Source organism: Kribbella deserti (genome assembly GCF_042434725.1).
GTDB lineage: Bacteria > Actinomycetota > Actinomycetes > Propionibacteriales > Kribbellaceae > Kribbella > Kribbella deserti.
In genome coordinates this window covers 227,590-284,299 of sequence record NZ_JBHLTC010000014.1, presented here as the reverse complement: position 1 = coordinate 284,299, position 56,710 = coordinate 227,590, and the positions used below count along the sequence as shown (strand labels likewise).

Here is a 56,710-nt window from a genome sequence, read left to right as displayed (position 1 = left end):
TGCTGAGCAGGATGCCGGTGACACCGAGATCGAGCAGTTTGCCGATCCGCTCGGACTCGACCGTCTGGTCGTAGCCGCTGACGCCGAGCACCAGCCGCGCGCCGTACCGGTCGGCGACGCGTTCGGCGCCGCGGATCGCGTCGGTGTAGTAGAACGTCGCGTTCGGTACGACGATGCCGATCGTGCGCTGACCGCCGGCCGGGGCGACGTCCGCGTCCGGGCCGAGGCCGACCGCGCCGCCGTGCACCCGGCGCAGCAGGCCGAGCGCGTCGAGCTCACCGAGATCGCGGCGAATGGTGATGACCGAGACCCCCAGCTCGGTCGCCAGCTCCCCGACCCGGAGCCGGCCGTGCTGTCTCAGGTTCTCCAGGATCAGGTCGTGCCGTTCCTGCGCAAGCATGGGTTCCCCCCGTGATGGTTCCCACCGGGCTGATTGTTTGTGATCATACGATCATCGATGGTTCGGCCCGTTCCGTCGAGAGCCAATTCCGTGGAGGCCGAGCGACGTGGCAGAACGAGGAGCCGCGGGAACCCCCGCCAGACGAGGCGAAACCGCCTTCTCGGTGCTGTCCACCATCGGCGACGTGTTGTTGCTGCAGGTGCTGTTCCTGCTCACCTGCGTCGGCGTGGTCACGATCATCCCGGGCGCGATCGCGGTACAGCGCGCGCTGCCGGAGGCGCTCGCCCAGGAACATCCCGCCATCGCGCGGCTCTACTGGCGGAACCTGCGCTGGGCGGTGCGGAACTTCTGGCACTTCGGATTGGGCGTTTGTGTTGTCACGGTGGTTCTGGTGTTCAGCCTGCTCTTCTGGGCGTCGGCAGGGGATCCGATCCGGCTGATCGGGCTCGGCGTGCTCGTGCCGGTCGCGGGTCTGCTCGTCGCGCTCTACCTGGCGTTCCTGGCGGTGGTGATGACGAGTGCTTGGGAGACAGGGCCGCGTCAGATCGGCCGGGAGGCCTGGCTGCTCGTACAGCGCAAACCGCTCCACGCCGCCGGCAGCATCCTTCTCCTGTCGACCTGGCTGCTCTTGCTGGCGCGACTCCCCACGCTCGTCCTCGTCGGCACAGCCCTGGTCCCCGCTTTCCTCGCCTGGTGGCTCGCCCGCGACTCCCGCTGATCCGGTCTCACGTCCCGCGCGGGCTTATCGAACGCAAAGTGGGGCCGATTGTGGACAGATCTCTCGACGGGGTTGGCGGGCCGCCTTAGCGTGCGGAGTGGAAAGCGTTTCCCGTAGTACTGCCATCGAAGGATCCGCCCATGACCTTCCGCCGCGCCGCAACTCTCGCCGTCGCCGCCGCCCTCACCACCGGTTCAGCACTCGCCGGTACGGCGTACGCCGACGGCCCAACCCACGGCCCATCCCATGCCCGCCCGCAACTCGAGAAACTCGATCGCGGTCTCGTCGCGACCACCACCAGCGAGGGCGTCTTCCTCAGCTGGCGACTCCTCGGCAAGGAGGCGACGGGCCACAGCGACGCTGGTCTGACCGGGACCAACTTCAACGTCTACCGGGACGGCAAGCGCGTCGCCACGGTCACCGACAGCACCAACCACCTCGACAAGTCGGGCACCGCGACCTCGCGCTACCGCGTCGTCGCCGTGGTGAACGGTCGCGAGCGCGATCGCAGCGACTCCGTGCAGCCGTGGACTGGCGGCTATCGCGACCTACCGCTGCAAAAGCCGGCCGACGGTGTCACGCCGGTAGGCGAGGCGTACACCTACTCCGCCAACGACATGAGCGTTGGTGACGTGGACGGCGACGGCCAGTACGAGTACGTCGTGCTGTGGAATCCGTCGAACGCCAAGGACGTCTCCCAGATCGGTTACACCGGCAAGGTCTTCGTAGACACCTACAAGGCCGACGGAACCCTGCTGCATCGTCTGGACCTCGGGGTGAACATCCGGGCTGGAGCGCACTACACCCAGTTCCTGGTCTACGACTTCGACGGCGACGGCCGGTCCGAGATGATGCTGAAGACCGCTCCCGGAACCAAGACGACTCGCTATGACAAGAGCGGGCAGATCAAGTCCGAGCGCTACATCACCTTGCCCGCGGCCGATCGCCGCGCGGGCTACACGAACCAGGACGACTACCGGGTCAGCAAGGCCGGCTACTACGAACATCTCGTCACGATGTTCCAGCAGTGGCAGGACCAGGCCGAGGTGAAGAGCGGGCAGTGGCCGGCCACGCTCGAAGCTGCCTTCGGCATCGCACCGCGCTACCAGTACCCGCTCAGCCGGGCCGACGCGACCGCGCTGGTCGACTACTTCATGGACGTCTACGCGCCGGGCCGCAGTACGCGCAACGTGCTGCGCAACTTCGAGGGCTTCATCCTTCGTGGTCCCGAGTACCTGACCGTTTTCGACGGCTTGAGCGGCCGCGAGCTGCAGACGATTCCCTACGAGCCGGGACGAACGGACGACGGTCTTCGCTGGGGTGACTACGCGATGGCCCGGATCGAGCCCGGTAACCGGGTGGACCGTTTCCTGGCCGGGGTGGCCTACCTGGACGGCTCACGCCCGTCGGCGGTGTTCGCCCGCGGCTACTACACCCGGACCACGATCGCGACGTACGGCTGGAACGGCCGGAAGATCACCAAGGGCTGGGCGATCGACAGCGGCTGGACCCCGATGACGAACCCGTTCAACGACGGCCCGCACGGTCGCGACGGTACCGATCCGGTGTACGGATCGATCACCACCCAAGGGTTCCACTCGCTGAGTGCCGCGGATGTGGATGGCGACGGCAAGCACGAGATCGTTTACGGCGCCGCCACGATCGATCACGACGGTAGCGTGCTCTACAGCTCGAAGGACGTCATGCCGCCGGGTAGTGCGACTCCAGGGCAGATCGCCCGGCTGGGTCATGGCGACGCGATGCACGTGACGGATATCGACCCGCAACGGCCGGGGCAGGAGATCTTCACCGTGCACGAGGGCGGCACTTATGCGCCGTACGGCTACGCGCTGCGGGAAGCCGCCACCGGCAAGGTGATCTACGGCGAGTACTCCGGACGCGACACCGGCCGCGGCATGGTCGGCGACATCGTTCCGGAGGAACCGGGCCTGGAGACGTGGGCGACGCGGTTGCGTACGGCGGACGGCGACGCGCTTGGTACCGCCTATCCCGGTACCAACCAGAGCATTCGCTGGGCCGCGGACATGACCACGCAGATCGTCGACGGCGCCGGCACGGTCACCCCGACGATCAAGGACTGGCGTCGCGGCACCCTGCTCACGGCAACGGGAACCCTTACGAACAACGGAACCAAGGGCAACCCGTCCCTGGTGGCGGACATCTTCGGCGACTGGCGTGAGGAGATGCTGGTTCGCTCGGCCGACAGCAGCGCGATCCGGATCTACCTGAGCACCGAGGTGACGGATCGCAAGCTGTACACCTTGATGCACGACGTCCAGTACCGGGCCGAGGTCGCGCGGCAGAACACGAGCTACAACCAGCCGTCGTACACGAGCTTCTACCTGGGCTCGGACCTCAACTGGTCGAAGGTTCCGTTGCTCACCAAGTAGTACGAACCGGTCGGTGGTCCTTTATCGCAAGGACCACCGACCGGGTCACGAACCCGTGGCCAGCTCGCGGCGGAACATCTCCACCTCGGCCAGGCCCGCCGCGATCGCCGCACGACCGGCGCCGGCGGAGGCATTCTGGATGGCGGCCTCGATCGAGTCGGACGTGTCGAGCGTCGCCATCACCGCCAAGGGCGCGTGCATCGCCCGGCGGACCCGGGGCGCAGCGGCGGCGCGATGCTGCGGCGGTACGACGGCGCCGAGCAACAACCACGTGACGCCCTCCCACTTCTGCGCGGGAGTGGCCGCGTTCAGCCGGCGCAACACCTCGTCCGCGGGCTGACGGATCAGCTCGCCCAATCCCGCGGTCAAGGCCTCGACGGCAGGCACGTACGCCGGGTAGCCCACGGGGAGTTCCACCTGCTCGATGCCGGGCGCCAGTTGGGCAATGCCCAGGCCGGTCAGGTATTCGTCCAGGTGCTTCGCGGTCCACGCCGCCGTGACGCCGAACTCGAGCAGCCGGACCACCGGGTCGAGAAAGGCCGCGGCCGAGTCGGCGTACGACGTGCCCTCGGCGGCGAGAAAATGCGATTCCTGGTGGAACATCTCGGACAGGGCGAACCGGAACCGCCGGAGCGTCGCGACGTCGTGTCGCGTGCCGGGGGCGTCGTACAGCTGCTGGATCGGCTGGGTGACGAACCGCTCGTCCAGGTACATCGTGCCGTCCCAGGCGGCGAGTCCGAGCAGCACGCCACGATCGACGCCGGGCGCGGCCGGTCCGGCCAGCAGGTGCAGGGATTCCTGCATGCGCAGCACGGAGAGCCGGTCGATCTCGTCCTCGACCTGGGCGGCGATCGTGCTGACCGCGCGGATGGCGCGCTCGATCCGGTCGAGCCGCTCCGCGGGCGTGCCGTTCTCCACGTCGATGGCGGCCAGCACGGCACTCGCCTGTGCCCTGGCCTCGGGTCCGGTCAACTCCAGCTCCTTCCGTTCGCCTCGACCCTAGTAGTCGCGGAGGCCCTCACACGCCCTCCGGTCACAGCACGCCCGGCTTCGGTCCCGGGTTGTCGTGCACCGGCGACGGCTTGTCGGGCTTCGGCGAGGGCTTGGCGGCCGATGGCGCGGGACTCGTTCACGCCGGTCACTGCGGTCAGCCGGGCGAACTCCTGCCGCATTGTGTCCTCCGCGGCCGTGCCCGGGACGAGCCCGCTCAAGTGGGCGACCAGCGGCCACTGGCCTTCCGCGGTCTGGTTGCTCAGCTCGGTCAGCACGTCCGGTGGACTGCGGCCGGTGTCGGTCGCGAGGCCCGCGACGAGTTCGCGCACAGCCGGTGTGTACTGCGGGTAGGACTGAGTGCTCGGAACCGCCGTGATGCCTGGAGCCACCTGGTCGATGCCGAGCAGGTGGAGATAGGCGTTCAGGTTGTCCTGCGCCCAGGCCTCGGCGACACCTTCTTCGAGTTCGAGCGCGCCCGGCCGGTTGAAGGCGGCTCGCGCGTCTGCCTGGGTTGCGCCGGCTGGACCGAGGAAATGCGACTGCTCGTGCAGGAGAGTCGCGAGGGCGTCGCGGTACCGCACTAGCGTGGCGGGATCGTGCCGCGCGCCGGCAGCGCCGTACATCTCCTCGATCGGTGCGAGCACTTCTGGCCCGTCGAGCGCGAGTGAACCGTCCCAGAGGGCCACTGCCAGTTGGCCGCTGGTGAGCTGGAGGATGCGCGAGTTCCAGGCGGTTTGGCCGGCGCCGCTCAGTTCGAGAGCTGCCTCGGCATGCCGCCGGAAAAGTTCGTCTGCTGTTGCCGGATAGGTCATGGACACCCCGTGATCGCTGTGAGCGACGACCTTAAACACAGCTGTGACAATGTTGCACAGCGTCATCCCCAACCCTGTGGATAACCGGTGGATAACCCGATCTCGCACGTGGAAAACAGTGGGGATTCGGCTGTGGATAACTCGCCTTCAATTGTGGATATCGAGTTATGCCCGCTGCTCAGGCGGTGGATAACGAGCCTGTCGGCGCAGGTTAACGGCAGATGGCGCGGGCTTCCTGGATCTGGGATAACATCCCGAATATGAGAGAAGTGCATGAGATCGAGCGCCGTCTTGCTGCTCGTCTCGCCGAACTGCGCGCCGCCCGCGGCTGGTCGCTGGACGACCTCGCCGCGAAAACCGCGATCAGCCGGTCGACGCTGTCCCGAATCGAGCGGAATGAGATCAGCCCGACGGCCGGTCTGCTCGGCCGCTTGGGTGTCGCCTACGAGCGGACCACCTCGCAACTACTGGCCGAGGTCGAGGCCGAGTCGCCCGAGTTGCTGCGCGCGGGTGACCAGCCCGTCTGGCGCGACGAGTCGACCGGGTTCACCCGGCGGATGGTGTCCCCGCCGCAAGCGGGCCTGCGTGCCGAACTCGTCGAGGCGAGGCTCGCCCCCGGCGCCGACATCCGGTACGACGAACCGGCCGTGCCCGGGCTCGAGCAACACCTGTGGATGCTCGACGGCACCCTCGAACTCACCATCGGCAGCACCAAGCACGTGCTCCGAACTGGGGACTGCCTGCGCTTCCGGCTTTGGGACCGCACGCATTTCCACAACCCGGGCGTACTGTCCGCCCGCTACGCCCTCACCCTCGTCCGGCCCTGAGCTTCCGCCCTCAGAACCAGGAGTTGCCGTGCTCACCATCACTCGTCTCACCGGCGACGACTTCCACGAACGCCTGCCGGAGTTGGCCCGCCTGCTGGTGGACGCGGTCGAGGGCGGTCACTCGCTCGGGTTCGTTGCGCCCTTCGACGCGGCGGAGGCACGCGAATGGTGGCAAGGCCGGTACGACGCGGTGGCCGCGGGCACGCTTGCGGTTTGGCTGGCGCGCGACGCGGGTGGTGCCGTCGGAACTCGTGGTGCGGGCGGTGCTGTCGGAGCTCGGGACGCGGGTGGGGTCGGAGCGGGGAGCGCTGTCGGAACGGTGAGTCTTGCGTTCGATGGCAAGGCCAATGGGCGGCATCGCGGCGACATCGTCAAGCTGATGGTTCATCGCGAAGCGCGCGGACAGGGCTACGGCCGCCGACTGCTGTCGATCGCCGAAGAGGCCGCGGCCGAGGCGGGACTCACGCTGCTGATGCTCGACACCGAAGCCGGCAGTGCGGCGGAAACCCTTTACGACAAGGCGGGCTGGACCCGCTACGGCGTTGTACCCGAGTACGCCGCCGATCCGGCCGGAGTGCTCCAGCCGTGCAGCTTCTTCTACAAACAGGTCGCGGTCTGACGCTTGTATGCAGGTCGCCGTCGGTCAGCGGTCTGGGCCATCGTGTCCGCGCTGAGGTGATTGGCTGCCGCGGTCGAGGTGATCGGGACGGGCGCCCTGACCGGATTCCTTTGCGGCGGCGTCCTTGATCGCCGAGGCAGGGGCGGTTCCGCTGCTCGCCGCGGCCATGGCCTTTTGTAGATCCGGCGGCAGCGCCTGGTTGCCGCCGGTCGTCGCGCCAGCGGGTCCGTTTGCGTTCTGGCCCTCGGTGGGTGCGCCGGCCGGGTTGTTGCCGATGGCGTAGGCCTGGCGCGGGTCCGTCGGGGTGGTAGTCGGCGTTGCCGTGTGCTGGCCGTTCAGGGCCTGGGTGATCCGGCTCTCCTGCGGGTTGAGCGCCTGGCTGATGCGGCTCGGTTGCGGTGTCTGCCCGTCGGTCGGGTTGAGCCGCTCGGCGATGGTCGGCGGATTGAGCCGCTCCTGAATCGACGGCTGACTCTGCGTCACCTGCGGACCCTGCTGAACCGGACCCTGCTGAACGGGCCCTTGCTGCGGCCCTGGCATCTGCTGACCGGGCGTCTGCCGCGGTCCCTGCTGCGGTCCCTGCTGCTGCGGCGTCTGCTGAGTGGGCGTCTGCTGCTGCGGGGTCTGCTGGGTCGCGGTCTGTTGGGTCGGCGTCTGCTGGGTAGGGGTTTGCTGCGTGGGCGTTTGTTGTTGTGGCCCCTGCTGCTGCTGTTGCTGCTGGTTCGAGACCTGCTGCTGTTGCTGCGGGAGTTGGCTGATGTAGTGCTGGCGCATCGCCTGCACCTCGGCGCGATAGCCGGAGACGGCCTGATGACCGGCTGCCATCGAGGCCAGGTGCTGCTGCGCCGGCGTACCCGAAGCCTGGGCCAGCCGCTCGAACGGCTGCTGCATGCTTGCCTGGATCCGCCCGAGCACGATGTCCCGATGTTGCGGCGGTACGAGCGAGTCCAGCCCACCACTGCGATAGGCGAGTTCTGCCGCGGCCGGCCACTTCCGGCCCGCGTCCTGAACCGCGAGCTGCCGCATCACCTCCTGCCGCCCCAACCCGGTGTCCCGGCCCAGCCCGTCAGCCAAGGCCTGAGTGGCTCCGACGTACTGCGGATAGGGCTGCCGGACGACCGCGCCACTGATCCCCGGCGCCAGGTGCTCGGCCCCGAGCGCTCGGATGTAGTCGTTCACCTGCGAGGCGGACCAGGCCTCGGTGACACCTTCCTCGAAGGCGCGGACGGAGCCGATGTGGCCCTGCGCGATGCCGTCGGCGATGGACCGGCCGTTGGCGTTCAGGAAGTGCGTGTTCTCGTGGTACATCGTCTGCAGCGCGTTCCGCCAGCGCGCCAGCATGGCGGGATGTGCTGGTTGTCCGGCGTTCTGGGCCATCTCCCAGACCGGCGCGAGCACCTGCTGCCGGTCGTAGGTGACCGATCCGTCGGCCGCGGCCAGCCCGAGCGCGCCGCCATCGGATTCGTGCATGACGCCGCTCCAGGAGGAGGCCTCGGCACCAGACGCTTGCACGGCTGCCTGCGCCTGGTTGGCCATGATCCACTGGTACGCCGCTACGGCGTTCGGAGTGGGCCCGGGCACTTGGGCGGGCTGCTGCTGTTGCTGGGTCTGCCGGCGGAACAAGCCGGAGACGCGCTCACGGAAGGTGGGCATGGCTCAGCGGGCACCAGGCGGTGCAGTCTGCAATGCGTCGATCAGCATGGCGAGCGGCTCGGTAAGCCGCAAGATCGCGTACTGCTCCTGCTGGTCGGCCGATCGATCCGCGATGGCCCGTAGCTGCTGGATGCCCTCCTGCGCGCGGGTGATCCGCTCAGCCGGGGTGCCGTCGTCGGCGTTGGCCAGCGCGAATATCCGGTTGGCCTCGTTGTACGCCGGACTGTCGGTGTACGGCGTCTCGCGAGCCATCGTGAGGATCTCGTCCAGGCTCTGCAGGTCCGTCGCAGCCTGGGCCTGATCGGTCGGGCTCAGCGTGGCAGCCAGCCCACGAAGGCGGTCGAGCTCGACGGCCAGGCCGTTCATGTCGAGCTGGGCGGACAGACAGGCCTCCATCACCGCGTCGTACTCGGTGCGGAACTCGTCGTATGCCATCTAGCCAGCTCTCCCTGTCGTGGACCCGGACCTCGGACGATTCTGTCAGCGTCCGGGTTCCAGGGCGTCAATGAGTAGTTCGAGCGGCTCGGTGAGCTGCAGTACCGCGTCCCGCTCGGCCGGGTCCGAAAGCTGGCCGGCGATCGTACGGATGTCCTGCACGCCTTGCCTGGCCCGGTGGGTCCGCTCGATCGCGGTTCCCCAGTCGGCGTTCGCCATGCCGAAGACGCGGGACGCCTCGATGAAGGCCGGGCTCTCGACGTACGGCACCTGGCGGGCGTTGGTGAGAATCTCCTGCAGGTTGTCGACGTCCACGGCGGCACGATTCCGGTCGGCCGGGTGCAGCTCAGTCAACAGGCCGGTAAGGCGGGATACCTGCTCCGCAAGGCCTTCCACGCTCAGCTTGGCTGTAAGGCAGGCCAGCATCACCTGGTCGTACTCGGCGCGGAACTCGTCGTACCCCATCAGTGCTGTCTCCAGTCTTGTAGCGCGGCTGCCAACACTAGTCCCGGCCGAGGCCTTGGTCGCGACCCACAGCTGGTCCAGCGGGCTTTGCCGCGACGGCCGCACCAGCGCCGACGGGAGTGGCTGCACCGGCCTGTACGCCCTGCAGCGGCTTGGTGCCGCCTTGAGCCATTGCCATGGCGTGAGCCAGCTCCGCCTGCTTGGGGTTTGTCTCGGCCGAAACCTCGGCCACCTTCGGCTGCAGGCCTCCGGTCGTCGCGACCTCCTGCTTGATCGCGGTGATCTCCTTCTGCCCTGCGTCGAACGCTTCGCTGCCGATCTCGGCGGAGCGGGCCCGCTGCTGATCCGGTTGCAACCCCTTCAGGTCGGCGAGCGTTCCGAAGGGAGCCTGCATCGCCTGCTCGACCCGTTGGGTGGCCTGAGCCAGTTGAGCCGGCGGCACGATCTTGTCCAGGCCGGCGGCCTCCGTGACGATCTTGGTTGCTACCGGCCACTTCTCCGCGGCGTTCACCACGTTCATCTGGCGCAGCACTTCGTTGCTGTCGACACCGGATACCTCGCTGATCCGAGTCGCCAGCGCGTTGGCGGCCGGAGCGAACTGCGGGTACGACTGACGGCCTTGGACCTCTTTGAGGCCTGGGGCGATCTTCTCGAGGTCGAGCTTGTCGATGTACAGGTCGAGGTTCGCATAGCTCCAGGCCTCGGTGACGCCTTCCTCTATTGCACGCACCGGTGGATTCTGGAACGCCTGCATCGCGTCAGCGTGGCTAGTGCCCTCCGCGGACAGCATGTGCGAGTTCTCGTGCAGCACGGTCTTCAGCGCGTTCCGGTAGGCCAGAACGGTTGCCGGATCCTGCTGCACGCCCTTGTGCTCGTACATCTGCTTCAGCGGTTCGGTCACGTACTTGTCGTCGTAGAGCACACCACCGTCCCACGACGCCGTACCGAGGATGACGCCGTTTTCGACCTGGCGGGTCGGGCCGATCTTGCCGTTCCAGTTCGAGTGGTGCGCGCCGGTGATCGCGACGGCCGCGTGATGCTGCTGCGCCATCAACTCGTCGTAGCTGCGCGGTGGCGTGTTCACTGCTCCGCCTCCCGCGCCTCGATCTCCAGGGACTCCGCCAGCATCGCGAGCGACTCGTTCAGGCTGAGAATGGCGTGCTGCTCGTTCGGGTCGGACGATTCCTCCGCGATCGCGGTGATCTCGCGGATACCGGTGAGGGCCCGCTCGATCCGCTGCGCGGCCGTGCCGTCGGGATCCCCGGCGCGCGCCATCGCCTCGGTGGCCCGCTGCATCCGGTCACCCGCCTCGGGGGACAGCTCCGACTCCCACTGCCCCAGCTGGAACTCGGCCTTCACGCGATCCGCCTCGACGAGTTGGGGGACCAGCGCGCGCAACCGGGCCAGGTCGGCCGTGCCGCCGTTGCTCCAGTCGCCGTAGGCCTGCTTGTAGGCCGCCAGGAACTCCGCGTACTCCATCAGTCTCTCCCCATTTCGGGTCCGGGCCGGCCCGCCGGTTTCGCCGCCTTCGCGGAGTCACCAGCCGGTACGACGTTCGCGCTTACCGATTGCAGCGGGGTTGTGCCCCCGTTGGCAAGGGCCATCATGCGTTGCAGTTCGGGATCGACCTTCGGCGCCTGGACGTCCTTCGCCTGTTCGGTGGCCACCTCGGCGGCCGGTCCCGCCGTACCAGCCTCGCGCATCGCGCTGATCTCCGCGCGGCCACTACGAACCGCGGCCAGTCCGTGCAGTTCACTCTGCAGCGCCAGCATCTTCCGATCGCCGGTGAGACCCCGGAGCGGTTCGAGCTCGGCCCGCATGGCCTGTTCGATCCGGTTGCGGGTGGTCTCGTGCTCCACTGCCGGGAGTCGCTGCGGCAGGTCACTAGCCTCGAACGCCATCCGGGCGGCCATGGGCCACTTCTCGGCGGCATTGACCCCGTTGAGCCGCCGAAGCACCTCATCCTGGCCGAGGCCCGTGTCGGCGCCAAGCCCGGTCGCGAACGCCTGAGCCGCCGGGGTGTACTGCGGATAAGCGTTGCCGATCGAGACTTCTTTGATGCCTGGGGCGATCTTGTCCACGCCCAAGCGCTCGATGTACTCGTTCAGGTGGGCCTTGGTCCAGGCCTCGGTGACGCCTTCTTCGAGCGCGGTGCCCGAGCCGGTCTGGTAGGCCTGCGCGCCCGCGACGTGCTCCGTGCCCGGGCCACTCAGCATGTGCGAGTTCTCGTGCAGCAGCGTGTCGATAGTGTCCTTGTAGAACCAGAGCGTTCTCTCGTCGTGCTGCTGGCCGGCCGTGGCGTACATCTGGTTGAGCTGATCGATGACCCGAGGCACGTTCAGCTCCATGTCGCCGTTCCAGTGCGCGGCACCGAGTGGGCCGTTCACACTCTCCAGCACCTTGCCGCTGAACGACGAGTGGTCCGCGCCGCTCAAAGCGACCGCGACCTCCGCCTGTCGCCGCAGGATCTCCTCGACCTCCGGGCGCTTCGGCGTCGGGTCGACGAACTGCTTCTCCTTCTTCTCGCTCACTGCTCGCCATCCAGCGCGAGAGACCCCGCGAGCAGTACGAGCGGCTCAGCCAGTCGCAACACCGCCCGGGCGTCGCGCTCATCGGCTTGCACCTCGGCCAGCTCATTGAGCTCGGCAACGGCTTGCTCGGCTGCGGCGATCCGGTCGGCGGGTGAGCCTTGTACGGCCTGGGCCCGCGTCACGATCGCAAGGGCCTCCTCGGTTGCCGGAGGCATCGGCCCGGTGTCCTGCCGGTCCACGATGGCGCGAAGTTCGTCCAGCTCTGCCACGGCCCGATCGCGATCGGCCGGTTCGAGCTGGCCGGAGAACGCCGTCAGCCTGGCGAGCTCGTCCCGCAGATCCAGCCCGTCGAGCCCACCGCTCATTCCCGCGCGCAGCACTGCGTCGTACTCGCGGCGGAAGTCGTCGTACGTCATAGCGCCAGTCTGCAACCCAGAAGGGCCAGCCCGTCCGTCTTGTTCGACCACTCGCGGAAGGACAAGACAGCGAAGAAGGGGTGTCTCCGGTTGGAGACACCCCTTCTCGAGGGAGCTGGATCAGCGCTCGATCTCGCCCTTGATGAACTTCTCCACCAGGTCGCGGCAGACGTCATCGGCGTACTGCTCGGGCGGGGACTTCATGAAGTACGACGACGCGGACAGGATCGGGCCGCCGATGCCACGGTCCTTGGCGATCTTGGCGGCGCGGATCGCGTCGATGATGATGCCGGCCGAGTTGGGGGAGTCCCAAACCTCGAGCTTGTACTCCAGCGACAGCGGCACGTCGCCGAAGTTGCGGCCCTCGAGCCGGATGAAGGCCCACTTGCGGTCGTCCAGCCAGGCCACGTAGTCCGACGGGCCGATGTGCACGTTGCGCGGGTCGATCTCGTCGGTCAGCTGCGAGGTGACGGACTGGGTCTTGCTGATCTTCTTGGACTCGAGCCGGTCGCGCTCCAGCATGTTCTTGAAGTCCATGTTGCCGCCGACGTTCAGCTGGTAGGTCCGGTCGACGGTGACGCCGCGGTCCTCGAACAGCTTGGCCAGCACCCGGTGGGTGATGGTGGCGCCGATCTGCGACTTGATGTCGTCGCCGATGATCGGCACACCGGCCGCGGTGAACTTGTCGGCCCACTCCTTGGTGCCGGCGATGAAGACCGGCAGCGCGTTGACGAAGGCGACGCCCGCGTCGATCGCGCACTGCGCGTAGAACTTCGCCGCCTGCTCCGAACCAACCGGCAGGTAGCAGACCAGCACGTCGACCTGAGCGTCCTTCAGCGCGGCGACGATGTCGACCGGCTCGGCGTCGGACTCGGTGATGGTCTCGCGGTAGTACTTGCCCAGACCGTCGAGGGTGTGACCGCGCTGGACCGAGACACCGGTCGGCGGCACGTCGCAGATCTTGATCGTGTTGTTCTCGCTGGCGCCGATGGCGTCCGCGAGGTCCAGGCCGACCTTCTTGCCGTCGACGTCGAACGCCGCCACGAACTCCACGTCGCGCACGTGGTAGTCGCCGAACTGCACGTGCATCAGGCCGGGCACTCGCTCGTCGGCCTTCGCGTCACGGTAGTAGTGCACGCCCTGAACGAGCGAGCTGGCGCAGTTGCCGACACCGACGATCGCTACACGGATCGAGGTCATCTGGGAACTCCTTCGGTTGGAATGTAGAGCGGGGCGGTAGTGCTGTGTCACACAGACCCCGGGGTACGTCGCTGGCCCGGGTCTTGCTCGCCGGTCGCCTCAGGTGCGGCGCCGGTTGTCCCCCCGGGTGGTGCGAGCTGGCGGCGTTCACCGTCGATCAGCTCGTTCAGCCAGCGAACCTCGCGCTCGGCCGACTCCAGGCCGTGCCGTTGCAGCTCGAGGGTGTAGGCGTCGACCCGTTCGGCCGTTCGGCTCATCGCCGCCCGGACCCCGGCCAGCCGCTCTTCCATCCGGGCCCGGCGGCCCTCCAGAATGCGCAGCCTGGTGGCGGGATCGGTCCGGCCGAAAAACGAGAACCGGACTCCGAACGTTTCGTCGTCCCACGCGGACGGACCGGCCTCATGCATCGCCTCGGCGAAGTGGTCCTTGCCCTCGGCAGTGATCGTGTACACGATGCGCTGCCGACGGGACGCGTCCGTGGTACTGGCCTCGGCGTCGATCAGGCCTTTGCGCAGCATTGCCTTCAGGCAGGGGTACAACGACCCGAAGGACAGCACGCGACCCCAGCCGAACTGGGCGTTCACGCGCTTGCGGAGCTCATAGCCGTGCATCGGCGCCTCGTGCAGCAGACCGAGTACGGCGAGCTCCAAGACGGCGTTTCGCGATCCCATCAGCGCACCTCCTCTGGAACTTCCCGCTGCACAGTTTGTCATGACCTGATGTATCGAGTCGATACATCAAGTCGCACTGTACGCACGGCTTTCAGTCGCACTCAACTCCTGACATGACAGCTAGAGCTGTTACGTCAGCGTCTTTCGGCCGTTAGATGTCTGAACCGAGTGGCCAGTGACGAACCGGGAGCGCAGAGTGGCGGACCACGGCAAGCACGCGAAGCACGACGAACTGGAGGCGGAAGGGCCGTTGGCCCGGGTGGCGCTGCGCTTCACGGCGTTCACCGAGAAGTGGTTGCCGGATGCCTTCGGCTTCGTCCTGGTGGGCACCTTCGTGGTGCTGGTGTTCGGCCTGTTCACGGGTGAACCACTGCTGAAGCGGCCGGACGATCCCGCGGTGAGCAAGGGCATGGGCCTGATCGACGCCTGGGGCCAGGGCTTCTGGAGCCTGATCACCTTCACCCTGCAGATGGCCATGATCATCATCGGTGGCTACGCCGTCGCCACCTCCGGACCGGTGGCCCGGCTGATCGCCCGGCTGGCCCGCATTCCGAAGACCCCGCGCGCGGCCGTCGCCTTCGTGGCGGCGATCGCCATGGTCGCGTCGTACCTGAACTGGGCCTTCAGTCTGATCTTCGCCGCCATCCTGGCCCGCGAGGTGGCCCGCAACGTGCCGAAGGCGGACTACCGGGCGCTCGGTGCGATGGCCTTTCTCGGTCTCGGTACGGTCTGGGCGCAGGGCTTGTCCGGCTCGGCCGCGCTGCAGGTGGCGAGCGCGAGCAGCAGCCCGGAGCCGGTCCAGGAGGTCATCCGCGAGGGCGGCCGGGCCAGCGGGCTGATCCCGTTGAGCGACACGATCTTCACCTGGCAGGCGCTGCTCGCGACGTTCTGCGTTTTTGTGGTCGGCGTGGGGATGGCCTGGCTGATGGCGCCGGGCGAGACGAACTCGCGCACCGCGACGGACCTCGGTATCGAACTGCGCCCGCTGTTCGGTCGTGGTTCCGCCTACAACGGCTCGAACAAGGAAGGTCCGCGGCGGCCGGGTGACTGGCTGGAGCACTCGCCGGTGTTCAGCGTGCTGATCGTGCTACTGGGCGTGACGTACCTCGTGCGGTACTTCGCCGGCAAGAACTTCTTCAACGCGCTCGACCTCAACACGGTGAATCTGATCCTGTTCCTGCTCGCCATGCTGCTGCACTGGCGCCCGTGGCGGATGGCCCGGGCGGTTCGCGACGGCGCGCCCGCGGTGTCCGGCGTGCTGCTCCAGTTCCCGCTGTACGGCGGCATCTTCGGCATGATCGCGTACACCGGTATCTCCGCCCGGCTGGCCGGCTGGCTCGTACAAGCGTCCAACCAGTTCTTCTTCCCGCCACTGGTCGCGCTGTACTCCTGCATCCTCGGCGTGTTCGTGCCGAGTGGCGGCAGCAAATGGGTGATCGAGGCGCCGTACGTGCTGGACGCGGCCAACCAGCTCAAGGTCGACGCCGGCTGGATGGTTGTCGTGTACGACCTCGGCGAGGCCAGCGCGAACCTGCTGCAGCCGTTCTGGATGCTGCCGACACTGGCGGTTCTGGGGCTCAAGGCCCGCGACATCATGGGTTACACCTTCACCATGTTCCTGGCCTGCTTCCCGGCGGCACTGATCGTTGTGACGCTCCTCGCACCGCATGTGACCGGGTAGCCCGATGACCGCCGGACGGGTTTTCCGGGGCGCCAGGGCTGGGCGGTACCATCCCCGGTTAGTGATCAGTCCAGGACTGGGCATTACCACAGTCCCCGTACTCTGGGTCGCAATGACTTCAGCGAGATCGTCGAGGATTGCACCGTGAGTGAAGGTCGTAGGAAAGCGAAACCCGTCAAGTCGCGCGCCAAGAAACACTGGGCGGTGCGGGTTGCGGGCTGGCTGACCGCGTTGTTCCTGCTCGGCATAATCGGTGCCGCCGCCCTGTTCTTCATCGGCTACGCCACCACTCCGATCCCGGACCCGAACAAGCAGTTCAAGACGAACACCTCGACGGTCACCTATGTCGGCGGCCAGCAGATGGGCTCGTTCTTCGGCGAACAGAACCGGGAGTCGCTCCCGCTCAACGCGATTCCAGCGCACGTACAAGAGGCCGTGATCGCGGCCGAGGACCGGACCTTCTGGACCAATCCGGGTGTCTCACCGTCGGCGATGGCGCGGGCGGCGATCAACATTGCCCGTGGCAAGCAGCTGCAGGGTGGTTCGACGATCACCCAGCAGTACGTGAAGATCATGTACCTGACCCAGGAGCGGACTCTCTCCCGGAAGTACAAAGAACTCTTCATTGCCACCAAGCTGAGCCGTCAGCACGACAAGAAGGAAATTCTTGAGGGCTACCTGAACACCATCTATTTCGGTGACGGTGCCTACGGCATTCAGGCGGCTTCGCAGACGTACTTCAGCAAGGATGTCCATAAGCTCTACCCGAACGAGGCGGCCTTCCTGGCCACCATTCTCAACAACCCGAGTCGCTTCGACCCGTCGGACGGCGAGCCTTCGAAGACGCGGGCGCTGGGTCGCTATCGCTACGTGCTCGACGGCATGCTGCAGGCGGGCGTGATCAAGCAGGAGCACTACAACTATTGGGTCAAGCAGTTGCCGACCCTGCACAAGCCGCCGAAGAACAGCCGCTACAAGGGCACCCAGGGCTTCCTGCTGCATATGGCCAAGCAGGAGCTCGAGGACCGTGGATTCGATCCGGAGCAGATCAGTGGCGGTGGCCTCCGGGTGCAGACCACCATCGATCTCGGCCTGCAACAGGCGGCGGTGAAAGCAGCGCTGACGGAGCATCCGAAGAAGACGGACAACCTCTACATCGGTCTCGCCTCGGTACGACCTGGTACCGGCGAACTGGTGGCCATGTACGGCGGAGCGGACTATCTGCAGAGCGCGCTGAACTGGGCCCGGCTCCGCGCTCGGCCGGGTTCGGCCTTCAAGCCGTTCGCGGTCGCCGCAGCGCTCCAGGACGGCAAGAACTTCGAGGAGAGGTTCCAGGGCGACAGCCCGATCGAGGTCCAGGGCGCGGAGTACGGCAACGAGTTCGGCCATGACTTCGGCCCGGTCAACCTGCTGCAGGCCACGAAGAAGTCGGTCAACACCGCCTTCTACGACCTGATCGACAACAAGATGGAGGACGGTCCGGAGAAGCTGGTCAACGCGGCCGAGGCGGCCGGCATCCCGAAGACCGATGTGCTGGAGGTGGCCAGGAAGAACCCGGCGACCGTGCTCGGGCCCGACCCGTATGCCTCTCCGGTGGAGATGGCCAACGCCTACGCGACCTATGCCGCTGACGGCATGTACGCGCCGGTGCACATCATCAAGCAGGTGAAGGATGCCAACGGCAAGGTGCTGTTCAGCGCCGACAAGGAGTACGCCCCGAAGGAGGCCGTGCCCAGGGAGATTGCGGTGGGCACCAGCTACGCCATGCAGCAGGTGGTGAAGAAGGGCGGCACCGGTACGGAGGCGCGCAAGCTCGAGCGGCCGGTCGCGGGGAAAACCGGCACCGCGGGCGGCGTCGCATTGGAACACCGTGCGGAGAACGAAAGGTGTGGCGGTTGTAAGGACAACTCGGACACGCTGACCTCGTGGTGGGTGGGCTACACGAAGCAGTTGTCGACCGCGGTCGTCTACCGGGCCGGTAAGACGAAGCTGCCCAACGGCAACGTCGTCATGGGCGAGGGCGACCTCGACCCGTACGACAAGACCACCGAAGCCTTCTTCGGTGGCAAGTGGCCGCTGCGTACCTGGCTGGCCTTCATGGAGCCGGCCCACGCCGACCAGCCCAAGCTCGAGTTCACCGAGCCGTCCGACGAGATGCCGGAGGCCGACCCGACGCCGACCCGCACTCCGTCGAGAACGCCTACGAGCACTCCCACCAACTCGACGACCCCCACGCCGACGCCGACTCCCACGCCGACGCCGACCCCCACGCCGACGCCGACGCCTACGGATGAGACTGAGCCGCCGACGATTCCGCCGACGACGAAGACACCTAAGCCGACGAAGTCGCCACGGCCTACGATCACGATCCCCACGGGTCCGCCGACGAGTGAGGAACCGACCGAACCGGCTGATCCGCCCGAGTAGCACCGGCCGGTTCGACGGGCGGGGCGGCATGTTGCCCCGATATGCGGCACGATGGGTGCCGTGCCACCACTGACCACGCCTGACAAGCCGGTGCTCTCGACCGTTCACGAGCGCGATGCCGAACAAGAGGCCCCGACCCAGGCAGACCGGTCGGTGGCCGGTCTGAGCGTGGGACTGGGTGGTCCGGCCGGGCGGTTCGGCCGCTTCGGGCGGTCCTGGTGGACGCCGTTGCGGATCGCGCTCGCCGTCTGCACGATCACCTTCGGTCTCGGCGTACTGCAGAAGGCGCCCTGTATGGACGCGGGCTGGGACCGGCAGAACTGGCGCCCGTTCAAGGCGATGTGTTACTCCGACATCGGCTACCTGTACCAGGAGCGCGGGTTCGCCGTCGGCAACAAGCCCTTCCTCGACACCGGACCGTACCCGGTGCTGGAGTACCCGGTACTCACCGGTGTCTTCATGCAGGCGGCCGCCGAGCTCACCTGGCTGGTCACCGGCGATCCCAAGCAGGACCTGACCGACAAGCAGAAGCGTGATACCGCGGGCGTCTTCTTCGTGGTGAACATCGCGCTGCTGTTCGCGTGCGCGCTGATCCTGGTCTGGCTCACACTGGCGACCGCGCGCGGCGTGGCCAAACGCCGTGGCGCGCCGCGGGGGCAGCCACTCGACGCTTTGTACGTCGCGGCCGCTCCAGCGCTGGCGGTGACCTCGACGATCAACTGGGACCTGTTCGCGGTGGCGCTGACCGCCGGGGCGATGTGGGCCTGGGCGAAGGGCAAGCCGGTCTGGTTCGGCATCCTGCTCGGCCTCGGTACGGCGGCGAAGTTCTACCCGTTCCTGCTGCTCGGGCCGCTGCTCATCCTGTGTCTGCGCAGTCGCCGGATGGACGCGTGGTTCCAGGCGACGCTGGCCGGGGTGATCTCCTGGGCGGTGGTCAACGCGCCGATCTATCTGCTGGCCAAGGACGAGTGGATGTCCTTCTGGACGTTCAACGACGAGCGCAAGAGCGACTACGGCTCGATCTGGTACGTGCTGAAGCTGGCCGAGCGTGAGGTCGCGGACGTCAACACCCTCAGCATGGTGATCTTCGCCGGGCTGTGTGTCTCGATCTGCATTCTGGGTCTGATGGCGCCGCAGCGGCCGCGGTTCGCCCAATTGGCCTTCCTGACGATCGCGGCGTTCATGCTCGTCAACAAGGTCTACTCGCCGCAGTACGTGCTGTGGCTGCTGCCGTTCGTCGCACTGGCCCGGCCGCGTTTGCGCGACTGGTTGATCTGGCAGGCCTGCGAGGTCTTCTACTGGGCCATGGTTTGGCTACACCTTGCCGGGTTCCTAGCGCCGGGGCAGAGCGAGAACCCGGACAAGATCTACTGGTTCTCCGTAGTTGTCCGGCTGGCCGGCACGATGTGGCTGATGATGGTAGTGACGCGGGACATCCTGCAGCCGGAGAAGGACCCGGTACGGCGCGGAGGCCTAGTCGACGATCCAGGCGGCGGTGTACTCGTCCGTGCATGACGAGCGGGCCGAACCACGGGGGGACACGGGGAGCGGCAGACCACGGGGGACACGGGTCGCTGCCCGCAGAGCGGCGAAGCGTTCGCGTAGAGGCCTAGCGTCGTGGTGGGCGGATATCCGGCCCGAACTGGTTGTACGGGAAACACTCGCCTGGTGGATCATCACCCGCCTCGGCGTCTTCCTGATCTCAGTCTCGGCTCCACTGCTCTACAACCGTGACGAGAACTACCCGAACGTCTGGCGCGCCTGGCTCCAGTGGGACGTCTGGCACTTCAAGGCGATCGCCGAGTACGGCTACGCCAACGGTGAACCCAGCGGTGCGCCGCTGGCCGCGTTCTTCCCGGGCCTACCGGTCCTGATGCGCGCCGTCGGCTGGACCGGTATCGGCCCGGTCGCGGGCGGCATGGTGGTCTCCCTGGTCGCCAGCGCCGTCGCAGGTATCGCGATCGCCCGGCTGGCCCAGCACGAGTTCGGTCGGTACGGCGAAAGCGTCGGGCCTACCGCCGCCTTGATGTGGTTCACCGCGCCGGTGGCCGTATTCCTGGCCGCGCCGTACACGGAGGCCCTCTTCTGCGCCCTGGCCTTTCCCGGCTGGCTGGCTGCCCGGCAGGGGCGGTGGGCCCGGGCAGCGGTTCTAGTCGCTCTGGCCTGCACTGTGCGGGTCTCCGGCGTCTTCCTCGCTGCCGCGCTTGTAGCCGAGTTCCTCACCTCGCGGAAGCGGGAGTGGCGGTCGCTCCCGTGGCTGCTGCTGCCCGCTGTGCCGGTGGTGGCGTTCATGGCGTATCTCCGCGGCATCCATGGCACGTGGTTCGCGTGGCAGGACGCACAGGAGAAGGGCTGGGCCCGCGAGTTCACCCCGCCCTGGACCGCGCTCGTGCATACGGTCGAAGCGGCGACCAAGGGCCACTTCCCGGGCGCCCGGACCGACTGGACCTGGATGTTCCGGGCTGAGCTGGTCACGCTGCTGGTCGGTCTAGCGCTGCTCGCGTGGTTGTTCTGGCGCCGGTCCTGGGGAGAGGCCGTGTGGATCGCGGCGACCCTGGGCGCGTTCGCCACCTCGTACTGGTTCTACTCGCTGACCCGGGCCACGCTGCTGTGGTGGCCACTGTGGATCGCCCTCGCGGTCGTGATCCAGCGACGACCCTGGCTGGGCCGCTTCTACCTCGGCCTGGCCATACCGCTCGCCGTACTCTGGGCGGCCGCCTTCTTCACCGGCCGCTGGGCCGGCTGAATCCCGGTCTGCGGACCGGAAAAAAGAAAGTTGGGAACCAGAGGCAACCCGGCCGAGGGGAGCCACGTCTGTCTGAGTGGATGGGGTGGCGGTCGGGCGGGACCGGCCACCCCTTCCTCACTTCCGGGCGTCCGGGAGAACCGCTCTGGGGCCGGCTCTCCTGGACGCCCGACCCATGTCAGGGCCCGGCTGGTCTCCCAGCCGGGCCCTGCGTCGTACTGCGACCGGTCAGCCGTAGTTGCGGTCGATCGACTGCGAGGGCGTCGGCGTCGGCCGGGCCTTCAGAACCCGCTCGGACGGGTGCTTCCCGATCTCGACGCCCTTGAGCGTTCCGAGCAGTTCGACCTCGGCGAGCGTCACACCGGTCTCACCCGCTGCCGGCGTCAGCACCAGCCGGTACTGCGTGAACGGCTTCGGCGCGGCCACTGTGAACGAGCGGGTGTAGTTGGCGAAGGCCCACTTCTCACCCGAGCGCTTGTCCAGGTCGGTCCAGGTCGTGCCGTCGTTCGAGCCCTGCAGGGTCCAGCCAGCCGGCGGCGCACCGGTCGAACCGTTGGTCAGGGTGTACATGCCGACCGGACGGCCCTGTGCCAGCTTGACCTCGATCGTGGGCTTCGCCCCGGTCAGCGTCACCTCGGTCTTCGAGTCGTTGTCGACCAGCTTCGCGGCGTCCCCGGAACTACTGGTGACGGTGGCGCCGGTGTCGGTGGTGGAGTCGTGCCAGGTCATCGGGTCCTCGCCCGGCTTGGTGATCGACGGCGGCGCGTCCTTGCGGCCCGAACCCCACGAGCTGGGCGTCGCGGACATGTCGAAGTCGATCCGGCCGCCTTTGGCGAGCAGGTCGTGCGGCAGCGCGGTGGAGGTCCACTTCTTGCCGTTGACCTGGACACCCTTGACGTACAGGTTGGCCTTGCTGTTCTTCGGCGCGTTGATGACGAGCTTCTTGCCGTTGCCGAGCTTCAGCGTCGCCTTGGTGAACAGCGGCGCCCCGATCGCGTACGTCGGGCTGCCGACCTGCAGCGGGTAGAACCCGAGCATGCTGAACAGGTACCACGCGGACATCTCGCCGTTGTCCTCGTCGCCCGGGTAGCCCTGGCCGATCTCGGAACCCAGGTAGAGCCGGTCCAGCACCTCGCGGACCTTCTCCTGGGTCTTCCACGGCTGGCCCGCGAAGTTGTACATGTACGCGATGTGGTGCGACGGCTGGTTGCTGTGGCCGTACTGGCCCATCCGGACGTCACGCGCCTCGAGCATCTCGTGGATCGTGCCGCCGTAGTGGCCGGGGAATGTCGCCGTCTCCGGGGTGGTGAAGAACTCGTCCAGCTTCTTCGCCAGACCCTCGCGACCGCCGTACACCGCGGCCAGGCCGGCGCCGTCCTGCGGAGCGGAGAAGGCCATGTTCCAGGCGTTGGTCTCGGTGAAGTCGCCACCCCAGTCCCGCGGGTCGAAGGTGCTCGGCGACTCGCGCCAGACTCCGGTCGCGTCCTTGCCCTGGAAGAAGTTCACCGTCGGGTCGAACAGTGCGACGTAGTTCCGGGCCCGGTTCAGGTAGTACTTGTAGTTGTCGAGGTACTCCTGCTTGCGCGGGTCGTTCTTCTTCGCCTTGTCGTACAGCGCCTTCGACATGTTGGCGATACCGAAGTCGTTGACGTAACCGTCCATCGACCAGCTGAAGCCCTCCGAGGTGGAGGTGGCGGTGTAACCGAGGAACGGCGACAGGTTCAGGCCCTTGCGCCCGACGTTGTCCGACGGGGGACGGGCCGCCGCGTTCTTCAGCGACGCGTCGTACGCCGCCTGGACGTCCAAGCCGGGAACACCCTTCAGGTACGCGTCGGCGAACGCCACGTCCGAGCTGGTGCCCACCATGAGGTTGGCGTAGCCCGGCGACGACCAGCGCGAGATCCAGCCGCCGTCCTTGTACTGCTGGACGAATCCGTTCACGAGCTCGGTAGCCGTCTCAGGCGAGAACAGCGAGTACGCCGGCCAGACCGTCCGGTACGTGTCCCAGAATCCGTTGTTGACGTACATCTTGCCGGGCACGATCTTCGACCCGGTCTCGGTCGGGGTGTCCGCACCGACCTTGGGTGACACCGGCGAAGCGTACGTATAAACGGGCTTCTTGACCGTGCCGGTGTTCTCGAAACCGCTGTTGGGGTAGAGGAACAGCCGGTAGAGGTTCGAGTAGATCGTGGTCAGCTGATCCGCGCTGGCGCCCTCGACCTCGATGATGCCGAGCTTGGCGTCCCAGGCCTTTTGTGCCGCGGACTTGACCTTGTCGAACGTGGCGCCGGCAACCTCCTGCTCCAGGTTCTTCTTCGCCTGGGCGGTACCGATCAGCGAGGTGGCCATACGCAGGTGGACCTGCTTGACCGACGGGTCGAACTTGAAGAAGCCGCCAACGTTCGCGCCGCCGCCGTTCGTGAGCTTGCCGCTGGACGCGACGGGCTGATCGACCACGCCGTACACGAACAACCGGCCGGCTCCGGTGGACAGGCCGCTCTTCACGTCGCTGTATCCGGTGACAACGCCGGTGGCCGGGTCCAGGGTCAGACCGCCGTCGTTGCTGACGTTGTCGAACACCAGCGATCCGTTGCCCTGGGCAAACGAAAACCGCAGGATGGCCGCGTGATCGGTCGGTGCCAGCTCGACGGAGTTGCCGTTGTCGAAGTCGACACCGTAGTAGTGCGGCAGCGCCGTCTCGTTCTCGTGGCTGAACGACCAGGCCCGGGCCTTCCGATTGGCGGTCGGGGTATCGGCGATCGACGGCATCACCTGGAAGGTCTGGCGGTCACCCATCCACGGACTCGGCTCGTGGCTGATCGAGAAGGCCTGGATCTCCGGGCGGTTCTGCTCGTTGTTGGCCTTCGCGTACTCGTACAGCCAGGAACGGGATCCGGCGTTCGTGACCGGCGTCCAGAAGTTGAAGCCGTGCGGCACGGCGGTGGCCGGGAAGTTGTTGCCCCGGGAGAAACCGCCGGTGGAGTTCGTACCGCGGGTGGTGATGGCCAGGTTCGACGGGTGCTTGCCGGCGGCCTTCGCGGCGGTCGCCGTGTCGCTGGCGAGGTTCGCGACCGAGCTGATCGCGATGTCGTCGATCCAGCCGCGGAAGTCGGCCGGCCCGGTCGGCTTGTCGTAGCCGACAAGCAGGCTCTCGATCGTCTTGCCCGCGGCGACCTTGCCGATCGCGGCCTCGATGTTGTTCCACTGGTTGGTGGACAGGCCCTTCGCCTCACCCTGACCGCGCGGGCTGAGCCCGAAGCCGTGGTGGTCGACAGCCTTCAGATCACTCAGGTAGGTGCCGTCGGTGAACTTGAGGTCCACTGCCGCGTAGGTGCTCGGGTAGGTCAGATCACCCTCGACATGTTCGGGGAAGATCTTGTACGTCAGATTGGTCGTCTTACCGACCTTGAGGTTGACGTCGAGGATCTTGTTCCAGGAGTAGCCCCGGCCCTCTGTGGTCTGGTGACCCGCGTACCGGAACGAGTGCACGCCGGTGAAGCCCGTACGGGCGCGGGCGTTGTAGGCGCTCGTCGGACCGGAATCCAGCCGGGACTCGACGGTCTCACCCGGAGGCGGCAGCGCAGCGCCGTTCGACAAGATGACGTCGGCGAGCTGCACGATGTTCTCGCCGTGGTTCTTGGTGATGTTCAGCCGGAAGAACTTGTAGGCCGTCTCGTTGCTGAACTCGTAGACCTTGGTCTGGAAGCGCTGCGGGAAGTCCTCGCCGGTACGGCTGTCCAGCGTGGTCCACGTCGTACCGTCGGCCGAACCCTGCAACGTCCAGTCCTGCGGGTCCCGGCCGTCAGCGTCATTCGCCGAGGTCAGTGCGTACTTGCGGATCGTGACGGCCTCGGACAGGTCGAACTTCAGCCAGCCGGTCGGTTCGAACACGAGCCACTTGGTGAACTTGTCGCCGTCCGCGACGTTTGAGGCGATCTCACCGGCCCCGGCGTTCTCGCCGTTCGCGGTGACCGCGGTGACCTTGTCCATCTCGCTGCCGCCAATACCGGTCGGCGTCGGGCCTTCCACACCGCCGGCACCCTTGCCGGTGTCAACGGTGTCAGCCGGTCCGGGTTGTGGATCCCCGGGCTCGAACGAGGTGAAGAAGCTCGCCCGCGCGGCCGCGGCCGACTGCGGGGCGGTAGGAGTCTGCGCGGCGGTCTGGGCAGCGGTGTCGGCCGCCGCTTTGGCGGCAGCCGGACGGGCGGCACTTGCTGAGGTCATAGGAGACATTGTCACAACAAGCCCGACGGAAGTGAGGAGGACCAGCGGACGGCGGAAGAACATCGACCAACTCCTTGTCCAGATTTACGGCCAAGTACGCGGCCCCGATGACAAGGTTGTCAGCACGCGTGCGGCTGATCCTGCCCATCACTCTCACGCTTGGTCAAGACCTCGTCGCGCAGTGTCCCAGTGGTGTCATCAGCCCCACCATCCCCCAATCCCAACCTGACCACCCCCGACACGCCGACCCACCCCCACACCCGGCCCGGCCGGACACACATCTCGGGCTCGCCCGCCCCGGCCTGCCGCGTCGAGTTCTCCCCGATCCGGCCTGCCGCCCCCGATCCGGCCTGCCGCCCCCCGATCCGGCCTGCCGCGCCCGATCCGACCGCCGCGCCCGATCCGAGCTCCGCTCCCGATTTGGCACGTCGACCTTCAAATTCGGGGGTCGACCCAGGCAGATCTGGCGAGCCCACCCCCGATTCCGACCGTCGACGGTCGGAATCAGGCCCGCCCGCGGCGGGGCAGGTGAAGCGGCGGGTCAGGACTGCCCGTGGCGGGTCAGGTGAAGAGGCAGAAGATGTGGCCGTCGGGATCGGCCAGGACGCGGACGTCGTCTTGAGGCTGCCAGGGCATCACCTTGGCGCCGAGTTCGGTGGCCCGGGCTTCGGCCTTGGCGAGGTCGTCGGTGTGGAGGTCGAGGTGGGTCATCATCTGCTGGCGATCGGACTCACTCGGCCAGGCCGGCGGCTGGTACTTCGGCTCCCGCTGGAACGACAGGTGTGACCCGCCGTTCGGTGGATGCAGCGTCACCCAGGTATCGCCGTCGTCCCGGATCTCCCACCCGAGCAGTTGCCGGTAGAAGTCGGCCAGCCGCCGGGGATCCGGCGAGTCCAGCACAACCGCCCGGAAGCTGATCCCTGCCTCGCTCATCCGCCACCTCCACGAATCGGGTCAATGCGTCCACCGGGCGAGGTACCCGCGAGCTCCAGGTTCAGCGCGTGCCGGCCGCCAAAAAGGTGGGACAGGCCGCGAGAAAGTGGCCCGAGCGGCCTCGTTCGGCCTGATCCGCGAGCCAGGCGCCGGCGTCCTCCGTCGTGATGAGGCAGGCCTTGACCGCCGCTTCCGCCGCCGCCGCGAGCCGGTCCGCCAGTACGTCGAAGTCGGTCACCACCTCGGTGTGTACGACGGTCTCGACATCGCGGAATCCGTGGTCGATCAGCAGATTGCGCAGGCTCCGGCCGGACCGGGGTGAGACCCACGCCGATTCCAGCCCGAGCAGTACGACGTCCGTGAGGTCCTGATCCGCGGCGTCCAGCGCGAGGAAACCGTAGTCGTGGCCCACCAGCACGATCCGCCCGCCGGGGCGCAATACGCGGCGCGCCTCGGCGAGCGTCGGGCCCGGATCGGCCAGCAGGTGGAACAACCGGGCCGCCCGATAGCCGTCGATCGAGGCGTCCGCCAGCGGCAGCGCGTCCGACGTACCGACGGAGAAGGTCACCTCCGGCGCTCGCTCGCGGGCAAGCTCCAGCGCCAGTGCGTCCGGGTCGACGCCGGTGACCTGGAACCCGAGCGCGTTCAGCTCGGCGGCGGCCAGACCCGGGCCGGAGCCGACGTCAACCACCGTCGCCCCGGCCCGAAGGTCCAGCAGCCGATACGACTCGGCCCGCAGTTCCGCGGCACCGGCCGTCGACTCGATCCGATCCAGCACAGCTCTGTCAGCCATGCCATCACCGTGCAACTTCATGTCCACATGAAGTCAACCCGGGAAAGCTCTGCCGGCGTGGATCAGCCGGCGTAACCGACGCTGTAGAACGCGTTGATCGGCTGCGAGCCGCCGGACGGTACGTCGACGATCCGGCCGGTGCAGTTCGTTCCGGACCAGGCGCGCTGTGCGACGACCGAGCGGTTCCACATGTGGTCGTAGTACGGGTTCACGCCGCGGCACTGGCCGCCGGCGGTCGCGGGCAGGTCCACGAGCAGGCTGCCGCCGCGGTAGAGACAGACGTCGCTGGGCTCGCAGATGCCGTTGTAGTGCGCCGCCGTGGCTTTCGCGACCGCGGGCTGAGTGGTGACCGCGCTGTTGCCGATGATGCCGGCGAACAGTGCGGCGCTGCCGGCCAGAGTGGCGGCGAACTTCCGGGTGATCGTCATGGCTTCTCCCTCGAGCGACGCCCGGTGGTTCCGGGCTCGGGAGAACCGAAACTAAGCAAGCGGCAAGCGGTTCCCGAAACAGTTCGATGAGCTTGGAAAGGCAGTGTCGGTACCGCGGCGCGCCGGGTCCGGTCTTCGACGAGGATCGAAGGCCGGACCCGGGCAGTCCATCCGACAAACGAAGTGCGGGATCAGCCCGCGTAGCCGAGGCTCCAGAAGAGGTTGACCGGGCCTTCGGTGCCGGACGGGAAGTCGTTGGCCCGGCCCGTGCAGTTGGTGCCGGACCACGCGCGCTGCGGCCAAGCCGACCGGTTCCGCAAGTAGTCGTAGGCCGTCCGGGTCTGGCCGCTGCACCCGCCCGGCGAGGACGGCCAGAGGTCGCCGACCAGCGAGCCGTTCCGGTAGAGGCACACCTCGCCGTTCTCGCAGTTTCCGTCGCCGGGCCACGCGTTGGCGGGCAGCGTGCTGACACTGGCACCGGCGACCAGGGCCGCGGTACCGACCAGGGTGGCTGCGAGCTTCCGTCGGAAGGTCACTTGGGCTCTCCGTTCGTTCGGCCCGGTCGTTCCGGGCTGGCAGAACAGAAGCTAGACAGCGGAAAGCGCCTGCCAAACCGCTTCGGCCAGGGCTGAAACGTTCGCTTGACTAGGCGGGTTTCCGGCCTCGGCCTTCGACGAGGATCGAAGGCCGAGGCGGTCAGTCCAGCACGATCTGGTCGAACAAGGTGGTGGTGAAGCGCACGTCGACGCCGACCTCGTCGCCGATGTGCGGCGGGGTGACCGACGACGGCAGGTAGAGCATGCTCGCCTGCATGTGCGGCGGCTCGGCGAACCAGCGCTGCTTGCCGTCTATCGTGAACGGCGACAACGCCATGCCGGCCGCGTCCAAACCGCCCTTGGCGAGCGCGATCGTGCGCTGCCGGACGGTCGCCGCCGCGGTCGGGGCCTCCATGCCGACGCCGTGCGCGGTACCACCCGAGACGACCAGGATGTGGCCGTCACCGGCGACGCGCCGCTGCCGGTAACCGACGCGCTCGCCCCGGCGTACCGAGTGCACGTCGAGCACGGTGGCCCGCACGGTCAGCGCGCCGCGGTCGCCGAGCCACAGGCCCGTGCCCATCCGCAGCCGCACGTTTTCGCCGATGTCGCCGAGCTTTGTCGCCGGCACGTGCGAGACCCAGAGCGGCCCCTTGCGTACGGCGTTCGCCTGGCGGCCGAGTTCGGCGGCCTCGCGGATGTTCGCCGCGTAGCCACCGGCGCCCATCGGGAAGTGCAGGGACCAGCCTTCGAAGCGGACCCGGTCCAGTGAGCTCATCAGCATCGAGTGGCGCAGTTCGCGCGCGCCGATGCCGTGGCGGCGCATCGAGGTCTGCACCTCGACCACCACCCGGCTGCGGGCCGGGATCGAGACCAGGTCGGCCAGCCGGCTGACGGTGTGGATCACGTTCGGACCGACCTGGTTGCGCACGAACGGGCGCCACGGGGTCAGGACCACGACCTCGGTCTGCGGGTCGCTGGGAACTTCCTCGTAGGTACCCACGGCCACCGTACGGGCGCCGAGGGCGGCTGATTCGGCCAGCAGCCGGGCATTGCCGACGCCGTAACCGTTTCCTTTGGCGACCGGCACGATGGACTCGTTCCACGTGGAACGTAAGTGCTCGCGCCACCGAGCCTGGTCGATGTGCAGAGTCAGGGGCATGTCAGGTCATCGCCGTCTCATGTAGAGGTCGAATGCGGTGTAGAGCGGCTTGTTCAACGGCAGATCCCACTCACCGACGTACTCGACGGCTTCTCCGCCGGTGCCGACCTTGAACTGGATCAGGCCCACGTGCGGGTCGTCCGGGTCCAAGGTGTCGGTGATGCCCCGTAGGTCGTACACGGTCGCGCCCGACTCGAGCGCGTCCGACATCATCCGCCACTGGATGGCGTTGGATCCACGCACATCCCGTTTGGCGGTCGAGCTGGCTCCATAGGAGTACCACGAGTGCTGGCCGACCCGGATCCAGATGGTGCTGGCAACCAGATCGCCTTCGTGGTGAGCGTTGTAGAGCCGGAAATCGCAGCAGCCGTGCGGCTGGGTGGTGAGTGCCTCGTACATCTTCACGAAGTACGGCAACGGCCGCGGGGTGAAGTGGTCCCGCTCGGCCGTTTCGACGTACAGCGCGTGGAAGCCCTTCAGGTCCTCGATGTTGCCGAGGCTGACCTCGACGCCCATCTTGTCGGCCTTCTTGATGTTGCGTCGCCAGAGCTGGTTCATGCCCTTGAGTACGTCGTCGGAGGTCTTGCCGCCCAGCGGTACCTGGAAGACGAACTGCGGCTGCCCGGCGGCGAAGCCCTCACCGACGCGAGGGGCCTTCCAGCCGAGGGCGTGCAACTGCGCGATGACGGTGGCGCCCGACGGCTCGATCACGTCGGGCCGTACGTCGCCGAGGCGCGGCTGCTGACCACCGGCGATGGCGTCCTTGATCGTCTTCGCGGACCAGCGGCGGGTCGGTACCGGCGGGCCCATTCGCAGGCCGAAGGCGCCTTGCTCGCGGGCATGCTCCGCCAGCGGCCGCAGGTACCGGCCGAGGTCGATCGCGTCCCAGTCGATCACCGGGCCCTCGGGCAGATAGGCGAGGTAACGCTTCACCTTCGGCATCTGCCGGTACAGCACCAGCGCGGCACCGAGCAGCTCACCCGGTGCGGCCGGATCGAACCAGCCGAGTGACTCCGCTTTCCACTCACCCTTCACCGCCGCCCAGCCAGGCGTCTGCAGGAAGCTCGCCGACGGGCGCGACGCGATGAACGCCGCGTGGTCGTCGGTGGAGATGGGCCGGATCAACAAGTCACTCACGGTGCGCCAGGTTACCGGCCCAGGTGGGCCTGGCCGAACCGGCCGTGCGCCTACGCTTGGCCCGATGAGCTTCGTCGCGCTTGTCACCGGGTCAACGTCGGGTATCGGGGCCGCTACAGCCCGTCGTCTGGCGGCCGATGGTCTGACCGTGATCGTGCACTCCCGTACCTCGGCCGACGAGGGTGAAGCCTTGGCCGATGAGCTCGGCGGCACCTACCTACAGGCGGATCTCGGCCGGGACGAAGAGGCCACCGGCCTGGTCGAGCAGGCCATCGCCCGGCACGGCCGTCTCGACGTACTGGTGAACAACGCGGGTATCAGCTGGCCCGTGCCGCATGCGGACCTGGACGCGTTGACCGCGGCCGACTGGCGCCGTCTGCTCGACGTGAACCTCATCGCCCCCTGGCTTCTGTGTACGGCGGCACTACCGGCGCTACAGGCCTCCGACCGCCCTGGCGGTGGCTCGATCGTCAACGTCACCAGCCATGCCGGCGTACGACCGAAGGGCAGTTCGATCGCGTACGCCGCCAGTAAGGCTGCGCTCAACCACACGACGAAGTTGCTCGCGGCCGCGCTAGGACCGTCAGTCCGGGTTAACGCGGTCGCGCCGGGTCTAGTGGACACGCCGCTCACGAAGGACTGGACCGAGGCCCACGAGCTCTGGAACTCCAAAAGCCCTATGCGCCGTCCAGCCCAGCCGGAAGACGTCGCGGACCTAATAGCCGCCGTACTGGCCAACACCTATCTGACCGGCGAGGTGATCCTGCTGGACGGCGGATTGAACCTCCGCTGAGTACGGCTTGAGGTTCTACTGGGACGTTGTCCTGGTTTGCTCGGCTTATGCGTCCACTAGTGCGTACCGCCGTGGCTGCGATCTCCTTCAGCCTTATCGGCCTCTTGCCCGCAATACCCGCGCCGGCCGCGTCAGCGCCTGCCTCGGCTCGGTACGACGTACAGGCGGGGAATCCGTTGTTGCCGTTCGCGCGGGCTGCCGGGGAGCGGGTGGTGCTGGCGGACAAGGTGGCGGCGGCCAAGTACGGAACGCCTGCGCCGATCGACGACCCGGTGCGAGAGAAGGCGGTTCTCGACCGAGTGGCCGGGATTTCCCTGGAATGGGGGATCGACCCGGAGGCCTCGGTACGGATCTTCCGCGACCAGATCGAGGCGAACAAACTGGTTCAGCGTGAGTGGTACCGCCGGTGGGACGTCGGACAGGTTCGCCCGCCGGAGGAACGCCCGGACCTGGCGGAGCTCCGCACCTTGATCGACCAGTTGAACGCCGTACTGCTCGCGGAGATCCGGCGTACGGTCGACGACCGGTCACGGCCGTCCTGCGTCACCAAGCAGACGAGGGCCTACGCCACGGTTGTAGGGGAACAGCGGCTCGACGGGTTGCACTCGATGGCGTTGGCCCGGGCGCTGCCGTCGTTGTGCGCGATGCTGCGATAACGTCCGGGACATGGCCGCCGCGGATCAGTCCTCCCAGCCCGCTCAACGCTCGACCGCGCTCGTCTACTGGATCTGCGTGGTTCTGACGCTGCTGGTGGGCGTCTTCCTGGCGGCCGACGCGAGCGCGGGCGGCTACGGCCCGGTGGCCTGGGTCGGCACCAGCATCGCCGCTGTTGGCCTACTCGCCTTGGCCGGTCTGTACGTCGCTTGCGCGCTCGGGCGGATCCGGCTGGACACGACCATCCTGGCCGGGCGGTTCAGCGGCAAGGCGTCGTACTTGCATGTGGCGATCGTCTGCCTGGTGCTGGTGATCGGCGCCGACATCCTGATTCCGAACCGCGAAGCGGGCAGCCTGGCCGTGCTGTTGCCGTTCGGTATCGCCTACTGGCTCAGCCACGTGACCGCCGAGGCCAACCAAGCCAAGGACTAACCGGGCCGGGGATCAACCGGCCCAAGGACTAATCCGGCCCAAGGACTAACCGGCCCAAGAGCTAGCCGAGCTGGGCGCGGAGGAAGTCGATATCGGCCTTCTGCCCGTGCTCGCTGTTCGGCGTCTCCACCACCACCGGTGCACCGGCGTCGCGGACCACGGCGACGATGTCGGCCGGATCGATCTCACCGTCGTCGAAGTTGCTGTGCCGGTCCGCGCCGGAGCCGAAGGCGTCCCGGGAGCCGTTGGCATGCACGAGATCGATCCGCCCGGTGATGGCCTTGACCTTCTCCACCACGCTCGCGAGTTCTTCGCCGCCCGCGTGGAAGTGGCAGGTGTCCAGGCAGAAGCCGACGCGGTCGACATGCTCGTTGCCCGATGCCTGGACCGCTTCCCACAGGCGCGCGATCCGGTCGAGCTGGCGGGCCATGGCGTTCTCCCCGCCGGCCGTGTTCTCGATCAGCAGTGGCACGGCCAGCTCGGCCCGCTCGATGCACTTGCGCCAGTTGTCGAACCCGGCCTCGGGATCGTCACCCTTGCCGACGTGGCCACCGTGCACGATCAGGCCCTTGGCGCCGATCTCCGCGGCCGCGTTGAGCTGCTGCTGCAGGATCTTGCGGCTGGGGATGCGAATGCGATTGTTCAGCGTGGCAACGTTCAGCACGTAGGGGGCGTGCACGAACAAGTCGATACCGGCCTGCTCTGCGGCGGCCTTCAGCTCGGCGGCGCCACCGGGATAGGCGACCACCGGGGCCTTCCAGCCCTGCGGGTCGCCGAGGAAGAACTGCACCACGTCGGCGCCCCGGTCGGCGGCCTCCGCCAGCGGGTTCTCCTGATCGACGTGCGCACCCAGTTTCAAGCTCATTGCTTCACCCTATTAGCCCGCGCCGACAGTTTTTCGCGGCCACTCGCGGACTACGCCTGCGGCTCGCTGGAAGACGCGGCGCCGGCCTCGGTGGAAGACGCGGCGCCGGCCGCGGTGGAAGGCGCTGGGCTGATGAAGACCACCAGTCGCGGATTCGGGACCTGCGCCGGCAGCTCCTGCCACCCGATCCGGCGGTAGAACCCGACCGTGTCGAGGGCGCGGCGCGCGGTCAGCAGCCAGGACGGCTCACCGGCACACAGAGTGCTCAGTACGGCGCGCCCGAGGCCGAGACCCTGGCTCGCGGGATGAACCGCCAGCTCGTCGACCTCGAAGGCACCGAGCAGATGGCGCTCGACCTGGTCCGCGCCGAGTTCGTCGTACACCGTGCCGTAGGCGCGATCACGGCGGAACGGTGGCTCGGTGGCCCAGCCCGCGCCGAAGCCGCGCAGTTCGCCGTCCACCACCCCGGTGACGAGGCGGAAGCCCGGGCGGGCGAGGTTCTCCTCGAGCCGGCCGCGGAAGGTGTCCAGCTCGGCCGGTTCCTCGTTCCAGGGCGGGGCGCTGAAGACGGCGCGGTAGAGCTGGTCGAGGTCGTCGATGATCGGTGCGGTCTCGCTGCCGGTGAGTGTGGTGAGCTTCATGACGCGACGATAATCTGCGACTGGGTCGCATTTGTGACCTGATCGAGGGTCCGCGGGCGGGAAATGGCCTGTGGATGAATGGTCAAGGCGGTGTCCGTACGCTGGTATTCTTTCCGTGGGCCCGGTCCATCGACCGGGTTCGTTTCTGACCGCCGGCGACGGATGCCGGTGGGAGGACCGCATCGCCCTCCTGCCACGGAGAGACCGTGGCCGCCAAGTCCGAAGGAGGTGGAGTTCGCGCATGCGTCGTTATGAAGTCATGGTGATCCTCGACCCTGAGCTCGAAGAGCGCACCGTTGAGCCGTCCCTCGACACGTACCTGAACATCGTCCGCAAGGAAGGTGGAACGGTCGAGAAGGTCGACATCTGGGGCCGCCGCAAGCTGGCCTATGACGTCAAGAAGAAGGCCGAAGGCATCTACGCCATCATCGACCTGACCGCCGAGCCGGCCGTGGTGAAGGAACTCGATCGTCAGCTCACGCTGAACGAGTCGATCCTGCGCACCAAGGTCATCCGCCCGGACCAGCACTGATCCACGGGGTCGTCAGCACCATCGGTACTGTCGGCGCCAGCCGCTACTGATAGTCGCAGACCAAGTCACACCCGATAGCAGGAGGAACGCCCATGGCAGGCGAAACCACCATCACTCTGGTCGGCAACCTTGTCGACGACCCCGAGCTCCGGTTCACGCCCTCTGGCGCGGCCGTCGCGAACTTCCGTATCGCGTCGACGCCCAGAACGTACGACCGGCAGACCGGTGAGTGGAAGGACGGCGATTCGCTGTTCCTCAGCTGCTCGGTGTGGCGGCAGGCCGCGGAGAACGTGGCCGAGTCGCTGCAGCGCGGCATGCGGGTCATCGTGCAGGGACGCCTCAAGTCCCGGACGTACGAGACCCGTGAGGGTGAGAAGCGCACCGTCTTCGAGATCGACGTCGACGAGGTCGGTCCGAGCCTGCGCAGCGCCACCGCCAAGGTGACCAAGGCCATGCGGTCCGGTCCCGGCGGCGAGGGTGGCGGCGGTGGCTTCGGCGGCGGTGGCGGCGGGGGCAACTTCGGTGGCCCCGGTGGTGCGCCCGGTGGCGCCCCGCAGAACGACCCGTGGGCCTCGCCCGCGGGCGGCGGCGGTGGCCAGTCGGCACCCCAGAACGACCCTTGGGCCAGCCAGGGCGGCGGCGGGATGGAAGAACCGCCGTTCTGATCAGCACAGCACCAAACCGGTAATAGTGACCATTCCGGCCGGCGTTCACGCGTAAGGCCGGGCTCTAGTAGGAAGAGAGCACCACAATGGCCAAGATCATTCGGAAGCCGAAGAAGAAGGTCTGCGGCTTCTGCAAGGACAAGGCAACGTACGTCGATTACAAGGACACCGCGCTGCTGCGCAAGTTCATCTCCGACCGTGGCAAGATCCGCGCGCGCCGGGTGACGGGCAACTGCGTCCAGCACCAGCGCGACGTCGCCATCGCCATCAAGAACGCTCGCGAGGTGGCTCTGCTGCCTTACACGAGCACCGCTCGCTGAGGGAGGTCCCACCTATGAAGCTCATTCTGGCGCAGGAGGTCGAGGGCCTCGGAGCCCCCGGCGACATCGTTGAGGTCAAGGACGGTTACGGCCGTAACTACCTCGTTCCGCGTGGGTTCGCCATTGGCTGGACCCGTGGCGCGGAGAAGCAGATCGAAACGATCAAGCGGGCGCGTGACGCCCGGGCGATCCAGGGCAAGGAGCACGCGAGCGAGGTCAAGAACCAGCTCGAGCAGCTCGGCGTCAAGCTCGCGGTGAAGGCCGGCGAGACCGGTCGCCTGTTCGGTTCGGTCACCCCGGCGGATGTCGCCGGCGCGATCAAGTCGTCCGGTGGCCCGCTGGTCGAGAAGCGCGCGATCACCATCGCGTCGCCGATCAAGACCACCGGTCGTCACCAGGTCTCGGTGCAGCTGCACCCGGACGTGGCCGCCACCGTGCGCCTCGAGGTCGTCGCGGTCTGATCGACCGGCCCGATAGCACTCGCAGTAACGAAAGGCCCGCCGCCCCGAAAGGGGCAGCGGGCCTTTCGCCTCGTCTACCCAGAACCAACCGCGAACCCAGGCGCACTGGCAAGCCACGCCCGGCGGCGTCCAGCGGCGTCCAGCCACACCCGGCACCCGGCGGCAACCGGGCGACAGGTGGACGGCGTACGGCGGGGGTCAGGGTTGTTCGGGCACGGGCCAGGCGGGTGGCTGTGGATCGCTGGCGTTGGAGCTGGCGGGTGGTTCGACCGAGGGCCAGGCCTGCGCGGGCGGGTCACTGCTGGTGGAACTGCTGTTGGGCGGCTGCACGGACGGCCACTGCGGTACCGGCGGGTCATCGGCGGCCCAGGCCGAGCCAGGCAGCAGCACCAGCCCAAGAGACGCCACCAGCGCGGTCAGCCAGTGACGTGCGGTCTGTGAGCGGCGCATCTGTCAGGCCGGGGTCAGGGCGTAGATGACGTTCTCGTGCAGCACGATCGCCTTGTTGCCCGCGATACCCCACGGACGGGCCATGTTCAGCTCCGTCGGCTTGGGGTTCTGGCCCGGCGTGACGATGGTGCCGTTCGTGTTCAGCCGGCCGTAGATCTTGCCGCCGGCCGCGCTCAGCGGCTCCAGCCCCGCGACGGTGTAGATCTTGTTGGTGGTCACGCTGATCACGCAGGTTCCCCACCCGGCCACCTTGCCCTCGGGGTCCGGGATCCACTTGGCGCTGGCCGCGTTCGAGGCCGTGGTCGGCTGGCAGATCGCCGCCGGCGCGCCCGTTTTGGTGTTGTGCACAACCGGTACGACGTTCTCGCCCTTGGTCTTCCAAAGCACCAGGACGCGACCCGCGCTGGCCAGCACCACCCGCTCGACCTGGCCGTTCGAGCCGGGCGGGGCCTTCGGCTTCACCTCGACCGGCGGCTTGTCCGGCTCGAGTAACCACCACGGGCCGTAGTAGCGGGAGACGAGCACCTGCTGGCCCTCGGCGAGCAGCACGCTGGCCTCGCGGGGGATCTGCGCCGCGTCGATCGGGCGCAGCGACTCACCGGAGACGACGAAGGTGCCCTGCTTGTTCACGACCAACGGTGACGAGCCGTAGAACTGCACCTGCGTAGTGGAAGGCAACTTGATGAACGTGCCGGTGGCTCCCTCACGCGGCCAGTAGGAGAAGTAGTCGTCGGAAACGACCGCCACCACCGGATTGCCGTCGATCGTGGTGAACACCGGGCTCTTCGAGCTCTTGTTCACCTTGTCCTGCCAGAGCACCTTGCCGTTCGCGTCGAGTACCGCGACCTTGGCGTCGTTGGTGATGAGGGCGACCTGCTTGCCGTCGGGTGAGACCGCCGGGGTGGTGTTCGGCATCAGGTCAACGGTCCAGGCGGCCGAACTGGTCCAGCCGGTCGGTACCGGCCGGGCCTGGAAAATATCGGGCTTGATCGAGGGTTCCGGCAACGGCGGCAGGGTCGTCGATACCGCCTGAGGCTCCTTCGGGCCCCGGTCGCGGATGACGAGCAGATAGGTCAGCGTGCCGGCCAGCAGGACGAGCGCGACGCCGATGGCCAGGTAGACCGGCCACACCGCCTTGCCGCCGCGGCCGCGGCCACGGCCGACCTCGGGCGCGATCGAGTCCACCGAGCCGTCGGGGTGGATCACCAGCGGCCACGACGTACCGTCGGGCTCGACGGCGGTCGCCTTGACCGGGCGGCCCAGCTGCGCGGCCCGATCGGCCACCAGCGCCAGCGCCGCCTGGCGGGGATCCTGATCGACCACCGGGTGACTACGGCCGGCGATCTTCACCTCGCCGTTATGGGCGTCGTACAACCGGATCGTGACCTTCGGCCACGACGGGATGCCCTTGTCCGCCACCTTGCTCCCTCGTCGGCTGACTCCGTCTCGGTGATCGGAGCCTCCGCTCGTTTCTAGCATGCCGCCGGGCCTATCGGTGAGCCACTTCCACCGCTTCGGACACAGGTTGTGGACAATCAACCGATCAGGGTTGTCGTGACCCCGAGACGAGGTACAAAATCCCTGTCCTGTGGACCAGTCGTCACACGGTGTTCCGAGAGGCGGGAGAATGTCTTGGGCCGCGACGCCCTGACCCCCTTGAGAGGAGGCGACTGTGACTCAGCCGCACAATCCGTGGACCCGCCAGACGCAGGGCCCCGGGGTGCCGGCTCCAGGGCCGGTGCCACCACCGGTCCAGCCCCAGCCTGTACCGCACCAGCAACTGGGTGCGCAGGCCCCCCAGTACGGCGTACCGGCGCCCGCTCCCGAGGAGCGGTTGCCGAAGTTCGCGATTCCCGCCGCCGACACGCTGTGGTGGCTGGGAGTACATGGCGGGTCGGGGGAGACCACGATGTCCCGGTTGCTGCCGGGGACGCACGCGGCGGGCCATCGCTGGCCGATCCCGCCACCCCCGGTACCGACCCCCATCGTGCTGGTGGCCCGCACGCACGCCTATGGTCTACGGGCCGCACAGCGGGCGGCGACCGAGTGGGCCTCCGGAGTGGTGAGCGGGGTCAGCGTGCTGGGACTCGTCCTGATCGCCGACGCGCCGGGCAGACTGCCGCGCGTGCTCGACGACTTCGCCGACATCGTCGGAGGCGGTGTGCCACGGGTGTGGGATATCCCGTGGATCGAGGAGTGGCGCCGGGGAGAGGATCCGACGCCCGACAACACGCCCGACGAGGTTTTCGAAGTTCTTGAATCCATTTACGCGCTCCGTGCGTCGAACCAAGCGGTCTACCCCGCTTCGTACTGAAAGGTCATCTGATGTCTCTGCTCGAACTGGTTCCGCCGAAGGTCCTGACGTTTATTCCCGTCGGCGTGCCGGACCCGGGTGCCGGCACCGCCCCCGGCGACACCGAGGGCAAGATCACCACGGTGATCGGCTGGGTCACCTGGCTCGCCTTCGCGGTCTGTGCGCTGGGCGTCATCATCGCCGGCGGCATGATGGCCCTCGGCCAGCGTCGTGGTGAGGGTGGCGAGCACGCTGCCCGGCTCGGTTGGGTGCTCGCGGGCTGCATCGTGGTCGGCTCTGCCGCCGGCCTCGTCAACGCCCTGATCTGACGCGACCAACGAACGGGTGCCCGTGGCGATCTTCAGCAAGTCCGATGACGGCGACGACCTGACCGACGGTGAGAGCCCCTGGAGCTCCAGGGGCTTCATCGCGTCGATCATCGTCGTCGCCGCCATCGCGATCTGCGCGCTGGCATGGATCGTGCTGGGCGGCCCCGACGACAACACCACGGGTCCGAAGACCGGCGTACCGTCCGAGACGGTCGCGCCGACCACCGACCCGACCGGCCCACCGGCGACCGCGGACCCGACGCCGACCGATCCGACGCCGACCGACCCGGTGCCCACGGCAACCACTTCGCCGCGGCCGGGCGCGTGCGGGATCAAGCCGGGTGATCAGCGGATCACCTCGGTGGCCCCGATCGGCGTCGCCTGGACCTTCGAGGGCGGCATCCTGGTGCCGTTCAAGTCCACCATCGGCCCGCAGGTGCGGGACGGGTCCGGTATCCGCAGTTGCTACGCGCACTCCCCGATCGGTGCGGTCTTCGCGGCGATGAACACGCTGGCGCAGGTCCAGGACGGGCAGAACGCCGAGCGGGTGATCCGGCAGCGGGTGGTGCCCGGAGCAGGGCGCGACCGGGCGCTGGCCGATGCCAAGGCGGCCCGGCTGAGCCCGACGCCGATCGTCGGTGGCGCCGCGCAGGTGCAGTTCGTCGGTTTCAAGATTCTCGACTACGCCCCGGACCGGGCGCTGGTGTCCGTGGCCGTGCAGTCCGGCGGCGAGGTGGACAAGGTGGCCGGGCTGGTCGTGTCGATGCGCTGGTCCGGTGGCGACTGGAAGCTGGCGTTGCGTTCCGACGGCAGTATCAGCGGTGATCCCGACGTGCTCGGTTCTCTCGACGGGTACGTATCGTTCCGAGGCGCCTGATGATCGTCCTCGGTTGTTCGCTCACCAACTGGGGTGACTGCCTCGAAGAGTTCCTCAGCTTCGCGGTGAGCAAGGTGCTCGGTGGCCTGCTCGACATCATTCTGAAGGCCATCAAGTGGGTCGTGGCCGAGGCGGTCAAGCTGGTGCTGGAGACGATCGGCACCTTCTGGATCCGGCTGCCCACGATCTCGCTGACCAACGACGGTCAGGCGTCCTCCACGATCACCTTCGTCGAGCAGCAGACGGTCTGGCTGGTGGCCGCGATCGGCGTCGTCTCGGTCATTCTCGCCGGCGCCCGGATGGCCTGGCACGGCCGCGGCGAACCGCTGCGTGAGCTGGGCAAGAGCCTCGGCACCCTGCTGGTCGTGTCGTCGGCCGGTATCACCATGGTCACTCTGCTGACGCAGCTGGCCGACTCGATCGCCCGGGACGTGATCAACGCGTCGCTCGGCGCCAGCGGTCAGACCTTCGCCGAGCGAATGGCCGATCTGGTCGTGAACCCCATGGTCCATCCCAGTACGGGACTGGCGATCGTGCTGATGTTCGGCCTGATCGCGATCATCAGCAGCTTCATCCAGGTCATCTTCATGCTGGTGCGCAGCGGCATGCTGATCCTGCTGGCCGGGGTGCTGCCGCTGGCCGCCGCGGCCACCAACACCGAGATGGGCAAGGCCTGGTTCAAGCGGGTCGTCGGCTGGCTGGTCGCGTTCATCGTCTACAAACCGGTCGTCGCGCTGATCTACGCGACCGCGCTGAACCTCGCCGGGAACCCCGAGGGCGACATGATGAAGATCATCACGGGCGTGACGATGATGCTGCTCGCGGTCATCGCCCTGCCCGCCCTGCTTCGCTTCGTCGCTCCGAAGGGGGCCTGATGGTCGCCTCGATGATCGTGCTGTGCAGTAAGTACAACCCGCTCAGCTGGCCCGGCTGCGTGACCAGGAAACTCGGCGAAGCCGTCGACGCGGTCTTCGCCGGCTTCTGGAACCTGATCTACAAGATGTTCGCCGGTGTCATCGCCGACGCGGTCGGTGGCGTGATCAAGGCGGTCGGCTCGCTGTGGATCTACGTGCCGACCCTGCACGCCAGCGAAGGCGGCAACTACAGCCCGGTCGCGACGGTTTCGTTCATGCGCGGCCAGACCCTGTTCCTGACCGCCGCCGTGGCGGTCGTCGCGATGATCATCGGCGGCGCCCGGATGGCCTATCAGCACCACGGCGAATCGGCCCGGGAGCTGCTGCGCAGCATGCTCACCCTGGTCATCGTCACCCTCGGTGGCGTGGCGATGGTCACGGTGCTGACCGAGGCCGGCGACCTGCTGGCCAAGGAGTTCATCGACCGCGCGGTGCAGGAGTCCGGTATGGGCTTCGCCGAGAACCTGGTCAAGATGATCGCGGGCCCGATGGCCACGCAGCCGATGTTCACCTTGCCGCTGATCATCGTGCTGGGCTTCGCCGCGGTGCTGATGTCGTTCCTGCAGATCATCATGATGCTGGTGCGCAACGGCATGTTGATCCTTCTGGTCGGCATACTGCCGTTGGCCGCGGCGGCGACGAACACGGAGATGGGCAAGGCCTGGTTCAAGCGCTGCTGTGGCTGGCTGATCGCGTTCATCGCCTACAAGCCGTTCGCCGCCCTGATCTACGCCACCGCGATCATGCTGGCCGGAAACCAGGACAGCCTGGTGAACGTACTCACCGGCTTGATGATGATGGCGCTGTCGATCATCGCCCTGCCCGCCCTGCTCAGACTGGTTTCACCGCCCGGAGGGAGCTGAAATGGTCGCGAACCTGATCGCCCTCGCGGAATGCAGCTGGCGTCCTTGGACCTGGGGCCAATGCCTCATCGACATGGTCTCAGCGGTACTGGACCTCGCCATCAAGGGACTGATCCACTTGATCTTCGATCCGATCGTCGAGCTGATCTCCAAGGCCGTGAACTCGATCATGGTCACCCTTGGCACCTTCTGGATGGACCCGGACATCATCCGCACGGCGGTGACGACAAATCCCGACTGCACCGGTGGCGCCAGCAATCCCTGTGGTCAGGCCAGCGCGGAGATCGCCTTCATCAACGCGCAGTTGATGCCGGTGGTGGCCGGTGTCGCGGTCATTTCGGTGATCATCGCCGGTGCGCGGATGGCGTTCACCCATCGCGGCGAACCGGTTCGCGAGCTGCTGCAGAGCCTGCTCACGCTGACCATCGTCAGCACCGCGGGTATCGCGTTCGTCTCGCTGCTGATCTCGGCCGGCGACTCGTTCTCGACCGAGGTGATGGAGGCCGCCCTCGACGGCGGCGGATTCGGTGACGCGATCGCCGCGATGATCGTGTCCGGGCTCGTGGTCGGCAGCCCGGCCGGTATCGCGCTGGCGATCATTCTCGGCATCCTGGCGATCATCGGATCGCTGATCCAGATCGTGCTGCTGATCGTGCGCAACGGCATGCTGGTACTGCTGATGGGCATCTTCCCGCTGGCTGCCGCATTCACGAACACCGAGATGGGCAAGGCCTGGTTCAAACGGGTCATCACCTGGCTGACCGCGTTCCTGCTCTACAAACCGGTCGCCGCCCTGATCTACGCGACCTGCATCAAGATGGTCAGCTCCGCGGGCGTCAAGAAGCCCTGGGAGTACGAGAGCCTGGACGAGCTCGGCAAGGCCCTCGTGCACAGCGTGACGGGTCTGATGATGATGTTCCTGGCCCTGTTCGCCCTGCCCGCGCTGATGCGCTTCCTCACCCCGCTGGTGGCGGCGACGGCGGGCGGCCCGGGTCTCGGCGCCATGATGGGCGGCCTGGCCGGCAAGATGGCCGACCAGATGGCCAAGGGTGCGGACGGTGGCGGCGGTGGTGGGCCCACCGGCTCGGTCAACACCGGCCAGTCCCGGCGCGCGCCTTCGCAGAACCAGCCCAGCGGGCAGTCCGGCGGTCCGTCCGGTGGCCGGTCCGGCGGCGGCGGGAATCCGTCCGGTAGTGCGCAGGCGCCCTCCGGCGGTTCCTCGGGTAGTGCCGGTGCCACCGCGACCGGTGGCGGCGCCTCGGTGGCCACCACCGGCGGCTCGAGCGGCGCGACGGCCGGTGCCAGTGCGTCTGGTGGCAGTGCCGCCGCTGGTGGTGCGACCGCCGGTGGTACCGCGGCGGGTGGCGGTGCGGCCGGTGGTGCCGCTGGTGGCGCGGCCGCTGGTGGCGCCGCGGCGGCCGCGGGTCCGGCCGCGATCGCGGTAGTTGCGATCATGGCTGCCAAGAAGGTGGCGGACACCACCAAGCAGATGGCCGACGGGGCAGTGGCCTCCGGCGCCGATGACCGAGCGATGGACGAGGGACCAAGTGGCAACGGCTGATACCGCGCCCCGGGCGCGTACCTACGGCAACTGGCGTCGCCCCGCGTCGGCGGGTATCGCCGGCATGGGCATGCTGGGCACCGGCCTGATGATGGGCGGCCTGGTGATGATGATCATCGCGATGATGGTCGGTGGCATGAAGGCCGCCATCGTCGTCGCGGTGATCGTCGGCGTCGCGTTGCTGATGTTGATGACGAAGGACAAGCACGGAAAGTCCGCGTTGCAGCGGATGTCGACCCGTATTGGATGGCAGCGAGCAGTCATGACGAAGCAGAACATCTACCGTTCCGGGCCGCTCGGCCGTACCGCGTGGGGCAAGTTCCAGCTGCCCGGTCTCGCGGCGGCCTCGCAGCTCAGCGAGTACCAGGACTCCTACGGCCGTCCGTTCGCGCTGCTCTACTACCCCAGCACGCGGCACTTCACCATCGTGATCAACGCCGAGCCGGACGGCGCGTCGCTGGTCGACGAGGACCAGGTCGACGTCTGGGTCGCGCACTGGGGCCAGTGGCTCGCCTCGCTCGGCCACGAGCCCGGCATCATCGCCGCCTCGGTCACGGTTGAGAGCGCGCCCGACACCGGTACGCGGCTGCGCCGTGAGGTCAGCCACAACATGCAGGACGGCACCCCGGCGATCGCCCGGGCGATGCTGACCGAGGTCGTGCAGACCTACCCGGAGGGCTCGGCGCTGGTCTCGGCCCGGGTCGCCCTCACCTTCAAGGGTGTCGACCGCAACGGCAAGAAGCGCAAGGACGACGACGTCGGCCGCGAACTGGCCTCCCGGCTGCCCGCGCTGACCCAGAGCCTGAACTCCACCGGTGCCGGCGCCGCCCGCCCGGTCACCGCGCAGGAGCTGTGCGAGACCGTGCGAATCGCATACGACCCGGCCTCGGCCGTGCTGATCGACGAGGCCCGCAGCCAGGGCATGTCGCCGGAGCTGTCCTGGACCGACGTCGGCCCGGCCGGCGCGCAGGCCTTCTGGGACAAGTACCGCCACGACACCGCCTGGTCGGTGACCTGGATGATGACCCAGGCGCCACGCGGCGAGGTCTTCTCCTCGGTGCTGTCGCAGCTGGTCGGCCCGCACCCGGACATCGACCGCAAGCGCGTCACCCTGCTCTACCGCCCGCTGGACGCGGCCACCGCGGCCCGGATGGTGGAGGCCGACAAGCGCAACGCCTCGTTCCGGGCCACCTCGTCCTCGCGGCCGTCGGCCCGCGCGATGGCCGAGGCCCGCGCCGCCGACCGTACGGCGCAGGAGGAGGCTCGCGGCGCGGGTCTGGTCAACTTCGGCATGGTGGTGACCGGCACCGTGATGTCCGCGGAGCAGATCCCGGACATGGTCGCCGCCATCGACAACCTGGGCGCGACCGCCCGGATCCTGCTCCGGCCGGCCTACGGCTCGCAGGACTCCGCGTTCGCCGCCGCCCTTCCGCTCGGCTTGGTACTGCCGAGCCACCTCTCCGTACCCGCCGGCCTGCGGGAGTCCCTGTGACAAAGCGGGAGTCGCTGTGAGCAAGAAGAAGGACAAGACGCCCGTCGACCCGAACCGGGGCGGCAAACGACCCGGCCCGCGCGGCTGGCCGAATCCCGGCGGCGGCTACTCGACGTACGTGCAGGCGGCCGACGAGTGGCGCGGTACGACGGTGCAGGTCTGCGGAATGTGGCCGTTCGCGGCCGGCACCGGCAGCCCGATGGTCGGCGTACCGATCGGGCGGAACATCATCTCCGGCGCGACCATGTGCTGCGATCCGATCAGCTGGTTCATGCGGGCCAAGCTGATCTCGAACCCGTCCATGTTCGTACTGGGCAAGCCCGGGCTTGGCAAATCAACTATCACCCGGCGGATGGCGCTCGGCCTCGCGGGCTATGGCGTGATGCCGCTGGTGCTGGGTGACCTCAAGCCCGACTACAAGGACCTCGTCACGGCCCTGGGTGGCCAGGTCATCGAGCTCGGTCGTGGCCGTGGCCACCTGAACGTGCTCGACCCGGGCGAATCCCGGTCGGCGGCGTTGCGGCTCACCGGTTCGGCCCGGCAGGCCATTCAGGCCGACGCGCACGGCCGTCGCCAGACGATGGTGTCCGCGCTGATCTCGATCATGCGATCCGCGCCGCCGAGCGACCGCGAGGAGACGATCCTCGACGAGGCGCTCAAGGTGCTCGACGAGCGCCACGAGGGAACGCCGGTACTGCGCGACCTGCTGCAGGTCGTTCAGGAAGCGCCGGACCGGGTTCGCGACGTGGCCCTGGACCGCGGCAGCCTCGACCGGTACCGCCAGATCACCGAAGGCCTCGAGGCCTCGCTGATCGGTCTGGTCGGTGGTGGCCGGCTCGGCGAGATCTTCTCCGAGCAGACCGACAACCCGATGAAGATGGACCGCCCGGTCGTCTTCGACGTGTCGAACATCGACGACTCCGAGACCAACCTGCAGGCCGCCGTACTGCTCGCCTGCTGGTCGTACGGCTTCGGCGCCGTCGCGGTCGCGCAGGCCCTGGCCGACGCCGGGCTGGAACCGCGCCGGCACTACTTCGTCATTCTCGACGAGCTGTGGCGGGTACTGCGGGCCGGTCGTGGTCTGGTCGACCGCGTCGACGCGCTGACCCGGCTGAACCGTCAGCGCGGTGTCGGCATGGCGATGATCTCGCACACGATGTCCGACCTGCTGGCGCTCGAGCACAGCGAGGACCGGATGAAGGCGAAGGGCTTCGTCGAGCGGTCCGGCATGGTCATCTGCGGCGGTCTGCCGCGGGCCGAGATGGAGAACCTGACCGCGGTGGTACCGCTGTCCGACGAGGAGCAGAACATGCTCATCGGCTGGCAGGACCCGCCCGCTTGGGACCCCGCGACCGGTGAGGAGGCCGCGCCCCCTGGGCGGGGTAACTTCCTGATCAAGGTCGGTGGGCGGCCGGGCATTCCGGTGCACGTCGGCCTGACCTCGGTCGAGCGTGAGATCAACGACACGAACAAGCTGTGGAAGACCGGCGACGACGGCCGGCCGCTGAAGGTCGAGCTGAAGGAAGACGGTACCGAAGAGGTCATCGAGGAGTACACCTTCGACGATCCGACCATGCTGCCTCCCCCCGACCCGAGCACCCGGGTCGCCGCCAAAATCGGAGTTGATGAGTAGTGGCACAGGGCAAGCGGAGCACCGGGCCGGGCGGACTCGGGCCGGAGACACTGGCGCTGTTCACGGCGATCGGCCTGTTCGTGCTGGTCGTCGGTGGTCTGTGGTCGTCGCTGTCGATCGCGGCGAAGCTCGACGGCCGGCCTGGTCCCGGCAGTAACCCGATCAGCGTCGTCTCGGACCTCATTCAGGGCAACCTCGAGTGGTCCGGCGCGGCCACGGCCATCCTGGTGATCGAGGTGGTGCTGCTGCTGGCCATCATCTTCGGTGCCGTGCTCGCGCTCCGCCGGGTCCGTACGCCGAAGTCCCGGGTGGACCGCTCTGCCTCGCTCATGGGCAAGCGCAACGACCTGCACAAGATCACCCGCCAAGGCGCCCAGGAGATCGCGAACCGGCTCGGCACCGGTCACTCCGGCCCGGGTGTGTTCATCGGCCGCACGGTCTTCGGGGACCTCGAGATCTTCGGGTCCTGGGAAGACATGCACGTCGACATCTGGGGTCCCCGTACCGGTAAGACCACCTCCCGCGCCGTACCGGCCATCCTCGACGCACCCGGCGCGGTGATCGCCACCTCGAACAAGCGCGACATCGTCGACGCCACCCGCGATCCCCGTTCGGCCAAGGGCCCGGTCTGGGTGTTCGACCCGCAGGAGGTCTGCGGCGAGGAACCGACCTGGTGGTGGAACCCGCTCAGCTATGTCAAGGACGAGGTCACCGCGCGCCAGCTGGCCGACCACATCGTCGCCAGCCAGCGGGTCGAAGGCGCCCGCACCGACGCGTACTTCGACACGATGGCGACCGACCTGCTGGCCGGCATGCTGCTGGCCGCGGCCCTCGGCAACAAGCCGATCACCCAGGTCTACCTGTGGCTGGCCGACCAGCTGAACGACGAGCCGGCCCGCATCCTGTCGTCCATCCCGGGCTACGAGCTGCCCGCGCAGCAGATGCAGAGCACGCTCAGCCTGCCGGACAAGCAGCGCGCCGGTGTTTTCGGTACGGCGATGCCCAAGGTCCAGTTCATGCTGAACCGCAAGGTCACCCGCTGGGTCACCCCGCAGGGGCACAACGACCACCGGCCGCAGTTCGACCCGCACCGCTTCGTGCGTGAAGGCGGCACGCTGTACAGCCTGTCCAAGGAAGGCATCGGTACGGCGGGCCCGCTGGTCGCCGCGTTGACCGTGGCCATCGTCGAGGCCGCCGAGGAGTACGCGAAGCAGTGCCCGGGCGGCCGGATGCCGAGCCCGCTGGTCGGCGTCCTGGACGAGGCGGCGAACGTCTGCCGCTGGAAGAACCTGCCCGACCTGTACAGCCACTTCGGTTCCCGCGGCATCATCTTGATGACCATCCTGCAGTCGTGGGCCCAGGGCATCGAATGCTGGGGCGAGCAGGGCATGGAGAAGCTCTGGTCCTCGGCCAACATCCGGGTGTACGGCGGTGGTGTGTCCGACGCGGCGTTCCTCGAACGGCTCAGCAAGCTCATCGGCGACTACGACATCAACTCGAACTCGGTGTCGTACAGCAAGGGCGAGCGCTCGCACAGCCGTCAGGTCGAGCGGCACAACATCATGGAGGTCTCCGACCTCGCCTCGATGCCGCCCGGCCGGGCCGTCGTCTTCCCCTCGGGTATTCCGGCCACCATGGTCCGGACCGTGCCGTGGATGGCGCGTCCCGACGCGGCGGCGGTCAAGGCCTCGTTCGCGCGGCACGACCCGGGCGCATCACGGCAGGGCCAGCTCACCGGCGCGGAGAACCCGTGGATCAACGCGGGCCAGCGCACCCAGATGAATCCAGGCCAGCGCTACCCGGCGCCGGGCCAGCCGGTTCACCCGGGTCAGCCCGGCCAGCCCGGTCATCCCGGGATGGGTCAGCCGGGGCAGCCTGGGATGCCGCCGCCGTACCAGGGTGGTCCGCAGCAGCCGCCGCAGGGCCAGCCCTGGGGCCGATAGGTCGGTAGGGCCCGGTAGGTCGGTAGGGCCGGTGGTCACACTCGTGCAGCTTGGAAAGGGATAGCGCAGTGGAAGGCGAGCAGGAGCTCTACTACCCGCATGTCGCGTCGTTCGTGTCGGACCGGCTGGTCCACCTCTACACGCGCCGGCTCGGGCAGAACGCGATCTGGTGCCCCGAGTGGTTCCGGCACGCGGAGGCGCTGAGCCGGCTCGACGCCATCTGGCGGGCCTGGGAGCACCTGCGCCTCGATCCGGCGACGGGGATGTCGGTCTGGTGGCGGGACCACGCGGACCCGCACATGATGATGCTGCTCAGTCCGGACGGCCCGTTCGCGGGCTGCCGGGGCAAGCACACCGACTACCCGATCCCGCCCCTGCCGGTGGAGGAGCCGCCCGCCGGCTTGTTCTTCGATCAGCGCAAGCCACACCTGCGCGGCGTCTGACCGGATCGCGGCGCTCAAGGGCCAGCCCGTGTCCAGGGCTCGCGGTCTGGCAGACTTCCCCGCGGATCCCTCGTACCTGCGAAAGGCCTTTGATGACCGACCAGCGCATGCTCACCGGCGACCGCCCGACCGGAAAGCTCCACCTCGGTCACTTCGTCGGCAGCCTGGAGAACCGGGTCCGGTTGCAGCATCAGTACGAGACGTACCTGATCATCGCCGACCTGCACATGCTCACCACCAAGAACACCCGCGAGGACATCGCCCAGGTCTCGGAGAACGCGCGGCACCTGGTGATCGACTCGCTCGCGGCCGGGATCGAGCCGGACCGGGCGACGTTCTACCTGCAGTCGGCGATTCCCGAGGTGATGGAGCTCAACACGCTCTTCCAGAACCTCGTCTCCGTACCGCGCCTCGAGCGCACGCCGAGCCTGAAGGACATGGCCCGCGACGCCAAGAAGGACGAGATGCCGTACGGCCTGCTGGGTTATCCCGTGCTGCAGGCGGCGGACATTCTCTGCGTCAAGGCGCACGTCGTACCGGTCGGCAAGGACAACCACGCGCACGTCGAGATCACCCGCGAGATCGCCCGCCGCTTCAACCACCTGTACGGCGAGGTGTTCCCGGTGCCGGAGCTGGTCACCAGCGACGTACCCACGCTGATCGGTACCGACGGCCAGGGCAAGATGAGCAAGTCGATCGGCAACGTGATCTACCTGTCGGACACCGAGGCCGAGGTCCGCAAAAAGGTCACCGGCATGTACACCGATCCCAACCGGATCCGGGCCGATATCCCCGGCAAGGTCGAGGGCAACCCGGTCTTCATCTACCACGACGTCTTCAACAAGAACCTGGCCGAGGTGGCCGACCTCAAGGAGCGCTACCAGGCCGGCAAGGTCGGGGACGTCGAGGTCAAGGAAAAGCTGGCCATCGCGATCAACCTGTTCCTGGATCCGATGCGCGAGCGCCGGGCCAAGTTCGAGTCGCAGACCGGCCTGATCGACCAGATCATCGTCGAGGGCACGGAGAAGACCCGCAAGGAGGTCCAGCAGGTCGTCTTCGAGGTCCGCAAGGCGATGGGCCTCACCGGCGCCTTCAACTCGATCCGCCGCAAGGCCGAGAAATACCGCAAGGCCAATCCGGCCGCATATCCCGTCGAGGGCTGAGGGTCGTACGTTCCTTGGCGCGTCTCCCTTTCGCGACGAGTGGACGCGTTTTGCCGCTCGTCCGCTGCCTGTCAGGTGCAGGCGGCCTTGCAGCGGCAAAACGCGTCCACTCGTCGCGAAGCGGGGCGGTGGCTAATGCGGTGGGTCGGGTGCGGGGGCCTTGCTACTGTCTGTCGTCTAGAGGCACCACCTACAAGCGATAAGGCTGCTGACCGATGCATGACACCCGTACGCTCCTCGAACTGGGCGATGAAGCCGTCCGCCGCTTCGCGCGGCGCGGTTACACGCTGGACCTCGGCACGATCGAGGCCCTGTTCTCGCGGCGCAACACCGCGATCGGCACGGCGGAGGAACTGCGGTCGGAGTCGAAGAAGGTCGCGGCCGACGTCGGCAAGCGCGCCAAGGCCGGTGAGGACGTCACCGAGCTGAAGGAGCACGCCCGCGAGCTGAAGGACCGGATCCGCGCCGCCGAGGCGGAGCAGGAGAAGGTCGAGGCCGAGCTCAACGCGATCGCGATGACGATCCCGAACATGCCGGCCGACGACGCTCCCGAGGGCCTCAGCGAGGACGACTCCGTCGAGGTCCGCAAGTGGGGTACGCCGGCCGAGTTCGGGTTCAAGCCGAAGGACCACGTGGATCTGGGCGAGGCGCTCGGCATCTTCGATTTCGGCCGGGCGGCCAAGCTGTCCGGATCCCGGTTCAGCGTGTCCCGTGGACCGGGCGCGGTGCTGGAGCGTGCCCTCAGCAACTTGTTCCTCAACCTGCACACCACCCGGCACGGCTACACCGAGTTCGCCGTGCCGTACCTGGTCAGCCGCAAGACGATGACCGGCACGGGCCAGCTGCCGAAGTTCGAGGAGGACCTGTTCAAGACGGGCGTCGAGGACCGTGAGCTGTTCCTGATTCCGACGGCCGAGGTCCCGCTGACGAACCTGCACGCCGACGAGATCCTCCCGGCGGAGGAACTGCCGTACGCGTACACCGCCTGGACGCCGTGCTTCCGTTCCGAGGCCGGCTCCTACGGCCGGGACACCCGCGGCATTCTGCGGTTGCACCAGTTCAGCAAGGTCGAGATGGTCCGGGTCTGCCGGGCCGAGGAATCCCGCGCCGAGCTGGAGCTGATGGTGTCGCACGCGGAGGCCTGCCTGCAGGAGCTCGGCCTCGCGTACCGGGTGATCGCGCTGGCGGCGGGAGACCTCGGCTTCGGGTCGACGTACACCTATGACATCGAGGTGTGGCTGCCGAGCCAGGAGACCTATCGCGAGATCTCTTCCTGCTCCGACTGCGGCACGTTCCAGGCTCGCCGGGCCGCGATCCGTACGAAGACCAAGGACGGCCAGCGCGGTTTCGCCGCCACGCTGAACGGTTCCGGCCTGCCGATCGGACGGACCCTCGCGGCGTTGATCGAACAGCACCAGCAGGAGGACGGCTCGATCGTCATTCCGCCGGCGCTCGCGGTCTACACCGGGTTCAGCCGGATCAACGCGGACGGCACCACGTCGGCCTGACCCGGTCCCGCTGACCGGCTAGCGGCTCCGGCCGAATCCGCGCGAGCGGCCTTTCCCCCGGACCACGGACTTGCGTGCCTTGGGGGACTTGCCCGGCGGTGTCTGTACGGCGCCACCCGGCGGCGGCTGCGAGCCGTCCGCCGGGTGCGGGTAAACCGCCTCGGCGTCGTCGGCCGCCGCCATCCGGTCGTAGTGGTCCGCACTGCCCTGAAGTTGCTCGGCCCGGTCCAAGTCGGCCGGGGTCTCCGCACCGGCTCGTAGCTCGTGCGCGAGGCCCCGGTCGGCGTACGCGATATTGCGCGCCGCAGCCGCCTCCTGGCGCAGATCCTGCCGCCGCGGCTTCTCCGGCGCTTGCGGGCGGTCAGACGCTTGCAGCGGTACGGCGAGCTGAGGCGGTGTCGGCTCCAGCGCCACTTCCCGCTGTACGTCGAGCCTCGGCGCGCGTGGTTGCTTCACCTTCGCGGCAGTCTTGTCCGGCGACTCGTCGGCCGTGGTCGGGCCGCGAAGGGCCTCCGGCTCGGGTCCCTCCAGCTCGGCGTTCAGCTCGTCGTCATCGAAGTCCGGCATGTTCCCACCATGCCCGATGGCTGGTTCACCGACTCAACGGGTCACCGGGGCGCAGGCTCAGCGGGTCGCGCCGGTGACCATCCAGGCCGTACCGCGTTCGCGCAGGATCAGCGTGACGAACCGCATCAGCATGAACCCGCCGAAGGCCCACCACAACGCCACCACCCCGCCGTCGAACCAGCGCACCGAGAAGGCCATCGGCAGGAACGCGACCAGCGCGATCACGCCCGCGGCTGCGAGGTACTTCCCGTCGCCCGCGCCGATCAGTACGCCGTCGAGCACGAAGACGATGCCGTTCAGCGGTTGCGAGATGGCCGCCACCAGCAGAACGGCCGCGAGCGTGTGCCGTACGTCCGGGTCGTTCGTGAACCACGGCACGTACACGTCCCGCAGGCCCCACAGAGCCAGTCCGCCGATGATGCCCGAGCCGAAGCCCCACCACATCATTCGTCGGGTGGTCGCCTTGGTGCCCTCGACATCCGCCGCGCCGAGGTAACGCCCGGTGAGCGCCTGCCCCGCGATCGCGATGGCGTCCAGCGCGAGCGCGAGGAACGTCCACAGCGTGAACGCGACCTGATGCGCCGCGAGCGACGTCGTACCGAGGGAGGTGGCGACAAACGTGACCACGATGATCGCCACCCGCAGCGTTACCGTGCGAACCACCAGCGGTACGCCGGCCTGGGCCGACGCGATGATGCCGGGCCGGTCCGGCCGCAGCGAGGCCCCGTCGCGCCGGGCGCCACGGACCACCACGACAACGAGCGCGATTCCGGCACCGGTCTGGGCCAGGACGGTGCCGAGCGCCGAACCGGCGATACCGAGGCCCAGGCCGTAGACGAGCACCACGTTGAAGACGATGTTCGCGAGGTTCGCGCTGATCGCGACCACCATCGGGGTCTTCGTGTCCTGCATGCCACGCAGCACACCCGTTGCCGCTAGCAACAACAGCATCGACGGAACGCCGAGGCAGGAGATGCGCAGATACGTGATGGCGTGGCCCGCGACCTCGGCCGACGGGTGGAACGCGCCGATCGCCTGCGGCGCGAAGATCAGCCCGGCGATCGCGAGAGCGATACCGAGCAGCAGCGCGAGCCAGAGGCCGTCGATACCCTGGGTGAGCGCGCCACGGTGATCACCCGCGCCGATCCGCCGGGCGACCGCCGAAGTGGTTCCGTACGCCAGGAACACGCAGATCCCGACCAGCGTCTGCAAGATCGCGCCAGCGACCCCGAGCGCGGCGAGCTGCGGCGTACCGAGATGGCCGATGATCGCGGAGTCGGCCAGAAGCATCAAGGGCTCGGATACCAGCGCGAAGAACGCGGGCACCGCGAGGCGGAGAATGTCCCGGTCCTGACTGGTCCACAGAGACCTGCGAGTGACCGGCATGCTGCTCATTGTGCCTTGCCGCCAGGCGGCGCCGACGGTCGGCCCAGAGGTTGTGGATCTTTTTTCCCTCCACACCTGTGAACGGGCAAAACCGCAGGTCAGAGCCAAGTTGCCGAGAGTTATCCCCAGATATCCACAGGGATGTCCCCAGCCTGTGCACAGCCTGGAGTCGGGTTATCAGCAGGTTGTCCACAGGGGCTGTGGATGACCGGCTACCAGGGTGGCGCGGAACCGGCGTACCGTCGCGGGACTGACACACCTTCCGCCCGCGGTCTCGGGGTGATTTCGCCCGCGGAGGCGCTGCCAGCGAAATGTCGGTGCGGCCCCTTACGGTCGTGCTCAGACGGTGCGGTTGTGTCGGTGGATGTTGGCGAGGGAGGGCGGCTGTTGTGAGCGTTGCGGAGTTCCGCGGATCACCAGGCGGCGAAGAGCGGCGCCCGGAGATGGGCTTCGACCGCACCCCGCCGCAGGACATCGCCGCGGAGCAGTGCGTGCTCGGCGCGATGCTGCTCAGCAAGGACGCGATCGCCGACGTCAGCGAGACGATCCGCGACGTCGACTTCTACCGCCCGGCGCACGAGACCATCTTCGACGTCATCACCGACCTCTACGCCCGCGGTGAGCCCGCCGACGCGATCACCGTCTCGGCCGAGCTGACCAAGCGTGGCGAGATGGCCCGCATCGGCGGCGCGCCGTACCTGCACACCCTGATCGCCTCGGTGCCGCTGGCCGCCAACGCGGGTTACTACGCGCACATCGTCCGCGAGAAGGCGATCCTGCGCCGCCTGGTCGAGGCCGGCACCAAGATCGTGCAGATCGGCTACGCCGGCGAAGGCCAGGTCGACGAGGTGGTGGACCAGGCCCAGGCCGAGATCTACCAGGTCACCGAGCGCCGTACGGCGGAGGACTACGCGCCGCTGCGCGACATCATGGAAGGCGCCCTCGACGAGATCGAGGCCATCAGCGCCCGCGACGGCTCCATGCACGGCGTGCCCACCGGCTTCACCGATCTCGACGAACTGACCAACGGCCTCCAACCCGGCCAGATGATCATCGTCGCCGCCCGGCCTGCAATGGGAAAAAGCACCCTGGGTTTGGACCTCGCGCGGTCGTGTTCGATCAAGAACGGGTTGACCTCGTGCATCTTCTCGCTCGAAATGAGCCGGAACGAGATCACCATGCGGTTGCTCTCGGCCGAGGCGAAGGTGCCGCTGCACCACATGCGTAACGGCAAGATGACCGACGAGGACTGGGCCAAGCTGGCCCGCAAGATGGGCGAGGTGTCCGAGGCGCCGCTGTTCATCGACGACTCGCCGAACCTCACCATGATGGAGATCCGCGCCAAGGCCCGGCGGCTCAAGCAGCGCCACGACCTGCGCATGATCATCATCGACTACCTGCAGCTGATGACGTCGGGCAAGAAGGTCGAATCCCGCCAGCTCGAGGTCTCCGAGTTCTCCCGGTCGATCAAGCTGCTCGCCAAAGAGCTCGAAGTCCCCGTCATCGCGATCTCCCAGCTGAACCGTGGCGCCGAGCAACGCAGCGACAAACGCCCCATGCTCTCCGACCTCCGCGAATCCGGTTGCCTGACCGCGGACACCAGGCTGATGCGTGCCGACACCGGCGCGGAGATCTCGCTCGGTGAGCTCCTCGCCGCGGACGCCCGGGACATCCCGGTCTGGTCGCTGGACGATCGCCTCAAGCTCGTCCCGCGCACGATGACCCACGTCTTCCCGAGCGGCACCAAGCAGGTCTTCCGCCTCAAGCTCGCCTCCGGCCGCGAGATCAAGGCGACGGCCAACCACCCCTTCCTCACGTACGACGGCTGGAAGCCCCTCGGCGACCTGACCCCCGGCACCCGCCTAGGCTCCCTCCGCCACGTCCCCCCACCCCTCAACGTCACCCCCTGGGACGACGACGAGGTCACACTGCTCGCGCACCTGCTAGGGGACGGTTCCTTCGTCGAGCGCCAGCCGATTCGCTATGCCAGCATCGACGAGGCCAACCTGACCGCGGTCGCGGAGGCGGCACATCGCCGGTTTGGCGTCACCGGTGTCCGCGATGAGTCCGAAGCCGCGCGCGTGACCACGCTCCGCCTGCCCGCGCCGTACCGCCGCACCCATGGCAAGCGGAACCCGATCGCCGCCTGGCTGGACGGCCTTGGCTTGTTCGGTCTGCGCGGCCACGAGAAGTTCATTCCGGCAGGGGTTTTCGGTCTGCCGAAGGCTCAGGTTGCCACGTTCATTCGCCACCTGTGGGCGACTGACGGATCCGTCCGCTGGGACGACAAGGCCCGGACCGGCCGGATCCGCTACGCGTCCACGAGTCGCCGGCTGGTCGACGACCTGGCCCGGTTACTGCTTCGCCACAACATCTTCAGTCGGATCAAGACGGCGAAGAAGCCGGGCTACCGCGACTCGTACCACCTGTACATCTACGGCGTCGACAACCAGCTCCGCTTCTGCGACGAGATCGGCGTGCACGGTCTCCGTGGCGCAAAGGCAGCCGAGGTCGCGGCCAACCTGCGGGGCGTGCGAGCGACTACCAACCTGGACACCGTTCCGAAGGAGATCTGGTCTCAGGTTCGCGGCGTGCTGGCCGAGCAGCAGATGACCCACCGCGAGTTCGCCACGGCGATGGGAACCCAGTTCCCGGGTTCGGCGATGTGGAAGCAGGCGCCCAGCCGACAGCGCCTCGCGAAGGTCGCCGACGTGCTGGACAACGCGGATCTCGAGGTGATGGCGACCAACGACATCTGCTGGGATGCCGTGGTGGGGATCGAGAGCCTCGGCGAGCAGGAGGTGTACGACGCCACCGTGATGGGCACGCACAACTTCGTTGCCGAGGGCATCGCGACGCACAACTCACTGGAGCAGGACGCCGATATGGTGATTCTGCTGCATCGCGAGGACGCGTATGAGCGCGAGTCGACCCGGCCGGGTGAAGCGGACTTCCTCGTCGTCAAGCACCGTAACGGCCCGACCGCCGACGTGGTCGTCGCCTTCCAGGGCCATTACTCCCGCTTCGTCGACATGGCCCAAAACGGCTGATCCGTTGCGGTTCCGGCGTACGGACCTGACGACGTTCGGCGACGGCTGCTTCCGGCGTGACCACCGGTCCCGCCGCTCGACTGCCGGGTTCTTGTGGGACTACCTGGCTGCAACCGGGTAGTCGCGCACAAACCCGGCAGCGGGCACACCAAACCCCGTCAGCCGCGCTGCAACCCGGTAGTCGCGCCACGATCCGGTGCCTTGGAAGTGCTTGGTGAGTCCACTGGACGTTTTTCGGCCGTAGGAATGTCGAGTGGACTCACCAAGACGGGCCGGCCAACGGCGCTCCGCGGCGGGGTCCGTGGAGCGCGGCCGGGGCTACGTCTGGGAGCGGCGGTAGTGGCCGGGGGGTTGTGCGTATTCGCGTTTGAAGGCTTTGGTCAGGGCGAATTCGGTGGTGTAGCCGGTGCGGGTGGCGACCGTGCGCAGGGGGAGGTCGGATTCGCGGAGTAGGCGGGCGGCCAGGGTCATGCGCCACCAGGTGAGGTACGCCAGCGGTGTGCGTCCGATCGAGGTGGCGAAGCGCTTGGCGAAGGCGGCGCGGGACAGACCGGCCACGGTCGCGAGGTCGGCGACCGTCCATTGGCGTTCGGGTTCGCGGTGCATGGCTTGCAAAGCGCGCATCAGGCCCGGATCGGCGAGCGCCGTCGCCCAGCC

The 56,710-nt window shown here is 67.8% G+C and carries 54 protein-coding genes (2 of these 54 running past the window's edge); 28 read left to right on the top strand and 26 right to left on the bottom strand.

What is annotated here, in order from left to right; genetic code table 11:
- Positions 1–400, bottom strand: partial view of a substrate-binding domain-containing protein gene (locus ACFFGN_RS12855; protein WP_380046865.1) — the start only. 671 nt of this gene lie to the left of the window's left edge; 400 of the gene's 1,071 nt are visible here — the first part of the coding sequence; the start codon lies at positions 398–400; its stop codon lies off the left edge, out of view.
- A gap of 106 nt (positions 401–506) precedes the next feature.
- Here ACFFGN_RS12855 and ACFFGN_RS12850 point away from each other — a divergent pair, with 106 nt between their 5' ends.
- Together ACFFGN_RS12850 and ACFFGN_RS12845 are read left to right on the top strand one after the other, a co-directional pair.
- The gene (locus ACFFGN_RS12850; RefSeq protein ID WP_380046863.1) at positions 507–1,118 is read left to right on the top strand and encodes a hypothetical protein; all 612 of its coding nucleotides are present in this window, start codon (positions 507–509) and stop codon (positions 1,116–1,118) included.
- A gap of 140 nt (positions 1,119–1,258) precedes the next feature.
- Positions 1,259–3,529 (top strand): rhamnogalacturonan lyase, encoded by a 2,271-nt coding sequence (locus ACFFGN_RS12845; protein WP_380046861.1) that lies wholly within the window; start codon positions 1,259–1,261, stop codon positions 3,527–3,529.
- A gap of 45 nt (positions 3,530–3,574) precedes the next feature.
- On the opposite strand, the gene ACFFGN_RS12840 is transcribed toward ACFFGN_RS12845, so the two are convergent.
- Positions 3,575–4,501: a hypothetical protein gene (locus ACFFGN_RS12840; protein ID WP_380046859.1), complete on the bottom strand. Its 927-nt coding sequence runs from the start codon at positions 4,499–4,501 to the stop codon at positions 3,575–3,577.
- Entirely contained in the window at positions 4,498–5,334 is an 837-nt protein-coding gene (locus tag ACFFGN_RS12835; RefSeq protein WP_380046857.1) for a hypothetical protein, read from the bottom strand. The genes ACFFGN_RS12840 and ACFFGN_RS12835 overlap by 4 nt, the downstream gene beginning before the upstream one ends.
- Positions 5,335–5,594: 260 nt before the next feature.
- Here ACFFGN_RS12835 and ACFFGN_RS12830 point away from each other — a divergent pair, with 260 nt between their 5' ends.
- Positions 5,595–6,161: a helix-turn-helix domain-containing protein gene (locus ACFFGN_RS12830; protein WP_380046855.1), complete on the top strand. Its 567-nt coding sequence runs from the start codon at positions 5,595–5,597 to the stop codon at positions 6,159–6,161.
- A gap of 28 nt (positions 6,162–6,189) precedes the next feature.
- Positions 6,190–6,780, top strand: a complete 591-nt coding sequence (locus ACFFGN_RS12825; protein ID WP_380046852.1) for a GNAT family N-acetyltransferase — start codon at positions 6,190–6,192, stop codon at positions 6,778–6,780.
- A gap of 24 nt (positions 6,781–6,804) precedes the next feature.
- Here ACFFGN_RS12825 and ACFFGN_RS12820 read toward each other — a convergent pair whose 3' ends face one another.
- From ACFFGN_RS12820 to ACFFGN_RS12780, 9 genes are all read right to left on the bottom strand, one after another.
- A complete protein-coding gene (locus tag ACFFGN_RS12820; RefSeq protein ID WP_380046850.1) occupies positions 6,805–8,433 on the bottom strand; it encodes a hypothetical protein in 1,629 nt (542 codons plus the stop codon).
- 3 nt (positions 8,434–8,436) lie between these two features.
- A complete protein-coding gene (locus ACFFGN_RS12815; protein ID WP_380046848.1) occupies positions 8,437–8,868 on the bottom strand; it encodes a hypothetical protein in 432 nt (143 codons plus the stop codon).
- A gap of 45 nt (positions 8,869–8,913) precedes the next feature.
- Positions 8,914–9,333, bottom strand: a complete 420-nt coding sequence (locus ACFFGN_RS12810; RefSeq protein WP_380046846.1) for a hypothetical protein — start codon at positions 9,331–9,333, stop codon at positions 8,914–8,916.
- Positions 9,334–9,370: 37 nt separating this feature from the next.
- The gene (locus ACFFGN_RS12805) at positions 9,371–10,417 is read right to left on the bottom strand and encodes a hypothetical protein (protein WP_380046844.1); all 1,047 of its coding nucleotides are present in this window, start codon (positions 10,415–10,417) and stop codon (positions 9,371–9,373) included.
- Positions 10,414–10,812: a hypothetical protein gene (locus tag ACFFGN_RS12800; RefSeq protein ID WP_380046842.1), complete on the bottom strand. Its 399-nt coding sequence runs from the start codon at positions 10,810–10,812 to the stop codon at positions 10,414–10,416. Before ACFFGN_RS12800 ends, ACFFGN_RS12805 begins: the two co-directional genes overlap by 4 nt.
- On the bottom strand, positions 10,812–11,864 hold the full coding sequence (locus ACFFGN_RS12795) for a hypothetical protein (RefSeq protein WP_380046840.1): 1,053 nt from the start codon (positions 11,862–11,864) through the stop codon (positions 10,812–10,814). Before ACFFGN_RS12795 ends, ACFFGN_RS12800 begins: the two co-directional genes overlap by 1 nt.
- The gene (locus ACFFGN_RS12790) at positions 11,861–12,280 is read right to left on the bottom strand and encodes a hypothetical protein (protein WP_380046838.1); all 420 of its coding nucleotides are present in this window, start codon (positions 12,278–12,280) and stop codon (positions 11,861–11,863) included. The genes ACFFGN_RS12795 and ACFFGN_RS12790 overlap by 4 nt, the downstream gene beginning before the upstream one ends.
- 120 nt (positions 12,281–12,400) lie before the next feature.
- The gene (locus ACFFGN_RS12785; protein ID WP_380046836.1) at positions 12,401–13,480 is read right to left on the bottom strand and encodes an inositol-3-phosphate synthase; all 1,080 of its coding nucleotides are present in this window, start codon (positions 13,478–13,480) and stop codon (positions 12,401–12,403) included.
- Positions 13,481–13,527: 47 nt separating this feature from the next.
- Positions 13,528–14,151 carry a PadR family transcriptional regulator gene (locus tag ACFFGN_RS12780; RefSeq protein ID WP_380046834.1) on the bottom strand — a complete coding sequence of 208 codons (624 nt, stop codon included), beginning with the start codon at positions 14,149–14,151 and terminating at the stop codon, positions 13,528–13,530.
- Positions 14,152–14,326: 175 nt separating this feature from the next.
- Here ACFFGN_RS12780 and ACFFGN_RS12775 point away from each other — a divergent pair, with 175 nt between their 5' ends.
- The 4 genes from ACFFGN_RS12775 (at position 14,327) to ACFFGN_RS12760 (ending at position 21,005) form a co-directional block, all read left to right on the top strand.
- Positions 14,327–15,832 (top strand): short-chain fatty acid transporter, encoded by a 1,506-nt coding sequence (locus ACFFGN_RS12775; protein WP_380046832.1) that lies wholly within the window; start codon positions 14,327–14,329, stop codon positions 15,830–15,832.
- A 144-nt stretch (positions 15,833–15,976) separates the two neighbouring features.
- Positions 15,977–18,259 carry a transglycosylase domain-containing protein gene (locus ACFFGN_RS12770; protein WP_380046830.1) on the top strand — a complete coding sequence of 761 codons (2,283 nt, stop codon included), beginning with the start codon at positions 15,977–15,979 and terminating at the stop codon, positions 18,257–18,259.
- A 60-nt stretch (positions 18,260–18,319) separates the two neighbouring features.
- Positions 18,320–19,774: a glycosyltransferase family 87 protein gene (locus ACFFGN_RS12765; RefSeq protein WP_380046828.1), complete on the top strand. Its 1,455-nt coding sequence runs from the start codon at positions 18,320–18,322 to the stop codon at positions 19,772–19,774.
- The gene (locus ACFFGN_RS12760) at positions 19,767–21,005 is read left to right on the top strand and encodes a mannosyltransferase family protein (protein WP_380046826.1); all 1,239 of its coding nucleotides are present in this window, start codon (positions 19,767–19,769) and stop codon (positions 21,003–21,005) included. Before ACFFGN_RS12765 ends, ACFFGN_RS12760 begins: the two co-directional genes overlap by 8 nt.
- 228 nt (positions 21,006–21,233) lie before the next feature.
- On the opposite strand, the gene ACFFGN_RS12755 is transcribed toward ACFFGN_RS12760, so the two are convergent.
- From ACFFGN_RS12755 to ACFFGN_RS12725, 7 genes are all read right to left on the bottom strand, one after another.
- Positions 21,234–25,229 (bottom strand): GH92 family glycosyl hydrolase, encoded by a 3,996-nt coding sequence (locus ACFFGN_RS12755; protein ID WP_380046824.1) that lies wholly within the window; start codon positions 25,227–25,229, stop codon positions 21,234–21,236.
- A gap of 561 nt (positions 25,230–25,790) precedes the next feature.
- On the bottom strand, positions 25,791–26,162 hold the full coding sequence (locus ACFFGN_RS12750; RefSeq protein ID WP_380046822.1) for a VOC family protein: 372 nt from the start codon (positions 26,160–26,162) through the stop codon (positions 25,791–25,793).
- A gap of 61 nt (positions 26,163–26,223) precedes the next feature.
- Entirely contained in the window at positions 26,224–26,955 is a 732-nt protein-coding gene (locus tag ACFFGN_RS12745; protein ID WP_380046820.1) for a methyltransferase domain-containing protein, read from the bottom strand.
- A 62-nt stretch (positions 26,956–27,017) separates the two neighbouring features.
- Positions 27,018–27,383: a hypothetical protein gene (locus tag ACFFGN_RS12740; protein WP_380046818.1), complete on the bottom strand. Its 366-nt coding sequence runs from the start codon at positions 27,381–27,383 to the stop codon at positions 27,018–27,020.
- A gap of 191 nt (positions 27,384–27,574) precedes the next feature.
- The gene (locus ACFFGN_RS12735) at positions 27,575–27,919 is read right to left on the bottom strand and encodes a hypothetical protein (RefSeq protein ID WP_380046816.1); all 345 of its coding nucleotides are present in this window, start codon (positions 27,917–27,919) and stop codon (positions 27,575–27,577) included.
- A 160-nt stretch (positions 27,920–28,079) separates the two neighbouring features.
- Positions 28,080–29,081: an alanine racemase gene (locus ACFFGN_RS12730; RefSeq protein WP_380046814.1), complete on the bottom strand. Its 1,002-nt coding sequence runs from the start codon at positions 29,079–29,081 to the stop codon at positions 28,080–28,082.
- Positions 29,082–29,087: 6 nt separating this feature from the next.
- A complete protein-coding gene (locus ACFFGN_RS12725) occupies positions 29,088–30,218 on the bottom strand; it encodes a lipid II:glycine glycyltransferase FemX (protein ID WP_380046812.1) in 1,131 nt (376 codons plus the stop codon).
- Positions 30,219–30,282: 64 nt separating this feature from the next.
- Between ACFFGN_RS12725 and ACFFGN_RS12720 the strand changes: the two genes are divergently transcribed.
- From ACFFGN_RS12720 to ACFFGN_RS12710, 3 genes are read left to right on the top strand one after another with little or no spacing between them, the layout of a single operon-like run.
- Positions 30,283–31,011 carry an SDR family NAD(P)-dependent oxidoreductase gene (locus ACFFGN_RS12720; RefSeq protein WP_380046810.1) on the top strand — a complete coding sequence of 243 codons (729 nt, stop codon included), beginning with the start codon at positions 30,283–30,285 and terminating at the stop codon, positions 31,009–31,011.
- Positions 31,012–31,058: 47 nt separating this feature from the next.
- On the top strand, positions 31,059–31,667 hold the full coding sequence (gene aroQ, locus ACFFGN_RS12715) for a gamma subclass chorismate mutase AroQ (protein WP_380046808.1): 609 nt from the start codon (positions 31,059–31,061) through the stop codon (positions 31,665–31,667).
- A gap of 10 nt (positions 31,668–31,677) precedes the next feature.
- On the top strand, positions 31,678–32,097 hold the full coding sequence (locus ACFFGN_RS12710) for a hypothetical protein (protein WP_380046806.1): 420 nt from the start codon (positions 31,678–31,680) through the stop codon (positions 32,095–32,097).
- 61 nt (positions 32,098–32,158) lie between these two features.
- Here the strand turns inward: ACFFGN_RS12710 and ACFFGN_RS12705 are convergent, their stop codons facing one another.
- A complete protein-coding gene (locus ACFFGN_RS12705; RefSeq protein WP_380046804.1) occupies positions 32,159–32,962 on the bottom strand; it encodes a deoxyribonuclease IV in 804 nt (267 codons plus the stop codon).
- A 50-nt stretch (positions 32,963–33,012) separates the two neighbouring features.
- On the bottom strand, positions 33,013–33,603 hold the full coding sequence (locus ACFFGN_RS12700; protein WP_380046802.1) for a GNAT family N-acetyltransferase: 591 nt from the start codon (positions 33,601–33,603) through the stop codon (positions 33,013–33,015).
- A 241-nt stretch (positions 33,604–33,844) separates the two neighbouring features.
- Between ACFFGN_RS12700 and rpsF the strand changes: the two genes are divergently transcribed.
- From rpsF to rplI, 4 genes are all read left to right on the top strand, one after another.
- Positions 33,845–34,135 (top strand): 30S ribosomal protein S6, encoded by a 291-nt coding sequence (rpsF, locus tag ACFFGN_RS12695; protein WP_380046800.1) that lies wholly within the window; start codon positions 33,845–33,847, stop codon positions 34,133–34,135.
- A 92-nt stretch (positions 34,136–34,227) separates the two neighbouring features.
- Positions 34,228–34,800, top strand: a complete 573-nt coding sequence (locus tag ACFFGN_RS12690; protein ID WP_380046798.1) for a single-stranded DNA-binding protein — start codon at positions 34,228–34,230, stop codon at positions 34,798–34,800.
- An 86-nt stretch (positions 34,801–34,886) separates the two neighbouring features.
- Positions 34,887–35,120: a 30S ribosomal protein S18 gene (gene rpsR / locus ACFFGN_RS12685; protein ID WP_328989826.1), complete on the top strand. Its 234-nt coding sequence runs from the start codon at positions 34,887–34,889 to the stop codon at positions 35,118–35,120.
- 14 nt (positions 35,121–35,134) lie between these two features.
- Positions 35,135–35,581, top strand: coding sequence for a 50S ribosomal protein L9 (gene rplI / locus ACFFGN_RS12680; RefSeq protein WP_380046795.1), 447 nt, complete (start codon positions 35,135–35,137; stop codon positions 35,579–35,581).
- A 198-nt stretch (positions 35,582–35,779) separates the two neighbouring features.
- Here rplI and ACFFGN_RS12675 read toward each other — a convergent pair whose 3' ends face one another.
- The gene (locus tag ACFFGN_RS12675) at positions 35,780–36,031 is read right to left on the bottom strand and encodes a hypothetical protein (RefSeq protein ID WP_380046793.1); all 252 of its coding nucleotides are present in this window, start codon (positions 36,029–36,031) and stop codon (positions 35,780–35,782) included.
- Positions 36,032–36,034: 3 nt separating this feature from the next.
- The gene (locus ACFFGN_RS12670; RefSeq protein WP_380046791.1) at positions 36,035–37,450 is read right to left on the bottom strand and encodes a hypothetical protein; all 1,416 of its coding nucleotides are present in this window, start codon (positions 37,448–37,450) and stop codon (positions 36,035–36,037) included.
- 253 nt (positions 37,451–37,703) lie between these two features.
- Here ACFFGN_RS12670 and ACFFGN_RS12665 point away from each other — a divergent pair, with 253 nt between their 5' ends.
- The 12 genes from ACFFGN_RS12665 to serS all read left to right on the top strand — a co-directional run bounded on the left by ACFFGN_RS12665 (position 37,704) and on the right by serS (position 51,050).
- Positions 37,704–38,345, top strand: coding sequence for a DUF6668 family protein (locus ACFFGN_RS12665; protein WP_380046789.1), 642 nt, complete (start codon positions 37,704–37,706; stop codon positions 38,343–38,345).
- A gap of 11 nt (positions 38,346–38,356) precedes the next feature.
- Entirely contained in the window at positions 38,357–38,653 is a 297-nt protein-coding gene (locus ACFFGN_RS12660; RefSeq protein WP_380046787.1) for a TrbC/VirB2 family protein, read from the top strand.
- 22 nt (positions 38,654–38,675) lie between these two features.
- A complete protein-coding gene (locus tag ACFFGN_RS12655; RefSeq protein WP_380046785.1) occupies positions 38,676–39,530 on the top strand; it encodes a DUF8175 domain-containg protein in 855 nt (284 codons plus the stop codon).
- A complete protein-coding gene (locus ACFFGN_RS12650) occupies positions 39,530–40,405 on the top strand; it encodes a TrbL/VirB6 family protein (RefSeq protein WP_380046783.1) in 876 nt (291 codons plus the stop codon). The genes ACFFGN_RS12655 and ACFFGN_RS12650 overlap by 1 nt, the downstream gene beginning before the upstream one ends.
- On the top strand, positions 40,405–41,307 hold the full coding sequence (locus tag ACFFGN_RS12645; RefSeq protein ID WP_380046781.1) for a TrbL/VirB6 family protein: 903 nt from the start codon (positions 40,405–40,407) through the stop codon (positions 41,305–41,307). Before ACFFGN_RS12650 ends, ACFFGN_RS12645 begins: the two co-directional genes overlap by 1 nt.
- Position 41,308: 1 nt before the next feature.
- Positions 41,309–42,868: a TrbL/VirB6 family protein gene (locus ACFFGN_RS12640; protein ID WP_380046779.1), complete on the top strand. Its 1,560-nt coding sequence runs from the start codon at positions 41,309–41,311 to the stop codon at positions 42,866–42,868.
- Positions 42,855–44,360 carry an SCO6880 family protein gene (locus ACFFGN_RS12635; protein ID WP_380046777.1) on the top strand — a complete coding sequence of 502 codons (1,506 nt, stop codon included), beginning with the start codon at positions 42,855–42,857 and terminating at the stop codon, positions 44,358–44,360. Before ACFFGN_RS12640 ends, ACFFGN_RS12635 begins: the two co-directional genes overlap by 14 nt.
- Before the next feature lie 16 nt (positions 44,361–44,376).
- Positions 44,377–45,993, top strand: coding sequence for a putative type IV secretion/conjugal transfer ATPase (locus tag ACFFGN_RS12630; RefSeq protein WP_380046775.1), 1,617 nt, complete (start codon positions 44,377–44,379; stop codon positions 45,991–45,993).
- A complete protein-coding gene (locus ACFFGN_RS12625; RefSeq protein WP_380046773.1) occupies positions 45,993–47,936 on the top strand; it encodes a type IV secretory system conjugative DNA transfer family protein in 1,944 nt (647 codons plus the stop codon). The genes ACFFGN_RS12630 and ACFFGN_RS12625 overlap by 1 nt, the downstream gene beginning before the upstream one ends.
- Before the next feature lie 68 nt (positions 47,937–48,004).
- Positions 48,005–48,379 carry a DUF4913 domain-containing protein gene (locus ACFFGN_RS12620; RefSeq protein WP_380046771.1) on the top strand — a complete coding sequence of 125 codons (375 nt, stop codon included), beginning with the start codon at positions 48,005–48,007 and terminating at the stop codon, positions 48,377–48,379.
- A 92-nt stretch (positions 48,380–48,471) separates the two neighbouring features.
- On the top strand, positions 48,472–49,542 hold the full coding sequence (trpS, locus tag ACFFGN_RS12615; protein ID WP_380046769.1) for a tryptophan--tRNA ligase: 1,071 nt from the start codon (positions 48,472–48,474) through the stop codon (positions 49,540–49,542).
- Positions 49,543–49,757: 215 nt separating this feature from the next.
- The gene (serS, locus tag ACFFGN_RS12610) at positions 49,758–51,050 is read left to right on the top strand and encodes a serine--tRNA ligase (protein ID WP_380046767.1); all 1,293 of its coding nucleotides are present in this window, start codon (positions 49,758–49,760) and stop codon (positions 51,048–51,050) included.
- A gap of 18 nt (positions 51,051–51,068) precedes the next feature.
- Here the strand turns inward: serS and ACFFGN_RS12605 are convergent, their stop codons facing one another.
- Positions 51,069–51,617, bottom strand: a complete 549-nt coding sequence (locus ACFFGN_RS12605; protein ID WP_380046765.1) for a hypothetical protein — start codon at positions 51,615–51,617, stop codon at positions 51,069–51,071.
- Positions 51,618–51,674: 57 nt separating this feature from the next.
- A complete protein-coding gene (locus ACFFGN_RS12600) occupies positions 51,675–53,003 on the bottom strand; it encodes an MATE family efflux transporter (protein ID WP_380046763.1) in 1,329 nt (442 codons plus the stop codon).
- 311 nt (positions 53,004–53,314) lie between these two features.
- On the opposite strand from ACFFGN_RS12600, the gene ACFFGN_RS12595 reads away from it, so the two are divergent.
- The gene (locus ACFFGN_RS12595) at positions 53,315–56,053 is read left to right on the top strand and encodes a replicative DNA helicase (protein WP_446685185.1); all 2,739 of its coding nucleotides are present in this window, start codon (positions 53,315–53,317) and stop codon (positions 56,051–56,053) included.
- 318 nt (positions 56,054–56,371) lie between these two features.
- Here the strand turns inward: ACFFGN_RS12595 and ACFFGN_RS12590 are convergent, their stop codons facing one another.
- Positions 56,372–56,710: the 3' end of an AraC family transcriptional regulator gene (locus ACFFGN_RS12590; RefSeq protein ID WP_380046759.1), read on the bottom strand. The gene runs 606 nt beyond the window's last position; 339 of the gene's 945 nt are visible here — the last part of the coding sequence; the start codon falls outside the window, past its right edge — the gene reads right to left on this strand; the stop codon is at positions 56,372–56,374.

Excerpts from the sequence above, each read along its gene's own strand:
- ACFFGN_RS12845 (WP_380046861.1), top strand. The coding sequence starts at position 1,259 with ATGACCTTCCGCCGCGCCGCAACTCTCGCCGTCGCCGCCGCCCTCACC.
- ACFFGN_RS12835 (WP_380046857.1), bottom strand. The coding sequence starts at position 5,334 with ATGACCTATCCGGCAACAGCAGACGAACTTTTCCGGCGGCATGCCGAG.
- ACFFGN_RS12830 (WP_380046855.1), top strand. The coding sequence starts at position 5,595 with ATGAGAGAAGTGCATGAGATCGAGCGCCGTCTTGCTGCTCGTCTCGCC.
- ACFFGN_RS12820 (WP_380046850.1), bottom strand. The coding sequence starts at position 8,433 with ATGCCCACCTTCCGTGAGCGCGTCTCCGGCTTGTTCCGCCGGCAGACC.
- ACFFGN_RS12815 (WP_380046848.1), bottom strand. The coding sequence starts at position 8,868 with ATGGCATACGACGAGTTCCGCACCGAGTACGACGCGGTGATGGAGGCC.
- ACFFGN_RS12810 (WP_380046846.1), bottom strand. The coding sequence starts at position 9,333 with ATGGGGTACGACGAGTTCCGCGCCGAGTACGACCAGGTGATGCTGGCC.
- ACFFGN_RS12800 (WP_380046842.1), bottom strand. The coding sequence starts at position 10,812 with ATGGAGTACGCGGAGTTCCTGGCGGCCTACAAGCAGGCCTACGGCGAC.
- ACFFGN_RS12790 (WP_380046838.1), bottom strand. The coding sequence starts at position 12,280 with ATGACGTACGACGACTTCCGCCGCGAGTACGACGCAGTGCTGCGCGCG.
- ACFFGN_RS12785 (WP_380046836.1), bottom strand. The coding sequence starts at position 13,480 with ATGACCTCGATCCGTGTAGCGATCGTCGGTGTCGGCAACTGCGCCAGC.
- ACFFGN_RS12780 (WP_380046834.1), bottom strand. The coding sequence starts at position 14,151 with ATGGGATCGCGAAACGCCGTCTTGGAGCTCGCCGTACTCGGTCTGCTG.
- ACFFGN_RS12755 (WP_380046824.1), bottom strand. The coding sequence starts at position 25,229 with ATGACCTCAGCAAGTGCCGCCCGTCCGGCTGCCGCCAAAGCGGCGGCC.
- ACFFGN_RS12750 (WP_380046822.1), bottom strand. The coding sequence starts at position 26,162 with ATGAGCGAGGCAGGGATCAGCTTCCGGGCGGTTGTGCTGGACTCGCCG.
- ACFFGN_RS12745 (WP_380046820.1), bottom strand. The coding sequence starts at position 26,955 with ATGGCTGACAGAGCTGTGCTGGATCGGATCGAGTCGACGGCCGGTGCC.
- ACFFGN_RS12740 (WP_380046818.1), bottom strand. The coding sequence starts at position 27,383 with ATGACGATCACCCGGAAGTTCGCCGCCACTCTGGCCGGCAGCGCCGCA.
- ACFFGN_RS12730 (WP_380046814.1), bottom strand. The coding sequence starts at position 29,081 with ATGCCCCTGACTCTGCACATCGACCAGGCTCGGTGGCGCGAGCACTTA.
- ACFFGN_RS12720 (WP_380046810.1), top strand. The coding sequence starts at position 30,283 with ATGAGCTTCGTCGCGCTTGTCACCGGGTCAACGTCGGGTATCGGGGCC.
- aroQ (WP_380046808.1), top strand. The coding sequence starts at position 31,059 with ATGCGTCCACTAGTGCGTACCGCCGTGGCTGCGATCTCCTTCAGCCTT.
- ACFFGN_RS12710 (WP_380046806.1), top strand. The coding sequence starts at position 31,678 with ATGGCCGCCGCGGATCAGTCCTCCCAGCCCGCTCAACGCTCGACCGCG.
- ACFFGN_RS12705 (WP_380046804.1), bottom strand. The coding sequence starts at position 32,962 with ATGAGCTTGAAACTGGGTGCGCACGTCGATCAGGAGAACCCGCTGGCG.
- ACFFGN_RS12700 (WP_380046802.1), bottom strand. The coding sequence starts at position 33,603 with ATGAAGCTCACCACACTCACCGGCAGCGAGACCGCACCGATCATCGAC.
- rpsF (WP_380046800.1), top strand. The coding sequence starts at position 33,845 with ATGCGTCGTTATGAAGTCATGGTGATCCTCGACCCTGAGCTCGAAGAG.
- ACFFGN_RS12690 (WP_380046798.1), top strand. The coding sequence starts at position 34,228 with ATGGCAGGCGAAACCACCATCACTCTGGTCGGCAACCTTGTCGACGAC.
- rpsR (WP_328989826.1), top strand. The coding sequence starts at position 34,887 with ATGGCCAAGATCATTCGGAAGCCGAAGAAGAAGGTCTGCGGCTTCTGC.
- rplI (WP_380046795.1), top strand. The coding sequence starts at position 35,135 with ATGAAGCTCATTCTGGCGCAGGAGGTCGAGGGCCTCGGAGCCCCCGGC.
- ACFFGN_RS12675 (WP_380046793.1), bottom strand. The coding sequence starts at position 36,031 with ATGCGCCGCTCACAGACCGCACGTCACTGGCTGACCGCGCTGGTGGCG.
- ACFFGN_RS12660 (WP_380046787.1), top strand. The coding sequence starts at position 38,357 with ATGTCTCTGCTCGAACTGGTTCCGCCGAAGGTCCTGACGTTTATTCCC.
- ACFFGN_RS12650 (WP_380046783.1), top strand. The coding sequence starts at position 39,530 with ATGATCGTCCTCGGTTGTTCGCTCACCAACTGGGGTGACTGCCTCGAA.
- ACFFGN_RS12645 (WP_380046781.1), top strand. The coding sequence starts at position 40,405 with ATGGTCGCCTCGATGATCGTGCTGTGCAGTAAGTACAACCCGCTCAGC.
- ACFFGN_RS12640 (WP_380046779.1), top strand. The coding sequence starts at position 41,309 with ATGGTCGCGAACCTGATCGCCCTCGCGGAATGCAGCTGGCGTCCTTGG.
- trpS (WP_380046769.1), top strand. The coding sequence starts at position 48,472 with ATGACCGACCAGCGCATGCTCACCGGCGACCGCCCGACCGGAAAGCTC.
- serS (WP_380046767.1), top strand. The coding sequence starts at position 49,758 with ATGCATGACACCCGTACGCTCCTCGAACTGGGCGATGAAGCCGTCCGC.
- ACFFGN_RS12605 (WP_380046765.1), bottom strand. The coding sequence starts at position 51,617 with ATGCCGGACTTCGATGACGACGAGCTGAACGCCGAGCTGGAGGGACCC.
- ACFFGN_RS12600 (WP_380046763.1), bottom strand. The coding sequence starts at position 53,003 with ATGCCGGTCACTCGCAGGTCTCTGTGGACCAGTCAGGACCGGGACATT.
- ACFFGN_RS12595 (WP_446685185.1), top strand. The coding sequence starts at position 53,315 with ATGTCGGTGCGGCCCCTTACGGTCGTGCTCAGACGGTGCGGTTGTGTC.